A 56,386-nucleotide genomic window follows, 5' to 3' on the forward strand; every position below is an offset into this window, starting at 1 on the left:
CCCAGCCACAGCTCCTTGCCACCGTCGGGCAGCGACGCGGCGGGCACCGTCATGGCGACACCGTGCACGTCGAGCGACGCGACCCCCTGCGAGACGCCGCTGACCGTCGCGCGCAGCAGGTTGGACTGCCCCAGGAAGTTGGCCGCGAAGGTCGACTCCGGCTTCTCGTAGAGCGTGCCCGGGTCACCGACCTGCTGGAGGCGACCACCGTTCATGACGGCGATGGTGTCGGCCATGGTCATGGCCTCCTCCTGGTCGTGGGTGACGTGCACGAACGTCAGGCCGACCTCCGACTGGATGCGCTTGAGCTCGATCTGCATCTGGCGACGCAGCTTGAGGTCGAGCGCGCCGAGCGGCTCGTCGAGCAGGAGGACGTCCGGCCTATTGACGACGGCGCGGGCCAGCGCCACCCGCTGCTGCATGCCGCCCGAGAGCTGGGTCGGCTTCTTCTTGGCCACGTGCGCGAGCTCGACGAGCTCGAGGGCCTCCATCGCCTGGACCCGCCAGTTCGAGACGCCGCGGCGCTTCAGGCCGAATGCGACGTTCTCGAGGATGTCGAGGTGCGGGAAGAGAGCGTAGTTCTGGAACACCGTGTTGACGTTGCGCTGGTAGGGCTTCGTCGCCGTGATGTCCTGGCCGCCGATGGAGATGGTGCCCGCTGTCGGCTGCTCGAGGCCGGCGACCATGCGAAGCGTGGTCGTCTTCCCGCAGCCGGACGGACCGAGGAGGGCGAAGAACGACCCTTGCGGGATCGTCAGGTCGATGTTGTCGACCGCCGTGAACGTCTCGTAGGTCCGGGTGACACCGGTCAGCACCAGGTCACCACTCGCGCGCTCAGCCATCAGCCGGTCACCAGCGCCTGGAACTTCTTGTTGTACTTCGTCTCCTCGGCGGCAGTGAGGCCACGGAACACGTGGGCCCGCGACAGCGTGTCGGCCGAGGGGAAGATGAGCTGGTTCTTGGCCACCTCGGAGTCCTGCTTGGTCAAGATCTCCTGCGCCCCCTTGACCACCGAGATGTAGTTGACGTAGTCGACGACCTGGGCCATGACCTTGGGGTCGTAGTAGTAGTTGATGAGCCGCTCGGCGTTCTTCTTGTGCTTGGCGAGGGCCGGGATGACGAAGTTGTCGGACCACAGCGTGCAGCCGGTCTGGGGCAGGACGTAGCCGAGGTCGGGGTTGTCCGCGCGCAGCTGGACGACGTCCCCGGTCCAGGCGAAGCACGCGGCCGTGTCTCCGGAGGCGAGCGGCTTGGTGTAGTCGTTGCCGGTGAAGCCCTTGATCTGGCCGGCGTCCTTGGCCTTCTGCAGCTCGGCGATGGCGGCGTCGAAGTCGGCGTCGGTGAAGCTCTCGATCTTCTTGCCCATCGCCATCAGCACGAGACCGACCGTGTCGCGCATCTCGGTGAGCAGCGTGACCTTGCCCTTGAGCGCGGGGTCGGTGAGGAGCTGGTCGACGGACTCGACCTTCTTGCCCCCGGTCGCCTTGGGGTTGTAGGCGATTCCGGCGAAGCCGCTCTGCCACGGGAGCGAGTGCACCCGGCCGGGGTCGAAGCTGACCTGGGTCAGCGAGTCCTGGAGGTTGACGTGGTTGGGGATGTTGGCCATGTCGAGCTTCTGCACGTAGCCGAGGCGGATGAGGCGTGCCACCATCCAGTCGGTGCTGACCCAAACGTCGCGGCCCGTGTCGCTGCCCGCCTCGAGCAGCGGGCGCACCTTCGCGTAGAACTCGTCGTTGTCGTTGTAGTCCTCGGTGTAGTTGACCTTGATGCCGGTCTGCTTGGTGAACTCGTCGAGGCTCGGGCGCGCCTTCGTCTTGTCGTCGACGTCGATGTAGGCCGGCCAGTTGGACCAGTTGACGACCTTCTCGGTGTCGGACATGTCCTGGGCGGCCGCCGCCGTCTTGGCAGGTGCCGTTCCGGACCCCCCGGGGCCGGTCGTGGGGTTCTTGCCCGCGGACCCGCAGGCCGCGAGGAACGCGGCCGCGCTGACGCCGGCGGCGCCCATCATCGCGGACCGACGTGACACGAGACCACGCATCAGCGCTGCGCGCAGGTACGGGTTGTCGGTGTCGAAGCTCTTGTCGTTCATCTCATTGACTCCAGGGGGTTTTGAGTGGGTCGTTGGGCGGAGGGATCGACGGTGACCCGGTGGTGCGGGTGGGCTGCGCCCGACGTCACGACTCGATGTTGGCCATGACGTGCTTGATGCGGGTGTAGTCCTCGAGGCCGTACATCGACAGGTCCTTGCCGTAGCCGCTGTGCTTGAAACCCCCGTGCGGCATCTCGGCGACGATCGGGATGTGGGTGTTGATCCAGACGCAGCCGAAGTCGAGCCTCTTGCTCATGCGCATGGCCTTGCCGAAGTCGCGGGTCCACACGCTCGAGGCGAGGCCGTACTGCACACCGTTGGCCCAGGCGAGCGCCTCGGCCTCGTCGCTGAACTGCTGCACGGTGATGACCGGGCCGAAGATCTCGCTCTGGATGTGCTCGTCGTCCTGGCGCAGGCCGGCCAGCACCGTGGGCTCGAAGAAGAAGCCGTCGCCCAGGGTGTTGACCCGGGACCCGCCGGCGGCGACGCGGGCGTGGTCGGGCAGCCGGTCCATGAAGCCCGAGACGTGCGCCATCTGGTTGGCGTTGTTGACCGGGCCGAGGGCGGCGTCCTCGTCGTGCGGCATACCGACCTTGACCGAGCTCTTGGCGTACTCGGCGAGCGCGGCGACGAAGTCGTCGTGCACCCGGGGACCGGCGAGCACGCGCGTCGCGGCGGTGCAGTCCTGGCCGGCGTTGAAGTAGCCGGCTCCGGCGATGCCCTCGACCGCGGCCTCGATGTCGGCGTCGTCGAAGACGATGACCGGCGCCTTGCCACCGAGCTCGAGGTGGACCCGCTTGAGGTCGCGCGAGGCGCTCTCGGCGACCTGGATGCCGGCGCGCACCGAGCCGGTGATCGCGACGAGCGACGGCGTCGGGTGCTCGACGAGCATGCGGCCCGTCTCGCGGTCGCCGGTGATGACGTTGAAGGTGCCCTCGGGCAGGAACTCCGACGCGAGCTCGGCCATGAGCAGGGTGGTCTCGGGCGTGGTGTCCGACGGCTTGAGGACGATGGTGTTGCCCGCGGCGAGCGCCGGGGCGATCTTCCACATCGCCATCATCATCGGGTAGTTCCACGGCGTCACCTGCCCGACGACGCCGATGGGCTCTCGGCGCACGAAGGAGGTGTGGCCCTTCATGTACTCGCCCGCGGACTTGCCCTCGAGCACCCGCGCCGCGCCGGCGAAGAAACGCAGCTGGTCGACCATCGGCGGGATCTCCTCGCTCCGCGTCAGGGCGTGCGGCTTGCCGGTGTTCTCGCCCTCGAGGCGGATGAGGTCCTCGGCCCGCGCCTCGATGGCGTCGGCGAACTTCAGCAGCGCCGCCTGGCGCTCGCTCGGGGTCGTGTCTCCCCACGTCTCGAACGCGGTCGACGCCGCGGCATACGCCCGGTCGACGTCGGACTGGCTGCTGACGGGGGCCTTGGCCACGACCTGGGCGGTCGACGGGTCGACGATGTCGGTCGTCGCATCGCCCTCGGGGTCGACGTACTGGCCACCGATGAAGTTGCGGAGCTGGCGCGGCTGGGAAGTCATGCGGGAATGCTAAACGCAGACCTTCGCAATCAGGAAGACTTGTCGAGAAGAAACTTCGGAATCAGTTGCGGCGGGACTTGCCAACAGCGTGTTCCACAGGTCAAGATCGGCGCATGACGACCATCCGTGGCGTGGCCAACGCGGCCGGCTCCGGGGGCAACGGTGCCAAGAAACCCTCGGTCAACCTCGACGACGTGAGCAAGACGATCATCGAGCTGCTCCAGCACGACGGGCGCAAGTCCTACGCGTCCATCGCCCAGGAGGTCGGCCTCTCCGAGGCGGCGGTGCGCCAGCGCGTGCAGCGCCTCCTCGACGCCGACGTCATGCAGATCGTCGCGGTGACGGACCCGCTGCAGGTCGGGTTCCAGCGCCAGGCGATGGTGGGCCTGCGGGTCTCAGGGGACATGACCTCGGTCGCCGACGCGCTGACCGAGATGGAGGAGGTCTCCTACGTCGTCACGACCGCCGGGAGCTTCGACGTGCTCGCCGAGGTCGTCTGCGAGAACGACGCCCACCTGCTCGAGCTGCTCACGAGCCGCATCCGCCCCCTCCCGGGCGTCACGGCGACCGAGACGTTCGTCTACCTGAAACTCAACAAACAGCTCTACAACTGGGGTACACGATGAGCATCAACCCGAACGAGGTCTGGGAACCCACCTCGGACCACCGCACGCCAGCCGGCACCCTCCACTCGGAGGCGGCCCGCGACCACCTGTGGATGCACTTCACCCGACACTCGGTCTTCGAGGACCGCAGCGAGGGCGGCCTCGGCCACACGGTCCCGATCATCACCAAGGGCCAGGGCTGGAAGATCTGGGACGACCGCGGCAACGAGTACATCGACGGTCTCGCCGGGCTCTTCGTCGTCCAGGCCGGCCACGGCCGTGAGGAGCTCGCCGAAGCGGCCGCCAAGCAGGCCAAGGAGCTCGCGTTCTTCCCGCTGTGGAGCTACGCGCACCCCAAGGCCATCGAGCTGGCCGAGCGGCTCGCGAGCCACGCTCCCGGCGACCTCAACCGGGTCTTCTTCACCACCGGGGGCGGCGAGGCGGTCGAGACCGCCTGGAAGCTGGCCAAGCAGTACTTCAAGCTGACCGGCAAGCCGACCAAGCACAAGGTCATCTCGCGCGCCGTCGCCTACCACGGCACCCCGCAGGGCGCCCTGTCGATCACCGGCATCCCGGCGGCCAAGGAGATGTTCGAGCCGCTCGTGCCCGGCGCGCACAAGGTCCCCAACACCAACATGTACCGCGCCCCCGAGCACCTGCGCGACGACGAGAAGGCGTTCGGCCGCTGGGCCGCCGACCGCATCGCCGAGGCCATCGAGTTCGAGGGCCCCGACACCGTCGCCGCCGTCTTCCTCGAGCCGGTGCAGAACTCCGGTGGCTGCTTCCCGCCGCCAGCGGGCTACTTCGAGCGGGTCCGCGAGATCTGCGACGAGTACGACGTGCTGCTCGTGTCCGACGAGGTCATCTGCTCCTTCGGCCGTATCGGCTCGATGTTCGCGTGCGACGACTTCGGCTACGTGCCCGACATCATCACGTGCGCCAAGGGCATGACGAGCGGGTACTCCCCCATCGGCGCGATGATCGCGAGCGACCGGCTGTTCGAGCCGTTCAAGTCCGGCACGACCTACTTCCCGCACGGCTACACCTTCGGCGGTCACCCGGTGTCGGCCGCGGTCGCGATGGCCAACCTCGACATCTTCGAGCGCGAGGGCCTCAACGACCGCGTGAAGACCAACGCCCCGATCTTCAAGGCGACGCTCGACAAGCTGCTCGACCTGCCGCTCGTCGGCGACGTCCGCGGCGCCGGCTACTTCTACGGCATCGAGCTCGTCAAGGACAAGGCCACCCGCGAGACGTTCAACGACGCCGAGTCCGAGCGCCTCCTGCGCGGCTTCCTGTCCAAGGCGCTCTTCGACGCCGGTCTCTACTGCCGTGCCGACGACCGGGGCGACCCCGTCATCCAGCTCGCGCCGCCGCTCATCATGGGCCCGGAGCAGTTCGACGACATCGAGTCGCGGCTGCGCTCGGTGCTGACGGAGGCCGAGAACCACCTCTGACCCGCTCTTCCCGACTCCGTGCGTATGCCGTGGGGGTGTCGCCGGCCACGAAGCCACCCATTCGCGGGTGGCTTCGTGCGTTCCCCGGTGGGGACGGCTGCGCGTCGGAGGAACGCTGGCACGGGCCGTTCGTTGGGGTAGGTACCCGACGAGTGCGACGCCGACGCACCGCCGACACCAGGAGAAGACATGGGATTCCTCGACAAGCTGCTCGGACGCGAACCGCTCCAGCAGCAGCGCCCCCAGCCCGTACAGCCCTCACAGCAGCAGCTCCCACAGCCCCCGAGCGGGCAGCCGTATGCCGTCCCGGCGCCCCACGGGGGCGCCTCCAGCGAGGACGAGCGGGCCATCGCCCGCTACAAGTACCTCCTGCGCACCGCGCCGCCCGAGGACATCGAGCGGGTGCACACCGAGGCCTTCGCCAAGCTCTCGCCCGAGCAGCGCCAGATGGTGCTCCAGCGCCTCAACGAGGACCTGCCCGAGGGTGAGCGTCCGCGCAGCGACCAGCCCGCCGACCTCGCGCGCAGCGCGACCCGCGCCGAGATGGGCCGCCCCGGCTACCTGCAGGGCGCCTTCGGTGGCGGGCGACCCGGTGGGATGGGCGGTGGGATGGGCATGGGCGGCATGATCGCCGGGTCGATGCTCGGCACCATCGCGGGTGTCGTCGTCGGCTCCGCCCTCGCCGACATGATGCTCGGCGGCTACGACTCCTCCCCCGAGGCCCAGGAGGCCGGCGACGCGACGACCGACGCCGGTGACGGGGGCGACGCCGGTGGAGATGCCGGCGGAGACGCCGGCGGAGATGCCGGCGGGTCCGACTTCGGGGACTTCGGTGGTGGAGGCGACTTCGCCGGCGGCGGCGACTTCGGCGGCGGGGACTTCGGCTTCTGACCGATCCGCAGCCCGACGTCCGCAGCGGCGTTCGTTTCCGGTGGTGCCCGACCCGCTCGGGCCTGCGGAATCGGACGCCGCTCCTGCGTCCGGTCCCTGCGTGTCAGGCGCGCGCCGGGACGGTGCTGGGGAAACCCCAGACGTAGGGCTGGTCGAAGGTCCGGACGCGGTACTCGCGCACGGCGGAGACGGTGTAGCGGTAGGAGTAGCGCCCGAGGTTGTCGGCGTAGACGTTCTTCAGTCCGTGCCAAGTGGTCGTCCCGGGCGTCCGCCACTCGATGACGCCGGTGGCACGGCCCCACGTGCCGAAGGCGTGCGTCGAGGTCCAGTAGCGGTACGAGCGGGTGCTGACGGTGACCGTCGCGCCCGAGCGCCTGGCGGAGACGTAGCTGGCGGAGCCGACCCGCACGTCCATCCGGACCGTGTTGAGGTCGTCCAGCGTCAGGGGCGGCAGCGTGCGCTCCGGGGTCCAGGTCCAGACCCCCAGACGCGACGTGTCGAAGATCTGGGGAAGCGCATCGATGCCTCGCGCGGTGGTGGTGTGATCCGTCAGGAAGATGACGGTGCCCTGGACGGTGCCTCCGGCCATCCCGGACCACGAGTCCCACGTGTTGGTGAAGTACTCGAAGTCCTGGCAGTCGGTCGTCACGGTCGCGTTCGCCGTTCGGTCCGGGACGGAGAGCACCACCTTCGGCTGCACCCACAGGTGCGCGTAGGTGCACGGCCCTGCAGTGGTCGCCGTCCGCTCGGCGGCGCGGGCCGGGGCCCCGGTCGTCGCGACGAGGGCGACGAGGGTGACGAGCGCGACGGACATCGACCGGACCAAACCAGCGCGAATCCCCATGAGCCGGAGGCTACGCCGCCGTGGGCCGGCGCGGGTGGGATCGCGGTGACGAGGATCCTCAGACGCCCGCGAAGCCGTGGAAGAGCGCGGCGATCGCGAGGATCACCGGCACCGAGACGAACGTGCTGACGAAGATTACGTCGCGCGCGAGGTTGACCTCACGGCGGTAGCGGACGGCATACGTGAAGATGTTCTGCGCCGTCGGCAGGGCGGCCGTCACGACGACGGCGAAGAGCGCCTCCCCGCGCAGCCCGAGCGCGAGGCCCACCCCGAAGGCGATGGCCGGCATGAGCACGGCCTTGAGGACGACGATCGTCCAGACGTGCCCTGCGGACCGTCCGGTCGCAGGACGCGGGCCGCGGCGCAGCGAGATGCCGAACGCGACGAGCATCGAAGGCACGGCCATCGCCCCGAGCAGGTCGATCGGCGCGGCGACGACGCGCGGCAGGTGGATGTCGAAGACCGCGATGAGCAGGCCGGCCACCGCACCCAGGGTGATCGGGTTGCTGAAGACCCGGCGCAGGCTGCGCCCGAGCGTCGGTCGCTCCCCACGGGCGTCGCTGTCGAAGAGCGCCATGGCGACCGGCGTGATGATGAGAAGCTGCATGAGCAGGGTCGGCGCCACCCAGGCGACGTCGCCGAGGACGTAGAGCGCGATCGGGATGCCGAGGTTGCCCGCGTTGACGTAGGCCGCCGAGAGGCTTCCGATGAGCCGGGAGCCGAGCGTGCCTCCCTCCCAACGGATCCGGGCGATGAGCAGGTAGGTGCCGACGACGAGGGTGAAGCTGATCAGCGAGGTCACGAGGTTGGCCGAGAGCACCGCGTCGAGCGACGTGCGCTGCATGACGGTGAGCAGCAGGGCCGGGGACGCGACGTAGAAGGCCAGGCGCGAGAGGTTGACCTGTGCCGAGTCGTCGAGCACGCGACGGTCGGCCAGGAGCCAGCCGACCGCGACGATGACCGCGATCGTCGCGAAACCCTCGAGCACCCCGACCATGCCGATGATCCTTGCAGCGACGGCGCACGACGCGTCGCGCGGGTCCGACCCTCGGCCTCCGGCGCGCGGCAGGATGTGCCCCATGGAGATCGAGACGCTGGACGAGCTGGACGACCACCTCGACTCCGACGGTCCCCTGCGCGGCCTCCGCCTCCAGGACCTCGACCTGACCCACTACGGAGAGCGGCTCGCCGCCCGTGGGGACCTGACCGGACTCGTCGTGCTCGGCGGCACGGTCCCCGTCCCGGTGGCGGAGGTGCTGCTCACCCGGGGCGCGATCCTCTTCCCGGGCCTGGCCGACGCACCGGTGGACCCGTGGCGTGGCCTCTACTTCCCGTCCGACCTCTATGCGGGTCTCGAGCACGGCTACGCCGCGACGCCGGACGCCCTGGCCTACGCGTGGTTCGTCGACGCCCGTCTGCGCACCGACGCGTACTGCACCCTCGTCCGCGCGATCCACGACGACTCCGCGACCGACGAGCTCGACGAGTTCGTGCAGGGCCGGTCGGTCGTCGGGATCATGGGTGGCCATGCGCTGCAACGGGACTCGGCCTCCTACGCACGGGCTGCAGGGCTGGGACACGCCCTCGCCGAGGGGGGCCACCTCGTCGCGACAGGTGGAGGCCCGGGCGCGATGGAGGCGGCCAACCTCGGCGCGCTGTGCCGCAGCGCTGCTGCAGTCGAGGAGGCGCTGGGTCGCCTCGCCGGCGTGCCCGGCTTCCGCCCTGACGTCACGGCCTGGGCCACCACCGCGCTGGCGGCCCGCGACCTCGTCGTCGGCGACGAGCCCGCGGTGCCGTCCGAGAGCCTCGGTCCGTCGGCCCGCTCGCTCGGCATCCCGACGTGGTTCTACGGCCACGAGCCGCCCAACGTCTTCTGCGACGTCATCGCGAAGTACTTCTCCAACGCGATCCGCGAGGAGGGGCTGCTCGCGCGGTCGAACGGCGGGATCGTCGTGCTCGACGGGGCGGCCGGGACGGTGCAGGAGATCTTCCAGGCCGTGACCCCGCTCTACTACGCGCCGGACGACGCCCCGCTGCCGCCGCTCGTGCTCGTGGGTCGTGACCACTGGACCGAGCGCGTGCCGGTGTGGGCGCCCCTCCAGGCCATCGCCGCCGGTCGCCCGATGTCGGAGGCGATCCACCTCGTGGACTCGGTCGAGGAGGTGCTCCCCCTGCTGGCGCCGCACACGTGATTCGAGGTGATCGCGGAAGCCACGTCCGTGCCGGGATCACCTCGAACCAGCAGTCACCTCGAACGGGCGTCAGGCGGAGGGGCCGCGCAGGACCGGGGTCAGGGTCTCGAGCACCGAGGCGTCCTCGATCGTGGCCGGCACCGACGGGCTCTTGCCGTCGGCGAGCTCGCGCATCGTCTTGCGCAGGATCTTGCCCGAGCGCGTCTTGGGCAGCCCGGCCACGATGTCGACCTGGTGCAGCGCCGCGACCGCGCCGACCTCGGCCCGCACCCGGGCGACGAGCTCGCGCCTGATCCGATCGCCGTCGGCCTCCGCGTCGACCCCCGACTTGAGCACGACGAGGGCCCGTGGCACCTGGCCCTTGAGGTCGTCGTGGACACCGATGACCGCGCACTCCGCCACCGCCTCGTGCCCGGCCAGGGCGGCCTCGAGCGAGCCCGTGGACAGGCGGTGACCGGCGACGTTGAGCACGTCGTCGGTGCGGCCCATGACGTAGAGGTAGCCCTCCTCGTCGAGGTAGCCGCCGTCACCGGTCAGGTAGTAGCCCGGGTAGGCCGAGAGGTAGGAGCTGACGTAGCGGTCGTCGTCGCCCCACAACGTCGGCAACGTGCCCGGCGGCATCGGCAGCTTGATGCAGATCGCGCCCTCGACGCCGGGCTCGACCGGCTCACCCGTGCCGTCGAGCACCTGCACGTCGTAGCCCGGGACGGCCACCGTCGGCGAGCCAGCCTTGATCGGTAGCAGCCCGATTCCTTTGGGGTTGCAGGCGATCGGCCAGCCCGTCTCGGTCTGCCACCAGTTGTCGATCACCGGCCTGGCCAGCGCCGCCGAGGCCCACTCGTAGGTGTCGGGGTCGAGACGCTCGCCCGCGAGGAAGAGGGCCCGGAAACGGGAGAGGTCGTGCTCGGCGACCTTCGACGCCGTCGAGTCGTCCTTCTTGATCGCCCGGAACGCGGTCGGGGCGGTGAAGAGGCAGACCGCGCCGTACTCGGCGATGACCCGCCAGAAGGCGCCCGCGTCGGGGGTGCCGACGGGCTTGCCCTCGTAGAGCACCGTCGTGGCCCCGGTCAGCAGCGGGGCGTAGACGATGTAGGAGTGGCCGACGACCCACCCCACGTCGCTCGCGGTGAACATCGTCTCGCCCGGTGCGACGTCGTAGAGGTTGGCCATCGACCAGCGCAGCGCCACGGCATACCCACCGCTGTCGCGGTAGATCCCCTTGGGCTTTCCCGTCGTGCCGGAGGTGTAGAGGATGTAGAGCGGGTCGGTCGCCGCGACCGTCACGCACTCGCTGCCCTCGCGGGCGGCGTCGCCGGACTCGAAGTCGCCCCAGTCGATGTCGCGCTCGCCCAGCTCGGCGACCTGCTGCTCGCGCTGGAGGATGACGCAGTGCTCCGGCTGGTGCTCGGAGCGCCGGATGGCCTCGTCGAGGAAGGGCTTGTAGGGCACGACCCGGCTCGGCTCGACGCCGCACGAGGCTGACAGCACGACCTTGGGCGCGGCGTCGTCGATGCGCGCCGCGAGCTCCTGCGGGGCGAAGCCGCCGAAGACCACCGAGTGGATGGCGCCGATGCGGGCGCAGGCGAGCATGGCGACGACCGCCTCGGGGACCATCGGCATGTAGATGACGACCCGGTCGCCCTTGCCGACGCCGAGACCGCGCAGGCCACCGGCCACGGCGCGCACCCGCTCGAGCAGGACGGCATACGTCATCGTGCTCTTGGTGCCGGTGACCGGTGAGTCGTAGTGGATGGCGGCCTGCTCGCCCCGCCCGGCGGCGACGTGCCGGTCGACGGCGTTGAAGCACACGTTGAGCTCGCCGTCGGGGTACCACCGGTAGAACGGCGGCCTCGAGTCGTCGAGGATCCGCGTCGGCGGCGTCACCCAGTCGATGCCCTCGGCCGCCGTGCGCCAGAACCCTTCCGGGTCGCGCAGGCTGGCGTCGTAGATGCCTTGGTATGCCGTCCCAGCGCCGTCGCTCATGGGCTCACTGTGCCGCCGGTGAGGCCTCCGCGCCAGAGTCCGTGCGCCGAGGTGACGCATCTGACAGACGAGCGGTCGTGATCGCGACGCACATGCCGGCGGCGACCAGGCACAGGGCGCCTGCGACGTACCACGCGAGCGTGTAGGTGCCGAGGTGGTCGCGCACCAGGCCGGCGCCGAGGGCCGCTGCGGCGGCACCGAGCTGGTGCGAGGCGAAGACCCAGCCGAAGACGATCGGGGCGCGCTCGCCATAGGCGCTCCGGCATAGGGCGATCGTCGGGGGCACCGTCGCGACCCAGTCGAGGCCGTAGAAGAGCACGAAGGCGAGCATGTTGACGTGCATCGAGTCGCTGAAGAGCGACGGCAGCAGGAAGAGGGAGGCTCCGCGCAGCGTGTAGTACGCCGCGAGCAGGATCCTCGGGTCGACCCGGTCGGTCAGCCAGCCCGAGAAGATCGTACCGACGACGTCGAAGACGCCGACGAGCGCGAGCAGGCTCGCCGCGGTCGTCGTCGGCATGCCGTGGTCGTGGGCGGCCGGGATGAAGTGGGTGCCGACGAGGCCGTTGGTCGACGCGCCGCAGACGGCGAAGCTGCCGGCGAGCAGCCAGAACACCCGGGTGCGCGCCGCGTGGCGCAGGGTGTCGACGGCGAGGCGGAACGGGTGCCCCGTCGGTCGGGGCGGGCGCGTCGCCGAGGTGCCGGCGGGAGCGCCGTAGGCCGTCAGGCCGAGGACGCTCGGGTGGTCGTGCAGCTTCCACAGCACGAGGGGCACGACGGTGAGCGCGGCCGCCGAGGTGGCGATCGCCGCGCTGCGCCAGCCGTGGCTCCCCGCCAGCCAGGCGAGGAACGGCAGGAAGACGAGCTGGCCGGTGGCGCCCGCTGCCGTGAGGATGCCCGTCACGAGGCCCCGCCGCGCGACGAACCAGCGACCGGCGACGGTGGCCACGAGCCCCATCGACATGGCGCCGGTGCCCATCCCGACGACGATCCCCCAGCAGAGGACGAGCTGCCACGACTGCGTCATCCAGATGGGCAGGAGCGAGCCGACGCTGACGAGCACGAGCGCGACGGCGATGACCCGCTGGATGCCGAGGCGCTCCATGAGGGCGGCGGAGAAGGGCGCGGCGAGCCCGAAGAGCACGAGGTTGACCGAGACAGCACCCCCGATGACGCCTATCGGCCAGCCGAACTCGTCGTGCAGCGGCGTCATGAGCACGGCCGGGGTCGAGCGGAAGCCGGCCGCCCCGATGATCGTCAGGAACGTGACGACGGCGACCCACCAGGCGGGGTGGACCCGGTGCCCGGCAGGCGCGGGCACCGTGGTCGGCGGCAGGGTCTCGTCGGCGGAGGAGTGTCGGTCGGTGAGGCTCACGGGTCAAGACTGCGGCATACGTCGAGGGTCGAACGAGTGGCCAGAGAGACATCATGTGCAAGGATCTGGCCATGCGCCACGTTCCCGGACGCCCGCACCTCGTCGTCGTCCTCGCCCTCGACACCGCCATCGCGTTCGAGATCGGGCTCCCCCACCGGTTCCTCCGGGCGGGGGCCCTCGAACCCGACCGGCCCGGCCCGGGCACGGAGCCGGTCCCGCCCTACGACGTGCGACTCGTGACGCTCGACGACGGGCCGGTGACCACCTCCGCGGGGTATGCCGTCCTGCCGACCCACCCGAACACCGAGCTCGCGCGCGCGGACACCGTCGTCGTGCCCGGCATCAACAGCGACATCGTCGAGACCGGGGTCCTCCCCGACGAGCTGCGCCGCCTCGCCGCGACGGCCCGACCTGAGGCCCGCTGGCTCTCCATCTGCACCGGCGCCTTCGTGCTCGCGGCCCTCGGCAAGCTCGACGGGCGGGAGGCCACGACGCACTGGTGCCACGTCGACGCCTTCCGCCGTCACTTCCCCCAGGTGCGGCTCAACCCCGACGTGCTCTACGTCGACCACGGCGACGTGCTCACCTCCGCCGGCAACGCCGCCGGCATCGACCTGCTGCTGCACGTGCTGCGCTCGGACCTCGGCACCGAGGCCGCCAACCGCGTCGCCCGTGGCGCGGTGGTCGCACCCTGGCGGGCAGGAGGGCAGGCCCAGTTCATCGACCGGCCCGTGCCCGACGAGTCCGAGGCCGGCACCGGCGCCACCCGGGCGTGGGTGCTCGAGCACCTCGGCGAGCCGATCGGGCTGTCCGACATGGCCCGTCACGCCGGGACGAGCGTGCGCACCTTCACCCGCCGCTTCCGCGAGGAGACCGGCGAGACGGCAGGCACCTGGCTCGCCCGCGCACGGGTCGACCGGGCGCGGCACCTGCTCGAGACCACCGACCTCCCGGTCGACCGCGTGGCTGCCGCAGCCGGCTTCGGCACAGGCGCGTCGTTGCGCCAGCACCTCTCCGCGGCCGTCGGCGTGTCACCCTTGGCGTACCGGCGCACCTATCGCTCCGACTCCGCCTGAGGGCGAGCGTCCGACCGGTCAGGTGGCGAGCGGCAGGTGGGGGTGCAGCGGCGAGCGTCCTTGGAACGACAGGATGGCCGGGTTCTGGACCACGCCGTCGTGGATCTCGATCGCGCGACGGATCGTCGGGTTGGCGTCCCACGCCTCCGGACCGGCCATGACGGTGGGGAGGAAAGGCAGCAGGCCCTCGCTGATCTCCCACGTGGCCGCGTCCCAGAGGTAGGACGGGCTGTGGTCGACGGCGTAGTAGAGCACGTGGTCCCCGACGACGAAGGTCGGGTCGGAGAAGCTCGTCGGCCTCGCCCACGAGAACCCCATGCCCTCGTCGCACGACACGTCGATGACGAGGCTCCCCGGGCTCATCCGCTTGAGGTCGTCCTCGGTCATGAAGGTCAGCGGCGCATCGGTGTCCTGCAGCACGCAGTTGACGACGATGTCGTGCTCGGCGAGGAACTCCCCGAGGGCCACCGCACCGTGCTCCGTGACGGCGTGGCTCACCCGCGAGGTGGTCTCGTCGGTGTCGAAGTGCACGATCGTGGCGGAGTGGATCGGCGACGCGACGGCCGCCTTCTGCCGGTGGGTCAGCACATCGACCTCGCCGATGCCGAGCGCGTTGAGCGCCGTGACGGCCCCGCGCGCCGTGGCGCCGAACCCGATGACGACGGCGCGCCGGTGGGGACCGTAGTCGCCGGAGATGCCGGCGAGCGAGAAGGCGTGCAGCACCGAGCAGTAGCCCGCGAGCTCGTTGTTCTTGTGGAAGACGTGCAGGTTGAAGGAGCCGTCCTTGTTCCAGTGGTTCATCGCCTCGAAGGCGATGAGCGTCAGCTGCCGGTCGATGGCGACCTGGGTGAGCTCGGCGTCCTGCACGCAGTGGGGCCACCCCCAGAGCACCTGGCCGACCCGGAGGACGGAGATGTCGCTGAGGAGCGGCTTGGGCGCGAGGATGACGTCGCACTCGGCCACGAGCTCTTCCCGGCTGCGGAAGCCCCCGACGAACCGCTCGAGCTGGTCGTCGGCCACCCCGTGGCGCTCGCCGTAGCCGTGCTCCAGGAAGACGCCCGGCCTCAGTGCCTCGGGGATGCGGTGGAGGTGCTTGGGGTGCAGGGGCAGCCGGTGCTCGTTCTCCTTGGCCGACCGGGCCGTGACCCCGACGGTGAGCTGGACCATGCGCGAACCTCCTGGTGGACCGGGACGCACCCTGCCCCGCCGGCCTGCGGCGGGGACGCACGGACGCGGACGCCCCAGGTCGCGAGGGGCCCTGGGCAGGCCCGACCTGCCCAGCCTACGCGCGTCAGGCCGTCGAGGCGGCGAGCTGGCCGCACGCCCCGTCGATGTCCTGCCCACGAGTGTCGCGGATGGTCGTGGGGACGCCGTGGGCACGCAGCCGCTCGACGAAGTTCTGCTCGACGCCCGGGCGGGAGGCGGTCCACTTCGACCCCGGCGTCGGGTTGAGCGGGATCGGGTTGACGTGCACCCACCCGCGTCCGCGACGGTTGAGCTTCTCGCCCAGCAGGTCGGCGCGCCAGCCCTGGTCGTTGATGTCGCGGATCAGGGCGTACTCGATCGACACGCGCCGGCCGGTGGCCTCGAAGTAGCGGTAGGCGGCGTCGAGCGCCTCGTCGACGGACCAGCGGGTGTTGATCGGCACGAGCTCGTTGCGCAGCTCGTCGTCGGGGGCGTGCAGCGACAGCGCGAGCGTGACCGGGATGCCCTCGGCCGTGAGCTTGTCGATGCCGGGGACGAGCCCGACCGTCGACATGGTGATGCCGCGCGCCGACATGCCGAGGCCGTCGGGCGTCGGGTCGGTGAGGCGCCGGATCGCACCGATCGAGGCCTTGTAGTTGGCGAGGGCCTCACCCATGCCCATGAAGACGACGTTGCTGACGCGCAGCGGCTCCTCGCGGTCCTCGTCACCACCGCCGGCGAGCTCGCCGCGCCGCAGCGCACGGGCGGCCCAGACGACCTGCTCGACGATCTCGCCCGCCGACATGTTGCGCGTCAGGCCCGCCTGGCCGGTGGCGCAGAACGGGCAGTTCATGCCGCACCCGGCCTGGCTCGAGATGCAGATGGTGACGCGCTTCGGGTAGCGCATGAGCACCGACTCGACGATCGCGCCGTCGTGCAGGCGCCACGCGTACTTCATCGTCTGGCCGTCGTCGGCGACGCGCTGGACGATGGGCGTCAGGAGGGTGGGGAGCAGGTCGGCGACGAGCTCGGACCGCACGGCCTTGGGCAGGTCGGTCATCTGCTCCGGGTCGTCCTGCAGCCGCTCGAAGTAGTGGGTCGAGAGCTGCTTGGCCCGGAAGCCCTTGTGTCCCAGCGCTTCGACGGCCTCCTTGCGCTCGGCCGGGGAGAAGTCGGCCAGGTGCCTCGGCGGCTTGCCGCGGCGCGGCGCGCGGAAGGTCAGCTCACCGGGGGCGGGGCGGGAGGTCGTCGGCTCGGGCAGCGCGACGGGCGCGACCTCGGTGGCGGGGGCTGGGGTCTCGGTCATCTCCCCTCCAGTGTCTCAGGTGGAGTCAAAACGGGGGCCGACCCACCGGCCGCGGGCGTATGCCGCCCTCCCGCCGCGGGAGCGGCCGGCTCAGTCCCCCGGGTCGACCACGACCGCCCGCTGCTCGGAGATCCCGTTGCCGCCGTCGACGACGAGCACCTGGCCCGTGACGTAGGAGGACTCGCGCGCGGCGAGGAAGGCGACGGCCGCGGCGACCTCGTCGGCCGTGCCGGACCGCCCGAGCGGCGTGGCGCGCCCCTCGCTCGTCTCGTCGGCGGTCTGCGAGCCCGTGGCGACCCAGCCGGGTGCGACGGCGTTGACCGTGGTGCCGTGCGGCCCCTCGTCGACGGCCAGGGCCCGCGCGAGCCCCAGCAGTCCGGCCTTGGCGGTGGCGTAGGCGACCTCGCCGCGCATAGCCATGAGCCCCCCGGTCACGCTGCTGACGAGGACGAGCCGGCCCTCGCCCGACGTGCGCAGGTGCGGCAGCGCGGCCCTGCTGACGAGGTAGGCGGTGTCGAGGTTGCGGGCGAGCGAGCGGTGCCAGCGGTCGGGGTCGGTGTCCGCCGCGTCGCCCCCGAGGGTGTCGGGGTCGGCGGCACTGGTCATGCCGGCGTTGGCGACGACGACGTCGAGACGGCCGTGCTCGTCGAGGCAGGCCTCGACGAGGCACTGGGCCACGTCGGGGTCGGTGAGGTCGCCGACGTGGGCGCTCGCGACGATCCCCTCGCTCCGGAGCTCGGCGACGCGGGCGTGCACCCGGTCGGTCGTGGCGGCGATGACGACCCGGGCGCCCATCCGACCGAGCAGCCGCGCGGTGGCCAGACCGATCCCGCTGGGGCTGCCGGCTCCCGTCACCAGCGCGACACGTCCGTCCTGGCCGAAGGGGGTCATGCGACCCCGCCTGCGACCGCGGCCCTCCGGGCCCGACGCATCGTCAGGCCGGCTTGGCAGCGAGCAGGGTCAGCACGGCCCAGACGATCGGCGCGACGACGACGAGCGAGTCCAGGCGGTCCATGACGCCGCCGTGGCCGGGCAGCACGTTGGACATGTCCTTGATGCCGAGGTCGCGCTTGATGAGCGACTCCATGAGGTCACCCACGGTGGCGGCCACGGCCACGCCGACACCGAGGGCGATCCCGATCACCCACGAGTGGTCGAGCAGGAGGTGGACCGTCAGGGACCCACCGACGATGCAGAAGACCACCGAGCCCGCGAAGCCCTCCCACGACTTCTTGGGACTGATGGTCGGGGCCATGGGGTGCTTGCCGAAGAGGACGCCCGCGGCATACCCGCCCACGTCGCTGCACACGGTGGTGATGAGGAAGACGAAGACCCGGCCCACGCCGTCCTCGGGCGCGAGGAGCAGCACCGCGAAGCCGACGAGGAACGTCGGGTAGGTCGAGACGAAGATGCCGCCGAGCACGTCTCGGCCGGCGCCGTCGAGGCGACCCGTGCCCCGCCAGAGCACGACCGCCAGGCACGTCAGCGCCCACGCGACGACGAGTCCCGCGGGGCCGTGGACGTAGGCGGCCCACAGCATGCCGACCATGCCGACGACCGGCGGGGCCAGCGGGGCGTGGACACCGGCGTTGCGCAGGGCCGCCCGCAGCTCCCAGATGCCGACCGCGACGGCGATCGCGACGAGGACGACGAACGACTCCTTGCGGATGAGCAGGGTCGCCACGATGAGCACACCGAGGCCCACACCCACGCCGATCGCGGCGGGCAGGTTGCGCCCCGCCCGGCTCTGCTTCTTCTCGAGGACCTGCTCCGGAGGGAGGCCGGCGAGCTCGTCGAGCGTCGGGTCGTACGGGACGGGCTCGAGCGGACCGGGCCCGTCGTCGCCACCCTGCGCGGGAGGCGCAGGATCCACGGGGTCCGACGGGGAGTCAGTCGTCATCATCGGGTCGAGCATCGAGGTCACACCTCGAGCAGCTCGGCCTCCTTGGCCTTGACGAGCACGTCGACGAGGTCGGTGTGCTTCTTGGTGAGGCCGTCGAGCTCCTTCTCGGCGCGCGTGCCGTCGTCCTCGCCGACCTCGCCGTCCTTGACGAGCTTGTCGATGTCGGTCTTGGCCTTGCGGCGGATGTTGCGCACGGAGACGCGGGCGTCCTCGGCCTTGCCGTTGGCGAGCTTGATGTACTCGCGGCGGCGCTCCTCGGTCAGCTCGGGCATGACGCACCGGATCTGGTTGCCGTCGCTGCTCGGGTTGACGCCGAGGTCGGAGTCGCGGATGGCCCGCTCGATCTCGTGCATGGCGGACTTGTCGAACGGGATGACGAGGATGGTGCGCGGCTCGGGGTTCTGGAACGAGGCGAGCTGCTGCAGCGGCGTCGGCGCGCCGTAGTACTCGACCGTCAGCTTGTTGAACAGTCCGGGGTTGGCGCGGCCGGTGCGGATGCCCGCGAAGTCCTCCTTGAGGACCTCGACGGCCTTGTCCATCTTCTCCTCGGCCTCGAACATCGTCTCTTCGATCATGGGTCTTCGGTTCCTCGTCCCTCGTTCGTCGTCGTATGCGGTGCGGCGCTGCTCGCGTGGTCACGCGACCGGGCGCGGCGGCCGGGCTCAGGCGTTGGTGACCAGCGTGCCGATCTTCTCACCGAGCAGGGCGCGCGTGATGTTTCCCGCGCCCTCCATGCCGAAGACGACCATGGGCAGCTTGTTCTCCATGCAGAGGCTGAAGGCGGCGGCGTCGACGACCTTGAGGCCCTCGACGATGGCGTCCTGGAAGGTGACGGTCTCGAGCTTCTTGGCCTCGGGGTTGGTGCGCGGGTCGGAGTCGTAGACGCCGTCGACGCCGTTCTTGGCGATGAGCACGGCGTCGCACTTGATCTCGAGGGCGCGCTGGGCGCTCACGGTGTCGGTGGAGAAGAACGGCATGCCGGCGCCGGCGCCGAAGATGACGACGCGGTTCTTCTCGAGGTGCCGGATGGCGCGGCGCGGGATGTAGGGTTCGGCGACCTGCTGCATGGCGATCGCGGACTGGACCCGCGTCTCGACGCCCTCCTTCTCGAGGAAGTCCTGCAGCGCGAGGCAGTTCATGACGGTGCCGAGCATGCCCATGTAGTCGGCGCGGGTGCGGTCCATGCCGCGCTGCTGGAGCTCGGCCCCGCGGAAGAAGTTGCCACCGCCGATGACGACGGCCACCTCGACGCCACCGCGCACGGCGTCGGCGATCTGCTTGGCGATCCCGGCGACGACGGCCGGGTCGAGGCCGATGCGGCCACCCCCGAACACCTCGCCGGAGAGCTTGAGAAGGACCCGGTGGAACGGGGTCGTCGGGGCGGCGGTCATGGCGCAGGGCCTCCTCGTGGGCAGCGTTCCGGCGGTCGGTCGATCTTTCCACATCCGGGCTGCATCGACCGCATCGGGCTCAGGGGGTGCCGACGGTGGCCCTGACGGTGTCGAGGACGGCCGGAAGGGCCGCGGCGAGGCGCTCGTAGTCGCTCTCATCGTTGTAGGGCGCCGCCGCGAGACGGAGGTAGCAGCGGCCCTCGAAGGCGATGGGCGGCACCACGAACCCGGCGGCATAAAGGCGCTGCCACAGCTGCTCGGCGTCCTCCGACGTCGTGGCCAGGCCCTCCGGCAGGGCGACGAGCCGCAGGCACGGGGCCGACGGCGTGCCGCCCTGCAGGTGCTCGGTGCCGAGCGCAGAGCGCACGTGCTCGGCCCCGCGCAGGAGCAGGTCGGCGTTGCGCACGACCTGCTCCCAGCCGCCGAGCCCCCGCCACGCGGCCAGGCCGTCGGGGACGGCGACCCACGACGAGTGGTCGACCGTGCCCTGGAGGTCGAACCGCTCGGGATAGGGCAGCCCGTGGCTCCACGACGTCACGAGCGGACGCATCGACGCGCGGTGCTCCTGCGCCACCCACAGCGTCGCGGCCGCTCGCGGCGTGTAGGCCCACTTGTGCAGGTTGCCGGCCCAGAAGGCCACGCCCAGCGCCTCGATGTCGAGTTCGGGCAGGGCGCCCGGCACGTGCGCGGCGTCCACGAGGACCGGCACCGGGGCCACCGCGGCCGCCACCGCTGCGACCGGCAGCACGAGAGCCGTGGGCGAGGTGATCTGGTCGATGACGACGAGCCGGGTGCGCTCGGTCAGCGCGGCCACGAAGGCCGCGACGACCGCGTCGGGGTCGGCGTCGACGGGGAAGGCCGCCGTGCGCAGCGTCGCGCCACGTGCCTCGGCGGACCAGCCTGCGGTGAGGTAGCCGTGGTTGCTCACGACGACGTCGTCGCCCGGAACGATGTCGAGGCCCTGGAGCACCACACCGACCGCCTCGGTGACGTTGCGCACGAGGGCGGTCGACTCCGCCGGCAGCCCGAGGAAGCGGGTCGCCGACTCCCGCGCCGCGGCCAGGAGGTCGGGCAGCTCGTCGCGGAAGGCCCGCATCGGGGCCTGCTCGATGCGGGCCCGGGCGCGGTCCTGGGCCTGGCGGACCGCCCGGGGCACGGCGCCGAACGCACCGTGGTTGAGGTGGGTCAGGTCCGGGTCGAGCTCGAACTGCTCGGCGATGTCGCGACGCACCGGGCCATCCTGCCAGCGGGCGCCACGTCAGGGGACGGGGGTCGGCCGGTCCGCCTGCCAGAACGTCGAGCAGGACGCGTCGGCCGCGGGCCGGGCCTGGCCCGGGAGGGCCGCCGCTCGGCTGCGACCGAGGTTCCACGACAGGGCGTCGTCCGTGCCCGGGGCCCCCTGGGAGCTGATGATGCAGTCCGCCAGCGAGGCGGGCAGTCCACCACCGACGATCGTGGGCGCGGCGTCGGCGCCCAGTGTCGAGAGGTAGAAGCTGTCGATCTTGCCGGTCGCCTGGTAGCGGTCGATGTTGCGCTGGGCGACCCAGGCCTCGGGGTTGGCCAGCCCGCCCACGAGCACGAACGCGGCAGCCGAGACGAGCGCGGCCCGCGGCAGCCACCAGCCCGACAGCCGCACCCCCGCCACCAGGACGAGCACGACGAGCAGGCCGAGCCAGAGCTCGAAGGCGTCGACGAGCACGCGGAGCAGGGTGAAGCCGTAGGCCTGCTGGTAGAGGTCCATCCGGTGCAGGGCCGACGCGACGACGACCAGCGTCAGGGCGCACAGCGCGCCGAGTGCCATCCGCAGCACGAGCCGCTCGCGGGCCGTCGACCGCGGCGCCTTGCGCACGGCGAGCGCGACGGTGGCGAGGGTGAGGACCGTGGCGGCGGTGAGCTGGCCGAAGCCCTGGTGGACGTACTCGGCATACGTCAGGCCGGTCGTTCGCTGCACGTAGTCGTGACCGCCGAACAGGGCGGCGGCCTGCGCGACGACGAACGCGGCGAACAGTGCGACGACGAGGCCGACCGGGACGACCCACTCCCACAGCCGGGCGACGGGGCGTCCCTCCGGCAGGGCCACCCGCTCGACGCGCGGCGGGTTGAGGGCGACGTAGCCGGCTGCGAGCAGCGCACCGCCCATGACGAAGCCGACGAAGAAGCGGAAGGTCAGCCCGTCCCACGCGAGCTGCGGCACGAGCGCCTGGGCCCACGAGCCGAAGACCGCGTCGCCGGAGGCGAACAGGCCGCCGAAGACGACGAGCGCGACGAGCGAGATCGCCACCGTGCGCACGACGGGCCACAGGACGTGGATCCGGCTCGTGACCGCCACGGTGCGTCCCAGCAGGGGCAGACCGCGGACGGCTGCGAGCGGCCACGACGCGAGGCCGGCCCCGAGCGAGAGCAGGCCCTTGGCGTCGGTGAGCGCCGTCGTCAGCACGACGACACCGAGCATGACGGCGATGACGGTCAGCCACTCGGCGGCCCGCAGCACCGACAGCGACGCGAGGGCCACGCACAGCACGCTGCTGAGCACCGCCCACCGCTGCCTGCGACGCTCGGTGGTCCGCCACAGCACGACGCCACCGACGAGCAGCACGACGAAGAGCGCGACACCGATCCGCCGGTAGGGCAGGAGGACGGCCGATAGGACGCCGACGCCGAGACACGTGAGCAGGAGCCGCACCTGGGGAGCGAGTCCCGCCTCGGGCCAGAGGTCGCCGAAGATCGAGTCGATGACGGGCTTGGGTGCCCCGACCGGGACGGGGGCGTATGCCGTGTGGCCCGTCGACGGGCCGGCGCTCCCTGTCGACGGGGCGGGGCTGGGTGCTGCTGCGGCGGGGACGGGTGCGGGCACGGTGCTCTCCTCGGTCGGGACGTCGGCCCGGCGGTCGTCGGGTGGTGTGGTGTCGGAGGTGATGTTGGGGTTCGTGGCGGGGGTGGTGGCCGAGGTGGTGGGGGTGGCGCGGAGCGGGCCCTCGTCGATGGGCCGCTCGGCGGCGGCCGGGGGCACCGCGGCCGGGTGCACTGCGGCCGGGGACCGCGGCAGGACGGCGCGGATGCGCGCGCCGTGCTCCCCCGCCGGCGGCCTCACGGCGGCGATGGACCCGCCGTGCAGCTCGCAGACCCAGCTGGCGATGGCCAGCCCGATGCCGGTGCCGCCGCCGGCGTCGTCGCCCGAGCCGAAGCGGTCGAAGATGCGGTGGCTCTGCTCGGGCGGGATGCCGCTGCCCTCGTCGGCGACCATGAGCCACCAGCGGTGCGGGCCCTCGGGGCCGGCGCTCACGGTGACGCGACCACCGGGCGGGCTGTGCCGGTCGGCGTTGTCGAGGAGGTTGGCGAGCACCTGTTCGAGTCGCGCAGCATCGGCGGTGACGTGCAGGTCGACGGGGACGTCGACGACGTGGACGGTGCCGCGTCGGGAGACCCCGGCCTCGGCCACGGCGCGCTCGACGAGCTCTCGGACGTCGACGCCGGCGAGCGCGAGCGGCGTGCGGCCGCCGTCGACGCGGCTGAGGTCGAGCAGGTCCCCGACGAGGGTGCCGAGCCGCTCGGCCTGGGCCAGCGCGGTGCGCAGCACAGCGTCGTCGGGGTGCACGACGCCGTCGACGAGGTTCTCGAGCAGGGCCTGCTGGGCCGCGAGCGGGGTCCGCAGCTCGTGCGAGACCGTCGCCACGAGCTGCCGGCGCTGCTGGTCGGCGCCGGCGAGGTCGGCCGCCATGGTGTTGAAGGCGTGGGCGAGCACGCCCACCTCGTCGGCCGACGTCGCCGTGACACGACGGGAGTAGTCGCCCGTCGCCATGCGCGACGCCGCGGCCGTCATCTCGCGCAGCGGTGAGGTCATGCCGCGGGCCAGCCACTGGGTGACGCCGAGCGCCGCGGCGATCGTCACGGGCAGCGTGAACCAGCCGGGCACGCCGGCGCGGTCGCCGATGACGGAGACGAGCGAGGCGGCCATGATGCTGGCCGCGACGAGGAGGCCGAGCTTGGCCTTGATCGAGCGGATGCCGTCGAGCGGCCGGTCGGCGTTCACGGCGCGCCCGAGGAGCCTGCAGAGCCAGCCGGGGCGGTGGGGTCGATCAGGCCGGGCGTGCCTGCGGCGCCGGGGGTCTCGGGCACCGGGCCCGTCTCGAGGGCGTAGCCGACGCCGTGGACGGTGCGCACTCGGCCGGTACCGACCTTGGCGCGCAAGGACTTCACGTGGCTGTCGAGGGTGCGCGTGCCACCGGAGTCGGCCCAGCCCCAGACCTCGCGCATCAGCTCGTCCCGCTCGCGCACCGCGCCCGGGTCGGCGGCGAGCGCCAGGAGCAGGTCGAACTCGAGCGGCGTCAGGTGCACCTCGCTCCCCTGCGCCGTGACGCGGCGCGAGCCACGGTCGACGGTGAGGTCGCCGACGGCGAGCACCGGCGGCTGCTCCGCGGCGAGCTCACGCGCACGGTCGACCCGACGCAGCAGGGCCCGGACGCGCGCCACGACCTCCCGCATCCGGAAGGGCTTGGTCACGTAGTCGTCGGCCCCGACGCCGAGCCCGACGAGCAGGTCGGTCTCGTCGGCCCGTGCCGTCAGCATGAGGACGGGCACCGGCCGCTCCCCCTGGATGCGACGGCACACCTCGAGCCCGTCGAAGCCCGGCAGCATGAGGTCGAGGACGACGAGGTCGGGCGCGTGCTCAGCGTGGGCGGCGACGGCGGAAGGACCGTCGAACGCTTGGACCACCCGGAAGCCCTCTGCCACAAGCCGATCCGTCACCGCCTGGTTGATCGTCGGGTCGTCCTCGACGACGAGCAGCGTCGGCGCGGCGATGTCGGGCGACGGTGCGGCATACCCCTGGTTCATGTCCCCGAGCCTAGGAGCGGGCACGCGGGTGGTGAGGGTGCGACGTGTGGAGATCTCGTGAAGACGCGAAGCGGCCCGGGACGGCTGAGCCGCTCCGGGCCGTCCAGACCCCGGCTGCCTCAGATGAAGAGCAGCTGGGCGCCTGCGGTCATCTCGATGAAGTCAGACGCCGAGATGATGCCTTCGACATCGTCGCGCAGGTCCGCCTCCGTCAGATGGTTCATGTCCGCAGACAGTCGGCACGCCCACAGGTGACCACCTGACGCGACGATCTGGTCGAGGAAGTCGGGCACCTCGGGGATGTCGAGCTCGGCGATGGCCTTCTTGAGCTGCGAGGTGGCGAGGTGGGTCATTCCCGGGATGCCTCCGAGGCCCTGGGGCATGTGCATCGCGGTGTTGCCGAGCAGGGTGGCCTTGAGGCTGCTCTGGGTCTTCTTGTTGATCATGTCGAAGCCCCAGAAGGTGAAGAACAGGTGAGTCTCGATGCCCTCCCCGAGGGCGGCGTTGCCGAGGATGAGCCCCGGGTAGGCCATGTCGAGGGTGCCCTTGCTGCAGATGATGGCGAGCTTGCGGCCCTCCTCCGAGGGAGTGTCGAAGGACGGGACGAACGGCGCCTCGATCTGGACGTCGTTGTCGATGGTGGTCATGTCGTGCTCCTCAGGTCTGGTCGGTGTGGTGGGAGAGGCTGGTCGGCGAGCCGGGACGGCTCAGACGCAGCCCTTGGGCTTGGGCACACCGGCGACGTAGGCCATCTTCTTGGCCGGCTTGCCGGGGAAGAGGGTGAAGAGCTGCTTGACCGGCATCCCCGTCTGGGTGCTGACCCGACGCAGGGTCGGGGTCTCGCCCTGGGCCTTGTAGTCCTGGCGGAGGTAGTGGACGAGCTTCCAGTGGTCCTCGGTCATCTCGACGCCGATCAGGCGCGCGAACTCGGCGCCGAGGTCCTCGGTCCAGTCGTCGGGGTCGATGAGGAAGCCTTCGTCGTTGACGTTGATCTGGCGGCCGGCAATGGTCGTGCTGGGCATGGGGGTTCGGTCCTTTCAGGCTGTGGCGTCGGCCGGGATCTTGCCGGTCATGGACATCTGGGCGGGGAGGCCGATCGGTCGGCCGGGCAGGAGCACGTTCCAGTAGACGTGCCGGAAGGCGAGCTTGCCGACGTGGTTGGCCCGCGACTCCTTGAGCAGGGTCATGGGGCCGATCTTCGCGATCGGGAAGGTGCCGGTGAGCGGTTCGGTGTCGTAGTTGAAGTCGAGGAGCAGGGCCTTGCCCTGGCCCGACTCGACGAAACAGTTGGCGTGCCCGTCGAAGGAGTGCGTCATCGGCCTGCCGGCCACGAGCTCGAGGAAGTTCTCGACGAAGACCTCGACCGAGAAGTGCGCGACCGAGCCCGCCTTGGACGTCGGGATGTTGCTCGCGTCACCGAGGGCGAAGATCTCGGGGTACTGCGTGGACTGCGACGTGTGCTTGTCGACGGGCACGTAGTTGAGGTCGTCGCCGAGGCCCGATCGGGCGACGAAGTCGGCGCCCATGTTGAGCGGGATCGTCACGAGCTGGTCGTAGGGGACCTCGCGCTCGTCGTAGGAGATCAGGACCTTGCGCTCCTGGTCGATGCTCTCGACCATGAAGTCGGTCTCGACGGTGACGCCGCGCTCCTTGAGCAGGTGGCCGAGCTCCTTGCTCGCCACGGGCTTGGTGAAGGCGCCGTCGAGGGGCGTGACGAAGACGAGCTCGGTCCGGTCGCGCAGCCCGCGGCCCTTGAGGTAGTCGTCGGCGAGGAAGGTGAACTCGAGCGGGGCGACCGGGCACTTGAAGGGGAGCTCGGTGATGTGCACGACGAGGCGCCCGCCGGTGAAGGTGTCGAGGGCGTCGCGAAGCGCCACCGACCCGTCGTACGTGTAGAACTCGCCGACCGACCTGTGCCACTCGTCGCCGAGCATGCCGGGCGTCTGGTCCGGGCGCGGGGAGGTGCCGGAGGCGATGACTAGGTAGTCGTAGGTGAGCGTCCGACCGTCCGTCAGCGCGACGGACCTCGCTCCGGCGTCGACACGGTCGACGTCGGCGAGGACGAGCTCGATGCCGTCGTGGATGAAGGCATGCTTGCTCTTGCGGATCTGCTCAGGAGTGTTCATCCGGAAGGGGATGAACAGGTAGCCGGGCTGGTAGTCATGGATGTCGGTCTTGTCGACGACCGTGATCTTCCAGTCGCTCTTCGGGAGGCGGTGACGGAGCTTGTTCGCGACCATGGTTCCGGCCGTGCCCGCGCCCAGCACCACGAGGGACTTCTGTGTGGTGGTCATGTCTTCAACGGTACCCCCGTGGGTATAGGTCGGCTGTGACCCACGAGACAGATCAGGTGTGACGGTGCAGACACACCGGTGCACACCTCCGCAGCCTGCGCACGCGACGCCGAGCGGGTCAGCTGCATGGTGGAGCGAGCCCACATTGACTCTCTCGCAAGGGTGCTCGACTTCGGCTCACCGCTGACGGTGAAGAACAACATCGCGACGGCGGCGCCGATGCACACGACCGGTGCCGACGTGCGACGGCGGGAGAGCGCCCTCGAGGCGGCGACCGGCGCGCGGGGTCAGCCCGCGGCGCTGAGCCAGCGAGAGAAGAGCCGGGTGACGAAGGGCAGGAGGACGTACGTCATCCACGGCGTCGCGACGAGGGTCGTGACGAGGACGCGCACGGCGGCCGGCCAGTCCCCGCTGAAGGGCGAGAGCAGGTAGGTCCGCGTCAAGCTCGTCGGGAAGAAGGCGATCCAGATGACGCTCGCCTGCTTCCACCGCGGCGGTGCTGCGGGGGCGCCCGGGCCCGCCTCGTGCACCGACGACGTCGCCGGCTCGTCGAACCAGCCCTCGATGCCCGTGCGGTACTCCGTACGCCGGTGCTCGACGAGGTCGGCCGCGGAGCGCAGCCACCGCATGCGCTCGGGCGAGCGCTCCCACGCGTCGAGGTGCGCTCGCGAGTCGAACCGGTAGAGCATGTGCCAGTCCTCGGTGCCCGAGCGCACCCATCCCGCCCCGAGGAAGCCCTCGAACCGCTCGGCCATCGACGTGCCGGCGTGCACCCACGCCTGCATGAGCAGCTCGTCCTCGGGCGCGACCCGGCGGGTGATCGACACGGTCAGCGGACCGTCGACCGCGCTCGCCGGCGTGGGCCCGGTCGCGATGCTGGTGCTGGTGCTGGTGCTGGTGCTGGTGCTCATGCTCGAGGGGCTCCTCTGGGGATGGTCCGGCGGCAGGCGGGTCGGTCAACCCGGCCCCGGACGCGACGATGCCGGCCGCCCCGAGGGGGCGACCGGCATACGTCGTCGTGATGCGCGGGTTCTGCGCTACGCGTGGTGCGGTGGTGCGAGGGAGGTCAGGACCTCACTGGCCGACGCGGAAGCGCGCGAAGGACGTCGCCTGGGCGCCGCCCTCCTCGAGCACCTTGCCGACGGTCTTCTTGGCGTCCTTGGCGAACGCCTGCTCGAGCAGGACGTTCTCCTTGAAGAAGCCGTTGACGCGACCCTCGATGATGCGGGGAAGGGCGGCCTCCGGCTTGCCCTCCTCCTTGGCCGTGGCCTCGGCGACGCGACGCTCGTTCTCGACCGTCTCGGCCGGGACCTCGTCACGCGTCAGGACGGTCGGGCTGAACGCCGCGATGTGCATCGCGACGTCGCGGCCCACGGCCTCGTCGCCACCCTGCAGCGCGACGAGGACGCCGATCTGCGCAGGCAGGTCGGGGCTCGTCTTGTGCAGGTAGGACACGACCTTGTCGCCCTCGAGGCGCGCCACGCGGCGGACCTCGATCTTCTCGCCGATGGTGGCGTTGGCCTCGTCGAGCAGCTCCTTGACGGTCTTGCCGTCCTCGAGCGTGCTCGCGAGGAGCGAGTCGGCGTCGGTGGCGCCGGCGGCGACGGCCTGCGTGAGGACCTGGTCGGCAAGGGCGATGAACTTCTCGCCCTTCGCGACGAAGTCGGTCTCGCAGTTGACCTCGACGAGGGTGCCGACGCCGTCGGTGGCCGAGGCCGCCACGAGACCGTTGGAGGCCGAGCGGCCCTCACGCTTCGTGACGCCCTTGAGGCCCTTGACGCGAAGGATCTCGACGGCCTTGGTGCGGTCGCCGTCGGCCTCGTCGAGCGCCTTCTTGACGTCCATCATGCCGGCGCCGGTCTGCTCGCGCAGCGCCTTGATGTCAGCGGCGGTGTAGTTCGCCATGCTCTGTATCGCTCTTTTCGTCAGTGGAGATTGACTCGTGTGTCAGCTGGTCAGCTGGCCAAGGGGGTCGGGCTGGTGGAGAGGACCGTCAGGCCTTCTCGGCACCGGCCGTCGCCTCGGCGCCCTCGGCCGCGGGGGCCTCGGCGGCCGGAGCCTCAGCAGCGGGAGCCTCGGTGGCCTCGGCGGCCGGAGCCTCAGCAGCGGGAGCCTCGGTGGCCTCGACGGCCGGAGCCTCCGTGGCCTCGGCAGCGGGAGCCTCGGTCGCCTCGGCGGCCGGAGCCTCCGTCGCGGCAGCGGCGTCGGCGTAGAGCTCGCGCTCCCACTCGGCCAGCGGCTCCTCGGCCTGCGCGTCGCCACCGGACTTGCCGGAGGAGCGCTGCACGAGACCCTCGGCGACGGCGTCGGCGATGACCCGCGTCAGCAGCGTGACGGAGCGGATCGCGTCGTCGTTGCCGGGGATCTTGTAGTCGACCTCGTCGGGGTCGCAGTTCGTGTCGAGGATCGCGATGACCGGCAGGCCGAGCTTGCGCGCCTCGTCGACCGCGAGGTGCTCCTTCTTCGTATCGACGATCCACACGGCCGAGGGGACCTTGGACATCGTGCGGATGCCGCCGAGGGTCTTCTCGAGCTTGATCATCTCGCGCTTGAGGATGAGCAGCTCCTTCTTCGTGTAGCCCGAGCCGGCCACGTCGTCGAAGTTCAGCTCCTCGAGCTCCTTGAGGCGCGTGAGGCGCTTGGAGATCGTCTGGAAGTTGGTGAGCATGCCACCGAGCCAGCGGTGGTTGACGTACGGCATGCCGACGCGCGTCGCCTGCTCGGCGATGGGCTCCTGGGCCTGCTTCTTCGTGCCGACGAAGAGGATGCTGCCGCCGTGGGCGACGGTCTCCTTGACGAACTCGTACGCGTTGTTGATGTACGTCAGCGACTGCTGCAGGTCGATGATGTAGATGCCGTTGCGCTCGGTCATGATGAAGCGCTTCATCTTGGGGTTCCAGCGACGGGTCTGGTGCCCGAAGTGGACGCCGCTCTCGAGGAGCTGGCGCATGGTGACGACGGCCATGCCGTGTTCTCCCTTGTGTCGTGTTGTCAGTTGTGCGTGGGCGCTGACGTCGTCGGTCACGTGGAGACGTGGCCCGGCGGCCGGCATACGACCTCACTCCTGGCGCCTGACGCACCCCGCCCCTCCGCGAACGGTGGGGACTGCCGTGGTGCGACCCGGTCCGGCGGACCGGCAGAAGACGCGCGAATTTCGGTCCCGTGCGACGAGCACACGTGACCGTCGTCCATCGTACGTCCTGACCCGGGTTGTGGAGAAATCGCGGCGACCCGACAGAATGGCCCGCATGGCGCACTGGGTGGAGACGATCCCGGCCTTCGTCGTCCTCTCGGTGGTGCTCTTCCTCCCCGGCTGGCTCGTCGTGCGGGCGCTCGGCGCGCGGGGCCTCGAGGCGCTCGCCGTCTCCCCCGCCGTCTCCGCCGGGCTGATCGCCGTCTTCGCGACCGTCGCGCAGCGCGTCGGCGTGCACTGGGGGCTGCTGCCGCTCCTGGCAGTCACGCTGGTCGCGACGGCCCTCGCCTGGCTCGGCATGCGGCTCTTCGGCCGACACGACCCCGAGCTCGGTGCCACCCGTCGCCTGCTCGGCCGCCCGCGCCCCGACGTCGTCGTGGCGATCGCCGTCGGCGCCGTGCTCGCACTCGTGACGATCCTGCCGGCGATGGGGCGGCCCGACGAGCTCGTCGACTCGCCCGACGCCGTCTACCACCTCAGCCGCATCAAGACCTTCCTCGAGACCGGCAACTTCTCGATCGCCAACCCGACCTTCTACCCGAACGGCTTCCACTCCTGGGTCGCGACGGGTCTGCTCCCCGGTGTCGCCGACGTGCTCCCGGGGACCAACGTGGCCACCATCGTGCTCGCGGCCCTCGTGTGGCCCATCGGCTGCGTGGCCCTCGTGCGCCACGCTCTGGGGACCTCACGCCTAGTGACGTATGCCGCGGGGTTCGCCTCCGCCGCCTTCATCGCGTTCCCGACGATCCTGCTCGGCTGGGGCGTGCTGTGGCCCAACCTCATGGCAACGGCCCTGACCCCTGGCGCGCTCGCCCTGATGCTGCAGGCCGCGCGCTCGAAGAGGATCGGCCAGTGGCTCGGCTTCGTCGCCGCGATGCCCGGCCTAGCGCTGATCCAGCCCAACGCCCTCGTGGCCCTCGTGGTCTTCGCGCTCGTGTGGTTCGTGACGGCCCGCCTGCGGGCCGGCCTGCTGAAGCACCTGTCCTGGTGGGTCGTGGCGCGCGACCTCGCCGTGGTCGCTGTCGTCGGTGTCGCGGGGCTCGTCGCCGCCCCCGTCGTCTCGGCGCAGCTCGCCTCGACCCAGTCCTACGAGTGGAAGGACCGCGTGTCCGCCTGGACCGCGCTCGTCGAGGTCGTCGGTGGACGGCTGCAGGTGCCCGACGTGCTGTGGGGCCTCATGCTGCTCCTCGTCCTCGGCACCGGCTGGATCGTGCTGCGCGCCAGAGCGGCCCTGCCGGTGGTGGCGATGTGGGGCGCCTGCGTACTGCTCTACGTCATGGCGGCGTCGTCGACGTACTCGTGGACCTCGCTCATCACCGGCTACTGGTACAACGACAAGGTCCGGCTCGCCTCGCTCGCTGCGGTCCCCGGCGTCGTCCTCGTCGCCGCCGCGGCCCCGGCCCTGCGAGAGCTGCTGCGCAAGGTGCCGGGCCTCGGCTCGCGTCCCGTCGCCGTCGGCCTCGTCGCCGTGCTCCTGCTGCCGGTCCTCACGCTCGGACTCAACGGCGCCACCCGCTACCGCATGCTCAGCGGCTTCTTCCGGCCGAGCTCCCCCGAGCGGGTCATCCTCTCGTTCGAGGGCCAGGACTCGCTGCGCCGGCTCGCGGCTCTCGTCCCGGAGGGGCAGGGCGTCGTGGGCCGTCCCGAGAACGGCTCGCCGCTGATGTGGCCGCTCTTCGGCACCAACACCCTCTACCGGTCCATCCCCATCCCCACGACGGGCGACGAGATCGTCATCGGCACCGGGTTCAACGACATGGCCCACCGCCCCGACGTGTGCGAGGCCATGGCCCGTCACGACATCCGCTGGGCCATCGACTCCACGCACGTCTACTGGCTCGACCGGCCCGAGCGGTCCTCCGGCCTGGCCGACCTCGCGAAGGTCGACGGCGTCGAGCCCGTCCGCACGGACGGCGCCTACACCCTCTACCGCGTCACCGGCTGCGGGCTCGGCGCCACGACGTCCTCCTGAGGCCCTCGTGAGACGCCCGTGAGGCCACGGGACGGCATACGCCACCGGGTGTGCAGCGCTCACGAAAGGCATACGCCCCCGGGTTTGCGAGAGTTCTCGGACGATGCGTAACACTTTGCGCCCGTCAGCGATGGTGTGGGTGGAGATCCCACACGGACCCCCTGACCGGGTGGCATATCCACTCACGTCCCGCGACAACACCCCTCCACAGCCGTCGCGAGTCGTGGGAGCCCCCGCCGACGTGCCCCCGGCGGGGGCTCCCGTGCATCCGGCCCGCGACCGCTCCACGGCTACGCTCGGGCCATGAGCTCGCCGCTGATCTCGCGCATGCAGCCCTTCGGGACGACGATCTTCGCCGAGATGTCGGCCCTCGCCACGCGCACCGGCGCGATCAACCTCGGGCAGGGCTTCCCCGACACCGACGGGCCGCGCGAGATGCTCGACGCGGCGAAGGCCGCCATCGACGGCGGCCGCAACCAGTACCCGCCCGGCGCCGGCGTCCCCGAGCTGCTCGAGGCCGTGGCCGCGCACCAGCAGCGCTTCTACGGCGTGTCGCTCGACCCGACCACGCAGGTGCTCGTCACGGCCGGAGCCACCGAGGCGATCGCCTCGGTCGTGCTCGCCCTGTGCGAGCCGGGCGACGAGGTCGTCACCTTCGAGCCCTACTACGACTCGTATGCCGCCACGATCGCCCTCGCCGGCGCCAGCCGACGCACGTCGGTGCTGCGCTTCCCCGACTTCGCCGTGGACGAGGCGTCCCTGCGGGCGGCCTTCTCGTCGCGCACCCGGCTCGTGCTGCTCAACACGCCGCACAACCCGACGGGCAAGGTGTTCACGCGCGTTGAGCTCGAGCTCGTGGCGTCGCTGGCCCGCGAGCACGACGCGTGGGTCGTCACCGACGAGGTCTACGAGCACCTCGTCTTCGACGGCGCCGAGCACGTGCCGATGGCGACGCTGCCGGGAATGGCGGACCGCACGATCACGATCAGCTCGGGCGGCAAGACGTTCTCGGCGACGGGGTGGAAGGTCGGCTGGCTGTCCGGCCCGGCCGAGGCGGTCGCGGCGGCTCGCACCGTCAAGCAGTTCCTCACCTATGTCGCCTCCGGTCCGTTCCAGCCGGCCGTCGCGCACGCGCTCGGCCTGGGCGACGAGGTGTATGCCGGTCTGCGCGACTCGCTGCAGCGCAAGCGGGACCTGCTCTGCTCGGCCCTCGAGGCGTCCGGCCTGCAGCTCGCCCGGCCGTCGGGGACCTACTTCGTCATCGCCGACGCGGCGCCGCTCGGCGCGGTCGACGGGCTCGAGTTCGCGCGACGACTGCCCGAGGTCGCCGGGGTGGTCGGTGTGCCGGTGTCGGTCTTCCACGACGACCAGGACGCGGCGCGCACCCTGGTGCGCTTCGCCTTCTGCAAGAAGGACGAGGTCCTGCTCGAGGCCAGCCGCCGACTCGCCGCGGCCGGCTCCCGCCCAGTCGCCGAGTGAGCGCCTGACCCCGCACCCGGCACTCGAGTGGCCCCGGCGTCCCACGCCGAGTCAGCGACCCACCCCACCCCCAGCGCTCGAGTGGCTCCGCCGTCCCACGCCGACTTGGCGCCGAAATCCCACAACACCAAGCACTCGACTGGCCGCGCCGTCCCCACGCCGGCGGCAGACCACCGTCCACACCTCCCCCGGTGACCTGACCGCGGTCCACAGGTGGGTCGGCCCTGCTCCTACCGCGGTTCGACCCCGACCACCATGGTCACCATGTCCATCGGGTCAGCACTTCTCGTCGCCGTGCTCTCGATCGCGCCCGCTGCCGACCTGCCTCCTGCGGACTCCCCGGCGGGCGCCTCGACCGCTCTCACCGGACGCGGGGCCACCTCGCAGCAGTCCGGCCGGTGGGCCTGGCCGCTGCAGCCGCAGCCCGAGGTGGTGCGGCGTTTCGACGCCCCCGACCAGCCGTGGCTGCCGGGTCACCGCGGCGTCGATCTCGCGGCCGCGGTCGGACAGTCGGTCCTGGCTCCCACGGACGGACGCGTGTCCTGGTCCGGGGTGGTCGCGGGGCGCGCGGTCGTCGTCGTGACCCACGAGAACGGGCTGCGCAGCACCTTCGAACCCGTGGCGGGGTCCCCGGCGGTGGGCACCGCTGTGGCACGGGGTGACCGGGTCGGGCAGATCACCGCGACCGCGGGACACTGCGCCCCGAGGACCTGCCTCCACTGGGGCGTGCTCCGCGGCGATACCTACCTGGACCCGTTGTCGTTCGTCGGCCGGGCGAGCGTCATCCTGCTCCCCCTCTCCTGACGCAGGCGTCCGCGCGCGGCAACCTTGTCAGGCCCGAGGATGGGCCTGCTCGTAGCTGCGTCGCAGCCGGTCGACCGAGACGTGCGTGTAGATCTGCGTCGTGGCCAGGCTGGCGTGGCCGAGGATCTCCTGGACCATGCGCAGATCCGCGCCGCCTTCGAGCAGGTGCGTGGCCGCGCTGTGGCGCAGCCCGTGCGGGCCGAGGTCCGGGGCGTCAGGCAGGTGCGACAGCAGCTCGTGCACGACGGAGCGGACCTGCCGTGCATCGACGCGACGACCGCGGCGGCCGAGGAACAGCGCCGGGCCGGACTGGTCGCCGACGAGGCGCGGACGGACCGCGAGCCAGCCCTGGATGGCGCGCCCGGCCGGCGCGCCGAAGGGGACGATGCGCTCCTTGGCTCCCTTGCCCATGACGCGGACGACGCCCTGCGACAGGTCGACGTCGTCGATGTCCAGGGCGGCGAGCTCACCCACGCGGATCCCGCTGGCATAGAGCAGCTCGAGCACCGCGCGGTCGCGGACGTGGATCGGGTCCTCGTCGTCGGCACGGACAGCTGCCAGATCGAGCATCTCGCTCGCCTCTCCCTGGCGCAGCACACCGGGCAGGCTCGCGTGACGCTTCGGCGCGACCAGGCGCAACGACGGGTCCGACGAGATCCGGCCCGTGTGCTCGGCCCAGCGCAGGAAGGTCCGGGCCGACGCGGCCCGTCGCGCGATGGTCGCTCGAGCGGCGCCCGCGTCGGCCTGGCTGCCGAGCCACGCCCGGAGGTCACCGATGCGCAGGTCGCCGATCTCGTCGATGCCACGACGGGAGGCGAAGCCGAGCAGGTGGCGGACGTCTCCGAGGTAGGCGCGTCGGGTGTGCACGGAGCGTCCTCGCTCGGCGCCGAGGTGGCGCGCGTATGCGTGGAGCAGCTCGGCGTGCCGCTCCAGCGCGTCAGCCTCGGTGTCCACCACATCCGTCACTCCCGCACCATCGCAAACCCCATGGCACCTGGGCAAGCGCCGCGCCGCGGTGACCGCCTCGGTGAGGACGTCGCACGTCGCAGACGGGACTGAGCGCTCACCCGATCCGGGACGAGGCCCGAGCCGCCGGGAGCCCGAGGCCACTCGACTTGGACGGAGTGCTCACCCGCTCCGGGACGGGGCCTGAGCCGCCGGTAGCTCGCGGCCACTCGACTGGGACGTGGGCCGAGCCGGCGGTAGCCCTAGGCCACTCGACTGGGGCGGGGCGATCGCTCCGGTTCACTCGGGCGTCGGCTAGCGACGCCGTGTGTGGGCTCAGCCGAGGGGCAGCGTTCGACGCTGGGGCCGCTTGCGCCACGTGCCTGCGGACTCGCCGACGAGGCCGAGCCGCTCGAGGCGTCCGAGCGCCGCCCTGACCATGAGGGGCGACTGGGCGACCTGACGGACGACGGCGTCGAGGGTGAGGCCCGAACGGAACGGAACAGCCTCGAGGACGGACGCGTCGAGCGGCGGGAGGTCGTCGCCGGGCAGCACCGGACCTCGACCCGGCTCGTGGGCGTCGTCACCGAGGTCGCCCACGAGGTCGATGACCTCCTCGGCACTGGTGACGAGCACGGCCCGTAGGTCACGGATCTCCTGGTGGCAGCCGGAGGAGGTCATCGACGTGACCGGACCCGGCACCGCACCGACGTGGCGCCCCGCCTCGATGGCGTGCTTGACGGTGTTGCGGGACCCGGACCGGAGGTCTGCCTCGACGACGACGGTGCCTCGCGTCATCCCGGCGATGAGCCTGTTGCGGGCCAGGAACCGGGACTTCATCGGGGCCGACCCCGGAGCCACCTCCGAGACCACGAGCCCGTCCCGGGCGATCCGCGAAAGCAGGGCGGCGTGCCCCGACGGGTAGGGCCGCTCGACGCCGCCGGCCAGCACCGCGACCGTCGCGCCGTCGACCGCGAGCGCCCCACGGTGGGCGCTCCCGTCGATGCCGAAGGCGGCTCCGGACACCACCGCCCACCCGCGCTGGCACAGACCCGCTGCGATGTCGGCCGCCACCTGTTCGCCGTAGGCCGTGGCCGAGCGTGATCCGACGACGGCGACGGACCGCTCGACGGTCTCCGCCAGGTGGAGCGGACCCCGGACCCACAGGCAGTAGGGCGGGATCGGGACCTCGCCGAGACGCTCGGGCCACTCGTCGTCGCCGGGCACGACCACTCGGGCGCCGACCTTGGCCGCGATGTCGAGGTCGCGCTCGGTGTCGAGCACTGCGAGCCGAGCTGCGAAGCGAGCCAGCGTGCCGCGACCGGCGCGGATGCGCTCGAGCGTCTCGACGGCGCCGAGCTCGGCGATCAGGCCCGGGACGTCCTTGTCGCACGGTTCTGCGACGCGGGACAGCGCCGCCCGGGCGAAGCGCTCAGCATCCATGGTCGGTCTCCTGCCTGTCGTCCGTCGGGAGGTCGTCCGTCGGAGGGTGGTGCCCGCTGGGGTCGAGTGCAGTGGGGTCGGATGCGATCGGGTCGAGCGCAGTGAGGTCGAGTGCCGAGGGGGCGTGCGAAGGACCTCCGAGGCCCCGCGAGCGGCGACGGCCCGTGATGCTCATGCTGCGACCCCGGCCCGATGGCGCAGAGACAGCGCGAGGTCGACCTGCTCGAGACCAGGACGCTGGAGTCCCATGACGTCCGCGATCGTCCACGCGCACCTCAGGGTGCGGTCGTAGCCGCGCAGGCTCAGGGCAGCTCGCTCGAGTGCCCGGTCGAGGGTGGTCGTCGCCGACGTGGGCAGTCGCCACGGCCGACCCCGCAGCACCGAGCCGGGCACGTCGGCGTTGACCCCGCTGCGGCGCTCGAGCACCGCGTGCCAGCGCTCCCCCTGCGCGGCGCGCGCGGCGGAGACCCGTGCGGCCACGGACGCGGTGGACTCCCCCGCCGACGCCCCGGCCAGGGACAGTCCCGGTGGCTGCACGTGCACCTGAAGGTCGACGCGGTCGAGCAGCGGGCCGCTCAGCCTGCCGAAGTAGGAGCGACGCATGAGCGGCGTGCAGGTGCAGTCCAGGCCCTTCCCCCAGCCGTTGCCGCACGGGCACGGGTTGGCGGCCAGGACGAGCTGGAAGCGCGACGGGAAGGTGACGGTCTCGTGGGCCCTCGCGATGGAGACCGTCCCACGCTCGAGCGGTGTGCGCAGCGACTGGAGGACGCCCTTGTCGAACTCGGGCGTCTCGTCGAGAAACAGGACGCCGCGGTGGGCCTGGGTGATCGCGCCGGGGCGGATGTGTCCGCTGCCGCCCCCGATGACGGCGGCCTGCGACGCGCCGTGGTGCGGTGCGACGAAGGGAGGTCGGGAGATGAGCCGCGCCTCATGGCCGGAGCCGAGGGTCCCGAGGACCGAGTGGATCGCCGTGACCTCCATCGACTCGGCCTCGCCGAGCTCGGGCAGCAGGCCCGGCAGCCGCTCGGCCAGCATCGTCTTGCCGGCCCCCGGAGGCCCGGCGAACAGCAGGTGGTGGCCGCCCGCGGCAGCGATCTCGAGCGCGAGCTTGGCGTCGGCCTGGCCCACCACCTCGCTGAGGTCGCGCACCGGCTCCGGCGGCGGCGCGGCCACGAGGGGCACCGGCACCTCCTCGACCGCGCGTCCCTTGCCGAGGGCGCCGTAGCGGTGGACGAGCTCGACGACGTCGGCCACCGGATGCACGTGCACGCCCGACACGAGACGGGCCTCGGCGGCGTTGGCAACCGGGACGACGACGTGCCGCACGCCGGCCAGGGACGCTGCGCGCACGAGCGGGAGCACCCCGGGCACCGGCCGGACCGTGCCGTCGAGGCCGACCTCGCCGATGTGGACGACGTCACGCACGACACCGACGGTGACGAGGTCCATCGCCGCCGCGACGGCGACGAAGATGCCGAGGTCGAAGCCGGTGCCGACCTTGCGCTCGCCCGCCGGCGACAGGTTGACGGTGACCCGGCGCTGGCTCACCGGCAGCTTGTCGATGAGGGCGGCGGCGGCCTTGATCCGGTCGGAGGACTGCTTGACGGCGGAGTCACCGAGGCCGCTGATGGCGAAGCCGGGCAGGCCCTGGGTCACGTGCGCCTCGACGTCGACGACGAAGCCGTGCACGCCGCGCAGCCCGACGGAGCGGGTGCGTCCAAGCCCCATCAGCACACCGCCCTCAGGTGCTCGAGCCGCGCCCGACCGGTGGGCGGCCGCAGGATCGAGACGACGTCGATGCGCAGCGCGAGTCCGTGCGCCAGGTCGGCGTGGTCGTCGCGCCACAGGCCCGCAAGCTGTCGCAGGCGCCGCTGCTTGCGCCATGTCACCGCCTCGAACGGGGCGCCGTAGGCCTCGGTCGTGCGCGTCTTGACCTCGCACACCACGAGCTCCCGGCCGTCGCGGGCGACGACATCGAGCTCACCGCGCACGCACCGCCAGTTGCGGTCGAGGATGGTCAGTCCCTGCGCGAGCAGGTAGCGGCACGCGAGGTTTTCGCCGTAGTCGCCGAGGGCACGGGTGGAGAGGTCCATGACCGCCACTCTCGCGGCGCCCGGACGCCGAGGACAGCGGTCAGCGCGAGGCTGTGGACGGCATACGCCCCCCGACGAGGGGGTGTGGACGACGCGGGCGCGCCGTCCGGCGTCAGCTGAAGTCGCCGCTCTCGGGGAGCTTGATGTCGGGTTTGGGCAGCTCCTCGACGTTGACGTCCTTGAACGTCACGACGCGCACGTTCTTGACGAACCGCGCCGGGCGGTAGATGTCCCACACCCACGCGTCGGCCATGGTCACGTCGAAGAAGACCTCGCCGCCGTCGCTGCGCACCTTCACGTCGACGGAGTTGGCGAGGTAGAAGCGGCGCTCGGTCTCGACGACGTGCGTGAAGAGGCCGACGACGTCGCGGTACTCCTTGTAGAGCTGGAGCTCCATCTCGGTCTCGTACTTCTCGAGATCTTCCGAACTCACCTGATCGCCGTCCCTGTCTGCTCTGCCGTGGTGGGCACCGGAGCGAGGTTCTCCGTCCCCTCATTCAACACCTCGACCGGCCCGTCCACGTAGACGCCGGGCAGGCGCCACGAGCGGCGGTGCAGCTCGCACGGCCCGAGGCGCGCGAGCGCGTCCATGTGCTCGGGCGCGGAGTAGCCCTTGTTGAGCGACCAGGCGTATGCCGGGTGCTGTGCCGAGAGGGCCACCATCATCTCGTCGCGCTCCACCTTCGCGAGCACGCTCGCCGCGGCGACCGAGGAGCACTTCATGTCGGCCTTGACCATGGTCGTGACCGGTGGGGTGCTGGGGCCGCTCGCCGCGTCGTCGCCGGCGAACGCGAACAGGCCGACCTCGTCCGGGGACGTCAGCCAGTCGTGGTTGCCGTCGAGGATGACGAGGTCGGGCACGACGCCGAGAGCCCCGAGAGCCCGTGTCCCGGCCAGGCGCAGCGCCCGCATGATGCCGATCTCGTCGATCTCGTCGGCGCTGGCGTGGCCCACCGCGTAGGCGACGGCCCAGCGCTGGATCCGGGGCACGAGGACCGTGCGCGCCTTCTCGGTGAGCAGCTTGGAGTCCTTGACCCCGATCGGCGCCGACCGCACGGTCTCGTCGATGACGACGACCCCGACGCTGACCGGGCCCGCGAGGGCGCCCCGGCCGACCTCGTCCATGCCGGCGAGCAGCCGGTGCCCGGAGCGCTGCAGGGCGCGCTCGACCCGGAGCGACGGTTTCGTGGAGGGAGCTGGACGTGCCATGGTGCCAGGGCTGCCGATCAGCCGGCCTTCGTCGTGGTCGCGGCCGGCTTGCCTGTCGGGTTGACCGTGGCCTTCTTGGTGGGCGAGGTCGAGGGCGTCGTCGCCGTCGGCACCTGCGAGAAGGTGCGCTCCGGCACACCCAGCCAGGTCACGTGGTCGATCGGCCACACGACGAACAGGGCGCGGCCGACGATCTTGTCCATCGGAACCGAGCCGGTGGCGCCGGTGCCGTCGTCGTGCCAGCGGCTGTCGGAGGAGTCGCTGCGGTGGTCGCCCATGACCCAGATGCGTCCCGCCGGCACGGTGATGTCGAACTTCTTGCCCTCGCTGGGGTAGTCGCCCGTCTTGACGTAGGGCTCGGTGATCTCGACGCCGTTGACCTTGATCTTGCCGGTGTCGCCGTCGGCCTGGACGTGGTCGCCCGGCAGCCCGATGACGCGCTTGATGAGGTGGTTCTCGGAGTCCTCCGGCAGCAGCCCGACGAAGACGAGGGCGTCGTGGAAGGGTCCGCCGACGTTGCTGTGCTGGGCACCCAGGTCACCGAGCCACGGGCTGGGCACGCCCGGGTCCTCGAAGACGACGACGTCGCCGCGCTTGAGGTCGAAGGGCCCCGGGGTCAGCTTGCTGACGATGACGCGGTCGTCCTTGACGAGGGTGTTCTCCATCGAGCCGGACGGGATGTAGAAGGCCTGGAAGAGCCACGTCTTGACCACGAAGGACAGCGCCATCGCGAGCACGACGACGATGACGAGCTCCTTGATGCCGGCCAGGACCGTCGCGCCGAAGCTGCGGGGCTCGTCGTCGTAGTCGTCGTCGAGGTCGTCGTCCAGGTCGTCGGTGTCGTCAGCAGTGCGCCCGCGCGTCGGGTCTTCGGGGCGTCCGGTGTACTGCGACATCACTCACCATTTCGTGGGACGGAGGCAATTTGTCCTTGCTCGACCGGTCCGAGCCGATCGAGCGGCCAGTATCGCACCCAAACCTTGCCGATCATGTCGTCCCCCGGCACCATGCCGCCACCCGGGTCGCCGAGGTGCGCACGCGAGTCTGACGACGACCCGCGGTTGTCGCCCATGACCCAGAAGCGGTCCGGAGGGACCGTCACGTCGAAGGTCAGGTTGCTCGGCTTCTGCCCCGGCGCGATGTAGGGCTCGGTGACCGCGACCCCGTTGATCTCGAGCCTGCCGTCGGCCGAGCAGCACCTGACGTGGTCGCCCGGCAGGCCGATGACGCGCTTGACGTAGTCGGTCGGCTGGCCCTTGCCGGCCAGGCTCTCGACGGCCTCGACGAGCGTCTGCACGACGCCCCGTTCGGGCACGCGCAGGTTGAAGGCCTGCGACGCGTCGAAGACGACGATGTCGCCGCGCTGGAGGTCGGCCGGGGCGGTCGTGCGGCTGACGAGGATGCGGTCGCCGACGAGCAGGGTGTCCTGCATCGACTCGCTCGGGATGCCGAAGGGCGTCACGAGGAAGGCACGGAGCACGACGATGGCGAGCAGCAGCAGTGCGGGACCGAGCAGCCACCGGTGACGCCGGGCCGCGGCATACGCACCGCTCCGTCCGGAGCGCGCACGACCCTCAGCACCCTCAGCACCCTCACGACCCTCACCACCCGACCGGCCGTCGGGTGCGTCCGGCGACCCCTCCGGACGCGACGAAGGCGCGGCGGACCCCGATGCGTGGGGCGTCCCGGATGTCTCCGGGACGGCCCGTTCGGGGTCCACCGCGCCTCGCGTGACTAGACGGACGTCTGCGTCAGCAGGTCGTTCAGCTCTTGGCGCCGGCCTTGGCCGGGATGCTGTCGCGCTTCTCGCGGATCTTGGCGGCCTTGCCGCGCAGACCGCGCAGGTAGTAGAGCTTGGCGCGACGGACGTCACCGCGGGTCATGACCTCGATCTTGTCGATGACCGGGGTGTGGAGCGGGAAGGTGCGCTCGACGCCGACACCGAAGGAGATCTTGCGGACCGTGAAGGTCTCGCCGACGCCGCCGCCGTGGCGACGGATGACGATGCCCTGGAACACCTGGACACGCGAGCGCGTGCCCTCGATGACCTTGACGTGGACCTTGAGGGTGTCACCGGCGCGGAACTCGGGGATGTCCGAGCGCAGCGAGGCGGCGTTGATGTCGTCAAACGTGTGCATGATGCGTCGCTTTCCTGGGTGCCACAGGCCACCTCGTCACAAAGGTGTGGATGCGTCCGTCGGGCCGCGTCGGGTCTCCGGTGGTGCTGGTCGTGCGTGGTGGTGACCCGACTCCCCCTGTGGCAGGGGCCGTCGTGTGGCGGACGCAAGGAGCAAGTCTGCCAGAGCACGCGGCATACCTGAAATCGGTGGCGGGGGCCGAGGGCGGCCGTGCCCTAGCGTGGGCCCGTGAGCGTCTCCCCCGGCTGGCCCGTGTACGTCTGTCTCGCCGTCCTCCTGCTCGTGACCGTGGTCGCGAACCGGGTCAGCGGCATCGGTCTGGGCCGCCAGTCGGCGGTCGCCGGCGCCCGGGCCGTCGTGCAGCTCGGGCTCGTGGCTCTCGTCATCACCGCGGTGGTCGGCTCCCTCTGGTGGTCGTTCGTCGCCGTGGGCGCGATGTTCGCGACGGCCGTGGCCACCACGTCCAAGCGCGTCGGCGCCCCCGGCACGTGGCCCTGGGCGGCCGCCGCGATGGCGTGCGGCATCGTCCCGGTCGTCGGGATCGTGCTGGCCACCGGGTCGGTGCCACTGACCGGGATCGCCGTCATCCCCGTGGCCGGGATCGTCATCGGCAACACGATGACGGTGCACACGCTCGTCGGCCGGCGCACCTTCGCGGCGCTGCGCGAGGAGCACGGCCAGTACGAGGCGTCGCTGTCGCTCGGACTGACCTCGAGCCAGGCGATCGACGAGATCATCGCCCGGCGCGTACCCGAGGGGATCGTGCCGAGCCTGGACCAGGTTCGCACCTCGGGCATCGTCACCCTGCCGGGCGCCTTCATCGGCGTCATGCTCGGCGGCGGCAGTGCGGTCCAGGCCGCCACGGCCCAGGTGCTCGTGCTCTTCGCGATCATGGCGACCCAGTCGATCACCGCCGGGGTGCAGGCCGCGCTCATCCGTCGGCGTCTGCTGCTGCCGGACGACCTCGGCCTCGCGCTCGTGTCCTGACGAGCGCGTCGGTCAACGGCGGCGGCGCTTGACGAGGGTGACCGCGCCGGGGATCGGAGCGGCCGTCTCGGCCAGCCGGTAGCCCGCCTTCCTGTACATCCGCAGGTTGTCCGCGCTGCGGGCTCCCGTGTGGAGGGTGAACGTGCGTATGCCGTCCGGCGCGGTGGACTCGGCGTGCTCGAGCAGTCGTCGGCCGAGTCCACGACCCTGCAGGTCGGGCACGACGCAGAGGCGGCCGATGAACCAGTCGTCGTCGGTGGAGCCCGGGGAGGTGCGCACGGCGCCGACGAGGCGGCCGCCGCTGCGGGCGAGCCAGGTCCGGGTGTGCTCCAGGCCGGCGCTCACGTCCTCGAGGGTCTCGTGGAGGGCCGGGATGTCGAGGGTGTCGTTGGCGATGGCCTCCTGCACCCAGCAGGCCCGGGTCAGCACGAGCAGCTCCGGCACGTCGCCCGGGGTGGCCGCGCTGATGTCGACGTCGCGGCCGTCGGCGGCGTGCGAGGCGTGGAGCAGGTCGGGTCGGCGCGCCGCCGTGCGGGCGAGCCGCTGCTCGTGGCGCCAGCCGGCGATGGCGCCGTGGTTGCCCGAGAGCAGGACCGGGGGCACGTCGCGTCCGTTCCAGGAGCTGGGCTTGGTGTAGATGGGGTACTCGAGCAGCCCGTCCTCGTGGGACTCCTCGACGAGCGACTCGGCGTTGCCGATGACGCCGGGCACGAGGCGCCCGACGGCCTCGACCATCGCGAGCACGGCCACCTCGCCGCCGTTGAGGACGTAGTCGCCGAGGCTGACGACCGACACCTCGAGGCCGAGGTCCTCGCGGGCGTGGTCGTAGACGCGCTCGTCGATGCCCTCGTAGCGGCCGCACGCGAAGGCGAGCCACGGCTCCTGCGCGAGCTCGCGCGCAAGCGCCTGCGTGAACGGCTGCCCACCCGGCCCGGGGACGATGAGCCGCGGCTTGGCGCCGGTCGGGTTGTCTTGCGCGAGAACGTGCTCGAGAGCCTCGGACCAGGGCTGCGGCTTCATGACCATGCCGGCCCCGCCGCCGTAGGGCGTGTCGTCGACGGTGCGGTGGCGGTCGTGGGTGAAGTCGCGCAGGTCGTGCACCCGGACGTCGAGCAGCCCGTCCTCGCGCGCCTTGCCGATGAGCGACAGGTCGAGCGGGGCGAGGTAGTCGGGGAAGATCGTGACGACGTCGACGCGCATGGCCGGGGCCTGCTGCTCGGGCACCGTCACTCGGCGCCTTCGCGGTAGAGGTCGAACAGCCCGGGCGGCGGGTCGACGACGACGTGGTCGTCGGCGACGACGGGCACGATGCGCTTGACGAACGGGACATAGGCCGTGACCCCGTCGGTGAGCGTCACGACGAGGCGGTCCTGGGCGGGACCGATCTCGAGCCCGCTGACCGTGCCGACCGCCTCGCCGCTCGTGTCGCGCACCTCGAGACCGACGAGGTCCTCCTCGTAGTAGGCCTCGTCCTCGGCCTGGGGGTCGGACTCGGGCAGCACGAGCCGGGTGCCGCGCAGCCCCTCGGCGCCGGTGCGGTCGGGGATCTCCTCGAAGGTCAGCAGCCAGATGCCGCGGTGCACCCGCGTCGACGCGACCGTGAGCTCGTGCGGCACCCCGGAACCCGGCTCGGCCTCGGTCGCGATGACGGCGCCGACGGCGAACCGCGTCTCGGGGTCGTCGGTGTGCAGCTGGACGGTCACCTCTCCCTGCAGGCCGTGAGGTTTGCCGATGCGGGCCAGGACGACGTTCATGGGCCGAATCCTCTCAGTTCTGGGGGGCGCGGGAGACCAGCGGGCGCCAGGTGGGGGCAGGCACGACGAGAGGGGACGACGAGAGGGGCGCCCCGGATGATCCGGGACGCCCCTCTCGGTGACTCGCGTGGAGTCTCGACGCTCAGCGCGCGCGGTCGGTGTCGACGATGTCGACGCGCACGTTGTTGTTGCCTGCGAGGGCGCCGACGACGGTGCGCAGGGCGCTCGCCGTGCGGCCGGAGCGGCCGATGACGCGGCCGAGGTCGTCGGGGTGGACCCGGACCTCGAGCAGCTCACCGCGGCGCAGCTCCTTGCGACGCACGACGACGTCCTCGTCGTGGTCGACGATGCCCTTGACGAGGTGCTCGAGCGCCTCCTCGAGCATGCTCAGGCCTCGGCCTTCGCGGACTCGTCGGCCTTGTCGGCGGCAGGAGCCTCGGTCGTCTCGTCAGCCTTCTCGTCCGCCTTGGCCTCGGCCTTGGGCTCGGACTTCTTGGCGGCCTTCTTGCGGGGCGTCGTGCCCTCGGTGCCGGAGTCGTTCTTGCCACCGGCAGCGGCGACAGCAGCCTCGTAGAGGTCCTTCTTCGAGGTCTTCGGCTCCTTGGTCTGGAGCTTGCCCTCGTCGACGATCTTGATGAGCGCGGCGACGGCCTCGGTCGGCTGCGCGCCCTGGCCCAGCCAGTAGTGCGCGCGCTCGATGTCGATGTCGATGAGCGACGGCTGCTCGGTGGGGTGGTACTTGCCGATCTCCTCGATCGCACGGCCGTCGCGCTTGGTGCGCGAGTCCATGACGACGACGCGGTAGAACGGTGCACGGATCTTGCCCATGCGCTTCAGACGGATCTTGACTGCCATGGTGGCGGTCTCCTCAACCAGTAGTGAGCGCGGCGAGACCGACTGGGTTCAGCCGGGGTGCCGACGCTCGGTGTGTAGGCGTCCGGTCCAGCCGAGAGGGGGCCGGACGGGTACAGCCCTCCATTCTGCCAGACGTGAGGGGATGCTCCGGACACGGCCCCGGATCGCGCTCGCGGACGTATGCCGTGTCGCCGGTCAGGCGTAGGCCGCGCGGACCGCGAGCGCGTGCCTCACGACGTCCCGGCGGGGCACGTCGACGGCGTGGTCCAGGACGGGCACGCCGGAGGGCTCGTAGCCGGCCCGGGCGAGGCCCATGCGCAGCTCGGGGCCACTGAGCCTGCCCTCGACGACCCCGCCGACGGGCGAGCAGCGGAGCAGCTCGAAGAGGGCGGCCGGACTCTCGACGGCGGTCGAGGAGAAGAGCGGGACGCCGAGCTCGGCGGCTACGGCGGCGCCGAGGCTCGTGCCGCCGTAGCCGTAGCCGGCACCTCCGAGCCCGGTGACGACGCAGGCGATCCGCCGGTGGCCGTGCGGACGGTAGGGCACGGCCGGCCAGTCGCTCGAGAGCATGGCGAAGCGCTCGTGGTCGCGCCAGTCGCGGCGGCCGTCGAGGCCGGGCAGGTGCAGGAAGTCGCGGGAGAAGCCCTCCTGGACGAAGCCGAGCGAGCGCACGAGCCCGGCGGACCGGTGGTTGGCCGGCTGGATATTGGCCTCGACGCGGTGCAGGCCCATGCCCTGGGGCGGGTCGGCGAAGACGAGGTCGAGCGTCAGGCGCAGCCCTTCGACGAAGAGGCTGCGGCCGGCATACGGGTCGTAGGAGTCGTAGCCGACGCTCGCGCTGCGGAAGGAGCCGCCGACGACGTTGGCGACGTTGATCCGACCGACGAGCCCGTGCGAGCCCTCGGTTTCGAGCGCGTGCACCATGAAGGTCCGGTAGGTCGGCGACTGGTTGTCGATGACGACCGGCAGGTTGTGCGGGTCGGGCATCGCGAAGTCGGCGAGGCGCCGCTCCGAGAGGGTCACCGCGGCGGTGTAGGCCTCGATGTCGGCCGGGTTCGGCGGACGGACCGTGACCCGCTCCCCCGTGGCCGTGAAGGGCGGCTCGTCGGCAGCGGGCTCGGCGGGGTGCCGGACAGGGGGCTGGGCGGCGTGCTCGGCGGCGTGGTCAGGCGACAACGCGGCCTCGCAGGACCACGCCGAGCGGGTCGGCGACGACGGTGACGTCGGCGAGCGGGTCGGACGCGTAGACCACGAGGTCGGCGTCCTCGCCCTCGACGAGCCCGGGGCGTCCGAGCCACTCGCGGGCGGCCCACGTGGCGGCGGCGACGACCTCGCCGTTGGTGAGCCCGGCCTTGGTGAGCTCGACCATCTCCCGCGCGACCAGCCCGTGCGGCAGGCTCCCGCCGGCGTCGGTGCCGACGTAGATGGGCACCCCGGCCTCGTGCGCGGCCCCGACGGTGGCGTAGCGCCGCTCGTGGAGGTCGAGCATGTGGCGGTGGTAGCCGGGGAACTTCTCCTTGGCCGGCGCGGCCAGGTCGGGGAACTGGGCGATGTTGACGAGGGTCGGCACGATGGCGATGCCCTGGGCGGCGAACGTGTCGATGGAGTCCTCCTGCAGCCCCGTCGCGTGCTCGATGCAGTCGATGCCGGCAGCCGCGAGGTCGCGCAGGGACTCCTCGCCGAAGCAGTGGGCCGTGACGCGCACGCCCTCCTCGTGGGCCGCGGCGATCGCGTCGGCGACGGCCGCCCGCGACCAGCTCGGGGCCAGGTCGCCCACGTCGCGGTCGATCCAGTCCCCGACGAGCTTGACCCACCCGTCGCCGCGGTGCGCCTCGAGGCGGACGTGGCGGGCCAGCTCGTCCTCCTCGACCTCGTGGGCGAAGTTGCGGATGTAGCGCCGGGTGCGCGCGATGTGGCGGCCGGCGCGGATGATCTTCGGCAGGTCCTCGCGCTCGTCGACCCATCTCGTGTCTCCGGGCTGGCCGGCGTCGCGGATGAGGAGCGTCCCGTGGTCGCGGTCGGTGAGCGCCTGCTGCTCGGCCTCCTCGCGCGGCACCTCGCCGTGCGGGCCCAGGCCGACGTGGCAGTGGGCGTCGACGAGGCCGGGCAGCACCCAGCCCTCGAGCGTCTGCACGTCGCTGCGGTCGGCGGGTGGCGTGAACGAGATGCGCCCCCCGACCACCCACAGCTCGTCGACGACCTCGTCGGGACCGACGAGCACCCGACCGCGGACGTGGAGCACCGGTGCACTCGTTGCACTCATGGACCGACCCTAGCTGCAGGATCACCCGCGTCCCGGGAGGGCGTGCGGGGGTGCGCCGGAACGGCCGAGCCGGTCCCGTGTGCAGCTTTCGGGGTCAGGACTCCGGCCACTGCACACACGACGCTGCACGTCCACGAGGACGTATGCCGCCGCACCCGGTCGGGCACGGCGGCATACGTCCTCGGTGGGCTCGGGTCAGCGACCGCCGAGGAACTTCTCGAAGCCCTTGGGCAGGTTGGAGGCGTCGAAGCCGGCCAGTGGGTCGGCGTCTGCCGCGCCGTCGGCGTCGGCGCCGGGAGCCCCGAACGCGCTCGCAGCCGAGGCGGCCCGGCCCGAGGCCGCCTTCTCCGCCGCTGCCCGCTCCTCGGCGGCCCGCTTGGCGGGGTTGCCGCTCTTGCTCTTCTTGCGCTGCGGCTGCTGCTTGCCGCGCTTGCCGGCACCGGGGATGCCCGGCATGCCGGGAATGCCGCCACCACCGCCGCGCGCCATCGACTTCATCATCTTCTGGGCCTGGCCGAAGCGCTCGAGCAGCTGGTTGACCTCGGTCACCGTGACACCGGAGCCCTTGGCGATGCGGGCCCGGCGCGAGCCGTTGATCTGCTTCGGGTGGGTGCGCTCGAAGGGGGTCATCGAGCGGACCATCGCCTCGACGCGGTCGAACTCGCGGTCGTCGAAGGCGTCGAGCTGGTCACGCATCCCCTGCATGCCCGGCATCATCTTGAGCATCGACTTGAGCGAGCCCATCTTCTTGATGGCGTTCATCTGCTGGAGGAAGTCCTCGAAGGTGAAGTCCTCCTCCGCGAGGAACTTGCGCGCCATCTCGTCGGCCTGGCGCTTGTCGAACGCCTTCTCGGCCTGCTCGATCAGCGTCAGCACGTCACCCATGTCAAGGATGCGGCTGGCCATGCGGTCGGGGTGGAAGACCTCGAAGTCGGTGACCTTCTCACCGGTCGAGGCGAACATGATCGGCTCGCCGGTCAGCTCGGCGACCGACAGGGCGGCGCCGCCGCGCGCGTCGCCGTCGAGCTTGGACAGCACGACACCGGTGAACGCGACGCCCTCGTGGAAGGCCTGGGCCGTCTCGACAGCGGCCTGGCCGATCATCGCGTCGAGGACGAAGAGGACCTCGTCGGGCGCGATGGCCGCGCGGATGTCGCCCGCCTGCTGCATGAGGTTGGCGTCGACCGCCAGGCGACCGGCGGTGTCGACGATGACGACGTCGTACTGCTTGGCGCGGGCCTGCTCGATGCCCATCCGCGAGACGGACACCGGGTCACCGAAGGAGCGGGTGCCCTCGCCGGAGTCGAGGACGGCGTCGTGGCCGCCCATGTTGCCGCGCTCGGGCGCGAAGACCGGGATGCCCGCGCGCTCACCGACGACCTCGAGCTGGGTGACGGCGTTGGGGCGCTGCAGGTCGGCCGCGACGAGCAGGGGCGTGTGCCCCTGGTCCTTGAGCCACTTGCCGAGCTTGCCGGCGAAGGTCGTCTTGCCCGAGCCCTGCAGGCCCGCGAGCATGATGACCGTCGGCGGCTGCTTGGCGAAGCGGATGGTGCGCGTCTGCCCGCCGAGGATGCCGACGAGCTCCTCCTGCACGATCTTGACGACCTGCTGCGCCGGGTTGAGCGCCTGGCTGACCTCGGCACCGAGGGCCCGCTCGCGCACCGACCCCGTGAAGCGCTTGACGACGGGCAGCGCCACGTCGGCGTCGAGCAGGGCGAGGCGGATGTCGCGGATCGTCGCGTTGACGTCGGACTCCGTGAGCCGGCCCTTGCCGCGGAGGTTCTTGAACGTCGCGGTCAGGCGGTCAGACAGGGATGCAAACACCGGGCAAGGTTATCCGCTCCGGCGCGTGGGTCCGACCCGACGCCCGAGGACGTATGCCGTGAGCCTCCGTCACGCGTGGCGGTTACGTTGGTCCGATGGCTGACCTCATCGACAAGATCGCGTGGATCCACCTGGAGGAGCGCCGGCTGCTCGTGGCCCGCAACACCGGACGGGAGCGCTTCTACCTGCCCGGCGGCAAGCGGGAGCCCGGCGAGAGCGACGTGGACACGTTGGTCCGCGAGCTCGACGAGGAGCTGGCCGTGACGGTGGAGCCGTCGACAGCCCTGCACGTCGGCACGTTCGAGGCCCCGGCCGACGCCCGCGCGGACGGGCTGCTCGTCCGGCTCACCTGCTACACCGCCGTGCACACCGGCCGGCTCGTGCCGTCGCGCGAGATCGAGGAGATCGCGTGGGTCACGGCCGGCGACGGCGACCGGGTCTCCGCCGTCGACCGGCTCGTCCTGGCCCACCTGCACGAGGCCGACCTCCTCGACTGAGCCGAGCCGCTCCCCCCGGTTCGATGTATCTGCGCGGCCCAGGCGCCGCGCAGACACATCGAACCGCTGTCGGGTGCCGGTGGGATGAGGAGGCTGCTCAGTCGGCGTCGCAGGTGTCGATGATCATCGCCACCGCCTGGGCGGCCCTGGCCGGCGCGAGCTGGCCACCACCGAACTCGGTCACGTAGAACGTGTCGAGGGTCTGGCCGGCATACGTGGCGATGTGCGCGGAGCGCACCGACAGCGAGGCGCGGGCCAGGGTGATCCCGATGTCCTGGAGCAGCCCGGGCCGGTCGGTCGCGCGGACCTCGATGACCGTGGCGCTCTCGGACGCGCTGCTGATCACCATGGCCCGCGTCGAGTCGACCGAGCCCGAGCCGGGGCTGCGCACCCCGGTGGACTTGCGCCGCTGCAGCTTGCCCAGGGGCGAGCGGTCGCCCTTGCCCACCCGGACGAGGTCACGCGCGATGACCGGCGGCAGCGGTGTCTCCCCGCCCGGCGAGTCGACCCACCACTCGTTGACCGCCACGCCGTCGACGGTGCGCACGATCGCCGAGCGCACGACGAACCCGTGGGCCGCCAGCAGGCCCGCGGTGTCGGCGAACAGGCCTGCGCGGTCGCGGTCGATGATGTCGATGCGGTGCGCGCCGCCGAGCGACGACACGGTGACGTAGGGCTCTCCGGACGCGATCTGGTCGAGGGCGTCGTCGGAGAGCGACAGGGTCTCGATCGGTTCCACGACGAGCGCCCCCTCTCCTCGGTTCTGGTTGCTCTGGGTGGTCAGGGCCGTGCGACAGGCCTGGTAGAGGCGCTGGACGAGTCCGGCGCGCCAGTCGCTCCAGGCCTTGGGGCCGGCCGCCGACGCGTCCGCCTCGGTGAGGGCGCGCAGCAGGTCGAGGGTCGCGGCCGAGCCGTCGACGGCCTCGGACAGGGCGGCGATGGTCGCCGGGTCCTCGGGGTCGCGACGGGTCGCGAGCTCCACCAGGGTCAGGTGCTCACGCACGAGCCGCACCACGGTGCGGCGGTCGGCGTCGGTGACGCCCATCCGCTGGAGCACCGTGTCGGCCAGGTCGGCGCCGGTGACGCTGTGGTCCTGCGACCCCGGCACCTTGCCGATGTCGTGCAGCACCGCGGCGAGCATGAGCAGGTCGGGGCGGGCGACGTCGCGGACCATGCCACTCGCGGCCACGACCGTCTCGATGAGGTGCCGGTCGACGGTGTGCCGGTGGACGGCGTTGCGCTGCGGACGGCTGCGGACCGCCTGCCACTCCGGGATCCAGCGCTCGACGACGCCGGCCAGGTCGAGCCCCTCCCAGACGGTGACGAGCCCGGGGCCCGACGCCAGCAGGTCGGCGAAGAGGTTGCGGGCGACCTCGGGCCACGGCTCCGGCAGGGCCGGCGCGGTCGCAGCCAGGTTCTTCAGGGTCGTCGGCGAGAGCGGGATGCCGCCCCGTGCGGCCACGACGGCGGCGCGCAGCGGGATGATCGGGTCCGAGGACAGGTCGGCCGACGGCCCGAGGACCGCCTCGCCGTCGTGCCGGTAGAGCCCGTAGCCCAGCGGAGCGAGCTGCGGCCGGCGCGGACCGACGCGCAGGGTTCGGGCGCGCTGGGACTGCATGGCGCGGCGCAGGGTGCCGTCGACGGCATACGCGATCGTGCGGGCCGAGGTGGAGAGGTCGGTCAGCAGGTCGTCGGCGTCGGTGTAGCCGAGCAGGGCGGCGCACGCGTCCTGGTCGTCACGGGTCAGGCGGTCGCGGCCGCGCCCGGTGACGACGTGGATGGCGTCGCGCACGTCGAGGATGCGCTCGTAGGCCTCGTCCACCTCGCCGTGGGGGCGGTCGGTCAGCCAGGCGGCGGTGAGCGCCCTCAGCACCGACATGTCGCGCAGGCCGCCGTGGGCCTCCTTGAGGTCGGGCTCGATGAGGTGGGCGAGGTCGCCCTGCCGGGCGTGCCGCTGCACCACCGAGTCCTGCATCTCGCCGAGGCGCGTGCGGGCGTTGGCCCGCCAGTCGTGGGCCACGGTCGAGCGGGCGGCGTTGACGACGTCGGCGTCACCCGCGACGTGCGTCAGGTCGAGCAGGCCGACCGCGGCCGACAGGTCGTCGGACGCGACGGCCCGGCAGTCGGCCACGGTGCGCACGCTGTGGTCGAGCCGGACCCCGGCGTCCCAGATCGGGTACCAGAGCTTGTCGGCGAAGGCGCCGACCTCCTTGCCCGACAGCCCGCGCGGGTGGTGCACGAGCACCAGGTCGTAGTCGCTGAGCGGTCCGCCGTCGCCGCGGGCGAGGGAGCCGACGGCGGCGAGGGCCACGCCCTCGTGCCGGCGTCCGGCGCACGCCTCGCGCCAGAGCTCCTGGAGCCAGCCGAACCCGAACTCCGCGAGCGCCCGGCGCCGGGTCTGGCCGGCGCCGGGCGTCGCGAAGGTGCGGGTGCCGGCGAGGTCGAGACGTCGTGAGGTCACATCCGTCATGTCAGGTCTCGCCGTCCCCTTGTGGTGCGTGTGGTGGTCTTCGGTGCGGTCCCGAGTGGTGCGTCGACGCTCAGAGGGCGTCGACGCCCCGCTCGCCGGTGCGGACCCGCACCACGTCCTCGACCGGGACGGACCAGATCTTGCCGTCGCCGATGCGACCGGTCTGGGCGGCCTTGAGGATGACCTCGAGGACGTCCGTGGAGTCGACGTCGTCGACGAGGACCTCCAGGCGCACCTTCGGCACGAAGTCGACGGTGTACTCGGCGCCTCGGTAGACCTCGCTGTGGCCGCGCTGGCGGCCGTAGCCGCTGGCCTCGCTGATGGTCATGCCGGCCACCCCGAAGGCTTCCAGCGCCTCCTTCACCTCGTCGAGCTGGTGCGGCTTGATGATGGCGGTGATGAGCTTCACGCGGATGCCCCTTCCTTGGAGGACGGCTCGTCGGCGACGGGCTGTCGGGTTCGTTCGGCCACGACGCCCGAGGTGGGCAGGCTACGGCTGCCACCCGTGAACGAGCCGAGGTCGTACGCGGTCTCTGCGTGCTCCAGCAGGTCGATGCCGCTGACCTCCTCCTCCTCGGAGATGGTGAAGCCCATGGTCTTGTGCAGGACCCAGCCGATGGCGAAGGTCACCACGAAGGAGTAGACCAGCACCGCGACCGCCCCCAGGGTCTGGGCCCACAGCTGCCCGAAGCCTCCGCCGAAGAAGAGACCGTCGTTCATCTTCAGGCCCGCCGTGCCGGTCGGGCTGTTGGTCGCGTCGGCGAAGAAACCGATGAGCAGGGTGCCGATGAGGCCGCCGACGAGGTGCACGCCGACCACGTCGAGGCTGTCGTCGAAGCCGAAGCGGAACTTGAGGCCGACGGCGAGGGCACAGCCCACACCGGCCGCGAGACCGACGACGAGGGCGCCCCACGGGGAGACGGTGGCGCAGGCCGGGGTGATGGCGACGAGACCGGCGACGACACCGGAGGCCGCACCGAGGGAGGTGGCGTGGCCGTCGCGGATCTTCTCCGTGATGAGCCAGCCGAGCATGGCCGTGCAGGTGGCGCCGAGGGTGTTGACCCAGACGCCGGAGGCCAGGGTGCCTGCGCTGAGCGCCGAGCCGGCGTTGAAGCCGAACCAGCCGAACCACAGGATGCCGGCACCGATCATGACCAGCGTCAGGTTGTGCGGACGCATCGGCTCCTTGGGCCACCCGACCCGCTTGCGGAGCAGGATGGCCAGGGCCAGGCCCGCGACACCGGCGTTGATGTGGATGGCCGTGCCACCCGCGAAGTCGTAGGCGCCGGCGCCGCCGAGGAAGAGCCCCTCGGCCTTGTTGGCGATCCAGCCGCCCGTCTCGGCCGCGAAGCCGTTGAAGGCGAAGACCCAGTGGGCCGCCGGGAAGTAGACGAGCGTCGCCCAGATGACCGTGAAGACCGTCCACGTGACGAACTTGGCCCGGTCGGCGATGGCGCCGGAGACGAGAGCCACGGCGATGATCGCGAAGACGACCTGGAAGGCGACGAAGGCGCCGCCGGGGATGCCGCCCGCAGCCGGCGTCCCCCCGGATGCCGGGACGAAGCCGTAGATGGCATCGAGCACGCCCGTGAGCCCGAAGTGTTCGAAGGGATTGCCGAGGAGACCGCCGCCGACGTCGTTGCCGAACGTCTCGCTGTAGCCCCAGAGGATCCACACCGTGCCGACCGTCCCCATGGTGATGAACGACATCATCATCATGTTGAGGACGCTCTTGGTGCGGACCATGCCGCCGTAGAAGAGGGCGAGACCGGGCGTCATGAACAGGACCAGGGCGGCCGCTGCCAGGACCCACGCGGTGTTCCCGCTGTCGGTGAACGGCGCTTCTGCCGTCACGTAGGTAAGTGCGCTCATGGCGAGAACGATGGACGGGCCCAATTTCGGGCGACGGCGCCGTTTGTTACAGGCATGTCAACAACGGGTGGGCGGTGTTAGCGGATGGTTTCCCCCACCGTGGCCGTCCGGATCGTGGACTCCCCCGACCGACCGCTGGACGGCGTCGGCCACCGCGCCCCTCTCGGGAACGCACGTATGCCGCCCGGCTGGGCCGGACGGCATACGTGGAGTGGTCGGGGGTGGTCTGGTCGGGGTGGACCGCCGGCACGCCCTGGGTTGCGCCCTTCCCCGGCTCCAGCTCAGGGTGGGAGGGGACTACATGACGATGGCGTCGACGAAGGCCTCGGGGTCGAAGGGGGCGAGGTCGTCGGGTCCTTCACCGAGGCCGACGAGCTTGACCGGGACGCCGAGCTGGCGCTGGACCGCGACGACGATGCCGCCCTTGGCCGTGCCGTCGAGCTTGGTCAGCACGATGCCGGTGACGTCGACCGCCTCGGAGAAGACCTTGGTCTGCTGGAGGCCGTTCTGGCCGGTCGTCGCGTCGAGGACGAGCAGGACCTCGTCGATCTCGCTCTGCTTCTCGATGACGCGCTTGACCTTGCCGAGCTCGTCCATGAGGCCGACCTTGTTGTGGAGGCGGCCGGCGGTGTCGATGATGACGACGTCGACCTCCTCCTCGATGCCGGCCTTGACCGCGTCGAAGGCGACGGCCGCCGGGTCGGCGTTGTCCTTGTCGGACCGCACGGTGGCGACCCCGACGCGGGCGCCCCACGTCTCGAGCTGGTCGGCGGCAGCGGCGCGGAAGGTGTCGGCCGCGCCGAGCAGCACCTCGCGGTCCTCGGCGACGAGCACGCGGGCGAGCTTGCCGACCGTCGTCGTCTTGCCGGTGCCGTTGACGCCGACGACCAGGATGACGGCGGGACGGTCACCGACGCGGCTGCTCGCGATGCGGCGGTCCATGTCGGGCTGGACGAGCGCGAGGAGGTCCTCGCGGAGCCATCCACGGACGGTCGCCTCGTCGGTCGTGCCGTCGACCTTGACGCGCGTGCGCAGCGAGTCGACGAGCTCCATCGTCGCCTCGACCCCGAGGTCGGAGGAGATGAGGGTGTCCTCGACCTCCTCCCAGGCCTCCTCGTCGAGCTTGCCCCGCGACAGCAGGGCCAGCAGGCCCTGGCCGATGGAGGAGTTGGAGCGGGCCAGGCGCGCGCGAAGGCGCTGCAGCCGGCCACGGGCGGACTCCGGGCGCTCGAGGGTCGGCTCGGGCGCGGTGGGTGCGGTCGGTTCCTCGACCTGGACCTCGGCAGGCGCCCCCGGCGCCTCGGGCGCCTCGACCGTGTCGGTCGGGCCCGCGGGCGGGCGGCGGTCGAGGTCCTCGGCGGGCAGCCCCGGTCGTGCGGGAGGCGCCTGGCGCTCGAGGGTGCGGCCGCGGCCGCGCAGGAGGCTGACGCCGTAGCCGACGGCGCCGAGCACGATGGCGACGCCGATGATGACGTAGATCAAGACTGTGTCCACGTCAGCCATCCAACCACGGTCGCGGCGACGCCCCGTTCGCCCACGAGGCGGCCGGGAGCCCCATGAACCGGGGCGTCAGCCGGGTGTCCGGACGCGGCTCGACCACCGGTGTCCGCCGGTGGTCGAGGGATGGGCAGGT

The 56,386-nt window shown here is 71.6% G+C and carries 52 protein-coding genes (1 of these 52 cut by a window edge); 10 read left to right on the forward strand and 42 right to left on the reverse strand.

The annotated features are described in order from the left end of the window. The 3 genes from ABD297_RS05975 to ABD297_RS05985 all read right to left on the reverse strand — a co-directional run. Positions 1-842, reverse strand: the 5' portion of a protein-coding gene (locus ABD297_RS05975; RefSeq protein ID WP_344253907.1) for an ABC transporter ATP-binding protein. Its footprint begins 283 nt before the window's first position; 842 of the gene's 1,125 nt are visible here — the first part of the coding sequence; its start codon is at positions 840-842; the stop codon falls past the left edge of the window. After that, positions 842-2,089 (reverse strand): polyamine ABC transporter substrate-binding protein, encoded by a 1,248-nt coding sequence (locus ABD297_RS05980; protein WP_344253908.1) that lies wholly within the window; start codon positions 2,087-2,089, stop codon positions 842-844. The genes ABD297_RS05975 and ABD297_RS05980 overlap by 1 nt, the downstream gene beginning before the upstream one ends. An 85-nt stretch (positions 2,090-2,174) precedes the next feature. Beyond that, positions 2,175-3,623 carry a gamma-aminobutyraldehyde dehydrogenase gene (locus ABD297_RS05985; protein ID WP_344253909.1) on the reverse strand — a complete coding sequence of 483 codons (1,449 nt, stop codon included), beginning with the start codon at positions 3,621-3,623 and terminating at the stop codon, positions 2,175-2,177. A 113-nt stretch (positions 3,624-3,736) separates the two neighbouring features. Between ABD297_RS05985 and ABD297_RS05990 the strand changes: the two genes are divergently transcribed. The 3 genes from ABD297_RS05990 (at position 3,737) to ABD297_RS06000 (ending at position 6,576) form a co-directional block, all read left to right on the forward strand. After that, complete coding sequence (locus ABD297_RS05990) at positions 3,737-4,249, forward strand: Lrp/AsnC family transcriptional regulator (RefSeq protein WP_344253911.1); 513 nt, start codon at positions 3,737-3,739, stop codon at positions 4,247-4,249. Further along, on the forward strand, positions 4,246-5,685 hold the full coding sequence (locus ABD297_RS05995) for an aspartate aminotransferase family protein (RefSeq protein ID WP_344253912.1): 1,440 nt from the start codon (positions 4,246-4,248) through the stop codon (positions 5,683-5,685). The genes ABD297_RS05990 and ABD297_RS05995 overlap by 4 nt, the downstream gene beginning before the upstream one ends. 189 nt (positions 5,686-5,874) lie before the next feature. After that, entirely contained in the window at positions 5,875-6,576 is a 702-nt protein-coding gene (locus ABD297_RS06000; RefSeq protein WP_344253913.1) for a hypothetical protein, read from the forward strand. Between the two features lie 103 nt (positions 6,577-6,679). On the opposite strand, the gene ABD297_RS06005 is transcribed toward ABD297_RS06000, so the two are convergent. Beyond that, positions 6,680-7,420, reverse strand: coding sequence for a hypothetical protein (locus tag ABD297_RS06005; protein WP_344253914.1), 741 nt, complete (start codon positions 7,418-7,420; stop codon positions 6,680-6,682). Between the two features lie 58 nt (positions 7,421-7,478). Next, complete coding sequence (locus tag ABD297_RS06010; protein WP_344253915.1) at positions 7,479-8,501, reverse strand: AEC family transporter; 1,023 nt, start codon at positions 8,499-8,501, stop codon at positions 7,479-7,481. Here ABD297_RS06010 and ABD297_RS06015 point away from each other — a divergent pair. Further along, positions 8,500-9,612 carry an LOG family protein gene (locus ABD297_RS06015; RefSeq protein WP_344253916.1) on the forward strand — a complete coding sequence of 371 codons (1,113 nt, stop codon included), beginning with the start codon at positions 8,500-8,502 and terminating at the stop codon, positions 9,610-9,612. The two genes, ABD297_RS06010 and ABD297_RS06015, sit on opposite strands and share 2 nt — an antisense overlap. 69 nt (positions 9,613-9,681) lie before the next feature. On the opposite strand, the gene ABD297_RS06020 is transcribed toward ABD297_RS06015, so the two are convergent. Both ABD297_RS06020 and ABD297_RS06025 read right to left on the reverse strand, forming a co-directional pair. Further along, on the reverse strand, positions 9,682-11,595 hold the full coding sequence (locus ABD297_RS06020) for a propionyl-CoA synthetase (RefSeq protein ID WP_344253917.1): 1,914 nt from the start codon (positions 11,593-11,595) through the stop codon (positions 9,682-9,684). Between the two features lie 4 nt (positions 11,596-11,599). Next, a complete protein-coding gene (locus ABD297_RS06025; RefSeq protein ID WP_344253918.1) occupies positions 11,600-12,967 on the reverse strand; it encodes an MFS transporter in 1,368 nt (455 codons plus the stop codon). A gap of 71 nt (positions 12,968-13,038) precedes the next feature. Between ABD297_RS06025 and ABD297_RS06030 the strand changes: the two genes are divergently transcribed. Next, the gene (locus ABD297_RS06030; RefSeq protein WP_344253919.1) at positions 13,039-14,043 is read left to right on the forward strand and encodes a GlxA family transcriptional regulator; all 1,005 of its coding nucleotides are present in this window, start codon (positions 13,039-13,041) and stop codon (positions 14,041-14,043) included. A gap of 18 nt (positions 14,044-14,061) precedes the next feature. Here ABD297_RS06030 and ABD297_RS06035 read toward each other — a convergent pair whose 3' ends face one another. The 15 genes from ABD297_RS06035 to rpsB all read right to left on the reverse strand — a co-directional run bounded on the left by ABD297_RS06035 (position 14,062) and on the right by rpsB (position 29,920). After that, the gene (locus ABD297_RS06035) at positions 14,062-15,210 is read right to left on the reverse strand and encodes a N(5)-(carboxyethyl)ornithine synthase (protein WP_344253920.1); all 1,149 of its coding nucleotides are present in this window, start codon (positions 15,208-15,210) and stop codon (positions 14,062-14,064) included. Positions 15,211-15,334: 124 nt separating this feature from the next. Further along, the gene (gene rlmN / locus ABD297_RS06040) at positions 15,335-16,534 is read right to left on the reverse strand and encodes a dual-specificity RNA methyltransferase RlmN (protein WP_344253921.1); all 1,200 of its coding nucleotides are present in this window, start codon (positions 16,532-16,534) and stop codon (positions 15,335-15,337) included. Positions 16,535-16,624: 90 nt separating this feature from the next. Then, on the reverse strand, positions 16,625-17,425 hold the full coding sequence (locus tag ABD297_RS06045) for an SDR family NAD(P)-dependent oxidoreductase (RefSeq protein ID WP_344253922.1): 801 nt from the start codon (positions 17,423-17,425) through the stop codon (positions 16,625-16,627). Between the two features lie 43 nt (positions 17,426-17,468). After that, positions 17,469-18,437, reverse strand: coding sequence for a phosphatidate cytidylyltransferase (locus ABD297_RS06050; protein WP_344253924.1), 969 nt, complete (start codon positions 18,435-18,437; stop codon positions 17,469-17,471). Positions 18,438-18,454: 17 nt separating this feature from the next. Next, positions 18,455-19,012: a ribosome recycling factor gene (gene frr, locus ABD297_RS06055; protein ID WP_344253926.1), complete on the reverse strand. Its 558-nt coding sequence runs from the start codon at positions 19,010-19,012 to the stop codon at positions 18,455-18,457. An 87-nt stretch (positions 19,013-19,099) separates the two neighbouring features. Beyond that, entirely contained in the window at positions 19,100-19,828 is a 729-nt protein-coding gene (gene pyrH / locus ABD297_RS06060) for a UMP kinase (RefSeq protein ID WP_344253927.1), read from the reverse strand. A gap of 79 nt (positions 19,829-19,907) precedes the next feature. Next, a complete protein-coding gene (locus tag ABD297_RS06065; RefSeq protein WP_344253928.1) occupies positions 19,908-21,059 on the reverse strand; it encodes an aminotransferase class V-fold PLP-dependent enzyme in 1,152 nt (383 codons plus the stop codon). 27 nt (positions 21,060-21,086) lie between these two features. After that, positions 21,087-23,858: a DUF4153 domain-containing protein gene (locus ABD297_RS06070; RefSeq protein ID WP_344253930.1), complete on the reverse strand. Its 2,772-nt coding sequence runs from the start codon at positions 23,856-23,858 to the stop codon at positions 21,087-21,089. After that, positions 23,855-24,661, reverse strand: coding sequence for a response regulator (locus tag ABD297_RS06075; RefSeq protein WP_344253931.1), 807 nt, complete (start codon positions 24,659-24,661; stop codon positions 23,855-23,857). Before ABD297_RS06075 ends, ABD297_RS06070 begins: the two co-directional genes overlap by 4 nt. A gap of 119 nt (positions 24,662-24,780) precedes the next feature. Continuing rightward, complete coding sequence (locus ABD297_RS06080) at positions 24,781-25,308, reverse strand: DsrE/DsrF/DrsH-like family protein (protein WP_344253932.1); 528 nt, start codon at positions 25,306-25,308, stop codon at positions 24,781-24,783. Between the two features lie 60 nt (positions 25,309-25,368). Continuing rightward, complete coding sequence (locus tag ABD297_RS06085; RefSeq protein ID WP_344253933.1) at positions 25,369-25,683, reverse strand: TusE/DsrC/DsvC family sulfur relay protein; 315 nt, start codon at positions 25,681-25,683, stop codon at positions 25,369-25,371. A 15-nt stretch (positions 25,684-25,698) separates the two neighbouring features. Beyond that, positions 25,699-26,955: a type III sulfide quinone reductase, selenoprotein subtype gene (sqr, locus tag ABD297_RS06090; RefSeq protein WP_344253934.1), complete on the reverse strand. Its 1,257-nt coding sequence runs from the start codon at positions 26,953-26,955 to the stop codon at positions 25,699-25,701. Positions 26,956-27,242: 287 nt separating this feature from the next. Further along, positions 27,243-27,866: an antibiotic biosynthesis monooxygenase gene (locus tag ABD297_RS06095; RefSeq protein WP_344253935.1), complete on the reverse strand. Its 624-nt coding sequence runs from the start codon at positions 27,864-27,866 to the stop codon at positions 27,243-27,245. Between the two features lie 163 nt (positions 27,867-28,029). Next, the gene (tsf, locus tag ABD297_RS06100) at positions 28,030-28,860 is read right to left on the reverse strand and encodes a translation elongation factor Ts (protein ID WP_344253936.1); all 831 of its coding nucleotides are present in this window, start codon (positions 28,858-28,860) and stop codon (positions 28,030-28,032) included. 88 nt (positions 28,861-28,948) lie between these two features. Beyond that, positions 28,949-29,920: a 30S ribosomal protein S2 gene (gene rpsB, locus ABD297_RS06105; protein ID WP_344253937.1), complete on the reverse strand. Its 972-nt coding sequence runs from the start codon at positions 29,918-29,920 to the stop codon at positions 28,949-28,951. A 283-nt stretch (positions 29,921-30,203) separates the two neighbouring features. On the opposite strand from rpsB, the gene ABD297_RS06110 reads away from it, so the two are divergent. The 3 genes from ABD297_RS06110 (at position 30,204) to ABD297_RS06120 (ending at position 34,403) form a co-directional block, all read left to right on the forward strand. Continuing rightward, on the forward strand, positions 30,204-32,120 hold the full coding sequence (locus tag ABD297_RS06110; RefSeq protein ID WP_344253938.1) for a DUF6541 family protein: 1,917 nt from the start codon (positions 30,204-30,206) through the stop codon (positions 32,118-32,120). A gap of 303 nt (positions 32,121-32,423) precedes the next feature. Then, complete coding sequence (locus tag ABD297_RS06115; protein WP_344253939.1) at positions 32,424-33,599, forward strand: pyridoxal phosphate-dependent aminotransferase; 1,176 nt, start codon at positions 32,424-32,426, stop codon at positions 33,597-33,599. Positions 33,600-33,863: 264 nt separating this feature from the next. Then, entirely contained in the window at positions 33,864-34,403 is a 540-nt protein-coding gene (locus ABD297_RS06120; protein ID WP_344253940.1) for a M23 family metallopeptidase, read from the forward strand. 27 nt (positions 34,404-34,430) lie between these two features. On the opposite strand, the gene ABD297_RS06125 is transcribed toward ABD297_RS06120, so the two are convergent. The 9 genes from ABD297_RS06125 to rplS form a co-directional block, all read right to left on the reverse strand. Continuing rightward, positions 34,431-35,360: a tyrosine recombinase XerC gene (locus ABD297_RS06125; protein WP_344254017.1), complete on the reverse strand. Its 930-nt coding sequence runs from the start codon at positions 35,358-35,360 to the stop codon at positions 34,431-34,433. 324 nt (positions 35,361-35,684) lie between these two features. Then, positions 35,685-36,791: a DNA-processing protein DprA gene (dprA, locus tag ABD297_RS06130; protein ID WP_344253941.1), complete on the reverse strand. Its 1,107-nt coding sequence runs from the start codon at positions 36,789-36,791 to the stop codon at positions 35,685-35,687. 171 nt (positions 36,792-36,962) lie between these two features. Next, positions 36,963-38,519 (reverse strand): YifB family Mg chelatase-like AAA ATPase, encoded by a 1,557-nt coding sequence (locus ABD297_RS06135; RefSeq protein WP_344253942.1) that lies wholly within the window; start codon positions 38,517-38,519, stop codon positions 36,963-36,965. Beyond that, positions 38,519-38,884 (reverse strand): YraN family protein, encoded by a 366-nt coding sequence (locus tag ABD297_RS06140; RefSeq protein WP_344253943.1) that lies wholly within the window; start codon positions 38,882-38,884, stop codon positions 38,519-38,521. The genes ABD297_RS06135 and ABD297_RS06140 overlap by 1 nt, the downstream gene beginning before the upstream one ends. 112 nt (positions 38,885-38,996) lie before the next feature. Then, entirely contained in the window at positions 38,997-39,317 is a 321-nt protein-coding gene (locus ABD297_RS06145) for a DUF2469 domain-containing protein (protein WP_030146655.1), read from the reverse strand. Further along, positions 39,314-40,093 carry a ribonuclease HII gene (locus ABD297_RS06150; RefSeq protein WP_344253944.1) on the reverse strand — a complete coding sequence of 260 codons (780 nt, stop codon included), beginning with the start codon at positions 40,091-40,093 and terminating at the stop codon, positions 39,314-39,316. The genes ABD297_RS06145 and ABD297_RS06150 overlap by 4 nt, the downstream gene beginning before the upstream one ends. 17 nt (positions 40,094-40,110) lie before the next feature. Then, positions 40,111-40,989 carry a signal peptidase I gene (gene lepB / locus ABD297_RS06155; protein ID WP_344253945.1) on the reverse strand — a complete coding sequence of 293 codons (879 nt, stop codon included), beginning with the start codon at positions 40,987-40,989 and terminating at the stop codon, positions 40,111-40,113. Next, a complete protein-coding gene (lepB, locus tag ABD297_RS06160; RefSeq protein WP_344253946.1) occupies positions 40,989-41,813 on the reverse strand; it encodes a signal peptidase I in 825 nt (274 codons plus the stop codon). Before lepB (ABD297_RS06160) ends, lepB (ABD297_RS06155) begins: the two co-directional genes overlap by 1 nt. 43 nt (positions 41,814-41,856) lie before the next feature. Next, complete coding sequence (gene rplS / locus ABD297_RS06165) at positions 41,857-42,231, reverse strand: 50S ribosomal protein L19 (protein WP_344253947.1); 375 nt, start codon at positions 42,229-42,231, stop codon at positions 41,857-41,859. A 228-nt stretch (positions 42,232-42,459) separates the two neighbouring features. On the opposite strand from rplS, the gene ABD297_RS06170 reads away from it, so the two are divergent. Continuing rightward, positions 42,460-43,218 carry an ABC transporter permease gene (locus ABD297_RS06170; protein ID WP_344253948.1) on the forward strand — a complete coding sequence of 253 codons (759 nt, stop codon included), beginning with the start codon at positions 42,460-42,462 and terminating at the stop codon, positions 43,216-43,218. A 12-nt stretch (positions 43,219-43,230) separates the two neighbouring features. Here the strand turns inward: ABD297_RS06170 and trmD are convergent, their stop codons facing one another. The 7 genes from trmD to ffh form a co-directional block, all read right to left on the reverse strand. Further along, on the reverse strand, positions 43,231-44,418 hold the full coding sequence (gene trmD / locus ABD297_RS06175; protein ID WP_344254018.1) for a tRNA (guanosine(37)-N1)-methyltransferase TrmD: 1,188 nt from the start codon (positions 44,416-44,418) through the stop codon (positions 43,231-43,233). Positions 44,419-44,444: 26 nt separating this feature from the next. Then, positions 44,445-44,972: a ribosome maturation factor RimM gene (gene rimM / locus ABD297_RS06180; RefSeq protein WP_344253949.1), complete on the reverse strand. Its 528-nt coding sequence runs from the start codon at positions 44,970-44,972 to the stop codon at positions 44,445-44,447. A 142-nt stretch (positions 44,973-45,114) separates the two neighbouring features. Beyond that, positions 45,115-45,357, reverse strand: coding sequence for an RNA-binding protein (locus tag ABD297_RS06185; RefSeq protein WP_030146663.1), 243 nt, complete (start codon positions 45,355-45,357; stop codon positions 45,115-45,117). A gap of 2 nt (positions 45,358-45,359) precedes the next feature. After that, positions 45,360-45,827 carry a 30S ribosomal protein S16 gene (gene rpsP, locus ABD297_RS06190; RefSeq protein ID WP_344253950.1) on the reverse strand — a complete coding sequence of 156 codons (468 nt, stop codon included), beginning with the start codon at positions 45,825-45,827 and terminating at the stop codon, positions 45,360-45,362. Positions 45,828-46,022: 195 nt separating this feature from the next. Further along, entirely contained in the window at positions 46,023-47,003 is a 981-nt protein-coding gene (locus ABD297_RS06195) for a GNAT family N-acetyltransferase (RefSeq protein WP_344253951.1), read from the reverse strand. Then, positions 46,993-48,090, reverse strand: a complete 1,098-nt coding sequence (locus ABD297_RS06200; RefSeq protein WP_344253952.1) for an amidohydrolase family protein — start codon at positions 48,088-48,090, stop codon at positions 46,993-46,995. The genes ABD297_RS06195 and ABD297_RS06200 overlap by 11 nt, the downstream gene beginning before the upstream one ends. A 195-nt stretch (positions 48,091-48,285) precedes the next feature. Continuing rightward, positions 48,286-49,914, reverse strand: a complete 1,629-nt coding sequence (ffh, locus tag ABD297_RS06205) for a signal recognition particle protein (RefSeq protein ID WP_344253954.1) — start codon at positions 49,912-49,914, stop codon at positions 48,286-48,288. 95 nt (positions 49,915-50,009) lie between these two features. Here ffh and ABD297_RS06210 point away from each other — a divergent pair, with 95 nt between their 5' ends. Then, positions 50,010-50,411, forward strand: coding sequence for an NUDIX hydrolase (locus ABD297_RS06210; RefSeq protein WP_344253955.1), 402 nt, complete (start codon positions 50,010-50,012; stop codon positions 50,409-50,411). A gap of 97 nt (positions 50,412-50,508) precedes the next feature. On the opposite strand, the gene ABD297_RS06215 is transcribed toward ABD297_RS06210, so the two are convergent. The 4 genes from ABD297_RS06215 to ftsY form a co-directional block, all read right to left on the reverse strand. Further along, positions 50,509-52,881, reverse strand: coding sequence for a [protein-PII] uridylyltransferase (locus ABD297_RS06215; protein ID WP_344253956.1), 2,373 nt, complete (start codon positions 52,879-52,881; stop codon positions 50,509-50,511). A gap of 70 nt (positions 52,882-52,951) precedes the next feature. Continuing rightward, positions 52,952-53,290, reverse strand: a complete 339-nt coding sequence (locus ABD297_RS06220; protein ID WP_344253958.1) for a P-II family nitrogen regulator — start codon at positions 53,288-53,290, stop codon at positions 52,952-52,954. Further along, positions 53,287-54,753: an ammonium transporter gene (locus tag ABD297_RS06225; protein WP_344253959.1), complete on the reverse strand. Its 1,467-nt coding sequence runs from the start codon at positions 54,751-54,753 to the stop codon at positions 53,287-53,289. Before ABD297_RS06225 ends, ABD297_RS06220 begins: the two co-directional genes overlap by 4 nt. A gap of 297 nt (positions 54,754-55,050) precedes the next feature. Then, the gene (ftsY, locus tag ABD297_RS06230; protein WP_344253961.1) at positions 55,051-56,256 is read right to left on the reverse strand and encodes a signal recognition particle-docking protein FtsY; all 1,206 of its coding nucleotides are present in this window, start codon (positions 56,254-56,256) and stop codon (positions 55,051-55,053) included. Positions 56,257-56,386 lie beyond the last annotated feature (130 nt).

This window comes from Terrabacter carboxydivorans, from assembly GCF_039532035.1.
GTDB lineage: Bacteria > Actinomycetota > Actinomycetes > Actinomycetales > Dermatophilaceae > Terrabacter > Terrabacter carboxydivorans.

Coding starts and splice junctions, on each gene's coding strand:
- sqr (WP_344253934.1), bottom strand. CDS start 26,955: ATGACCACCACACAGAAGTCCCTCGTGGTGCTGGGCGCGGGCACGGCC.
- ABD297_RS06035 (WP_344253920.1), bottom strand. CDS start 15,210: ATGGTCCAGCTCACCGTCGGGGTCACGGCCCGGTCGGCCAAGGAGAAC.
- ABD297_RS06050 (WP_344253924.1), bottom strand. CDS start 18,437: ATGATGACGACTGACTCCCCGTCGGACCCCGTGGATCCTGCGCCTCCC.
- dprA (WP_344253941.1), bottom strand. CDS start 36,791: ATGGATGCTGAGCGCTTCGCCCGGGCGGCGCTGTCCCGCGTCGCAGAA.
- ftsY (WP_344253961.1), bottom strand. CDS start 56,256: ATGGCTGACGTGGACACAGTCTTGATCTACGTCATCATCGGCGTCGCC.
- rplS (WP_344253947.1), bottom strand. CDS start 42,231: ATGCACACGTTTGACGACATCAACGCCGCCTCGCTGCGCTCGGACATC.
- ABD297_RS06120 (WP_344253940.1), top strand. CDS start 33,864: ATGTCCATCGGGTCAGCACTTCTCGTCGCCGTGCTCTCGATCGCGCCC.
- ABD297_RS06185 (WP_030146663.1), bottom strand. CDS start 45,357: ATGCTCGAGGAGGCGCTCGAGCACCTCGTCAAGGGCATCGTCGACCAC.
- ABD297_RS06210 (WP_344253955.1), top strand. CDS start 50,010: ATGGCTGACCTCATCGACAAGATCGCGTGGATCCACCTGGAGGAGCGC.
- ABD297_RS06200 (WP_344253952.1), bottom strand. CDS start 48,090: ATGAGTGCAACGAGTGCACCGGTGCTCCACGTCCGCGGTCGGGTGCTC.
- ABD297_RS06135 (WP_344253942.1), bottom strand. CDS start 38,519: ATGGGGCTTGGACGCACCCGCTCCGTCGGGCTGCGCGGCGTGCACGGC.
- rpsB (WP_344253937.1), bottom strand. CDS start 29,920: ATGGCCGTCGTCACCATGCGCCAGCTCCTCGAGAGCGGCGTCCACTTC.
- rimM (WP_344253949.1), bottom strand. CDS start 44,972: ATGAACGTCGTCCTGGCCCGCATCGGCAAACCTCACGGCCTGCAGGGA.
- ABD297_RS06010 (WP_344253915.1), bottom strand. CDS start 8,501: ATGGGGCACATCCTGCCGCGCGCCGGAGGCCGAGGGTCGGACCCGCGC.
- ABD297_RS05980 (WP_344253908.1), bottom strand. CDS start 2,089: ATGAACGACAAGAGCTTCGACACCGACAACCCGTACCTGCGCGCAGCG.
- ABD297_RS06020 (WP_344253917.1), bottom strand. CDS start 11,595: ATGAGCGACGGCGCTGGGACGGCATACCAAGGCATCTACGACGCCAGC.
- frr (WP_344253926.1), bottom strand. CDS start 19,012: ATGATCGAAGAGACGATGTTCGAGGCCGAGGAGAAGATGGACAAGGCC.
- rlmN (WP_344253921.1), bottom strand. CDS start 16,534: ATGACCGAGACCCCAGCCCCCGCCACCGAGGTCGCGCCCGTCGCGCTG.
- pyrH (WP_344253927.1), bottom strand. CDS start 19,828: ATGACCGCCGCCCCGACGACCCCGTTCCACCGGGTCCTTCTCAAGCTC.
- ABD297_RS05995 (WP_344253912.1), top strand. CDS start 4,246: ATGAGCATCAACCCGAACGAGGTCTGGGAACCCACCTCGGACCACCGC.
- ABD297_RS06110 (WP_344253938.1), top strand. CDS start 30,204: ATGGCGCACTGGGTGGAGACGATCCCGGCCTTCGTCGTCCTCTCGGTG.
- lepB (WP_344253945.1), bottom strand. CDS start 40,989: ATGTCGCAGTACACCGGACGCCCCGAAGACCCGACGCGCGGGCGCACT.
- ABD297_RS06080 (WP_344253932.1), bottom strand. CDS start 25,308: ATGACCACCATCGACAACGACGTCCAGATCGAGGCGCCGTTCGTCCCG.
- ABD297_RS06215 (WP_344253956.1), bottom strand. CDS start 52,881: ATGACGGATGTGACCTCACGACGTCTCGACCTCGCCGGCACCCGCACC.
- ABD297_RS06075 (WP_344253931.1), bottom strand. CDS start 24,661: ATGAACCAGGGGTATGCCGCACCGTCGCCCGACATCGCCGCGCCGACG.
- ABD297_RS06030 (WP_344253919.1), top strand. CDS start 13,039: ATGCGCCACGTTCCCGGACGCCCGCACCTCGTCGTCGTCCTCGCCCTC.
- trmD (WP_344254018.1), bottom strand. CDS start 44,418: ATGCGCGTCGACGTCGTCACGATCTTCCCCGACTACCTCGCCCCGCTC.
- ABD297_RS05985 (WP_344253909.1), bottom strand. CDS start 3,623: ATGACTTCCCAGCCGCGCCAGCTCCGCAACTTCATCGGTGGCCAGTAC.
- ABD297_RS06000 (WP_344253913.1), top strand. CDS start 5,875: ATGGGATTCCTCGACAAGCTGCTCGGACGCGAACCGCTCCAGCAGCAG.
- ABD297_RS06150 (WP_344253944.1), bottom strand. CDS start 40,093: ATGGCACGTCCAGCTCCCTCCACGAAACCGTCGCTCCGGGTCGAGCGC.
- ABD297_RS06225 (WP_344253959.1), bottom strand. CDS start 54,753: ATGAGCGCACTTACCTACGTGACGGCAGAAGCGCCGTTCACCGACAGC.
- ABD297_RS06140 (WP_344253943.1), bottom strand. CDS start 38,884: ATGGACCTCTCCACCCGTGCCCTCGGCGACTACGGCGAAAACCTCGCG.
- ABD297_RS06085 (WP_344253933.1), bottom strand. CDS start 25,683: ATGCCCAGCACGACCATTGCCGGCCGCCAGATCAACGTCAACGACGAA.
- ABD297_RS06115 (WP_344253939.1), top strand. CDS start 32,424: ATGAGCTCGCCGCTGATCTCGCGCATGCAGCCCTTCGGGACGACGATC.
- tsf (WP_344253936.1), bottom strand. CDS start 28,860: ATGGCGAACTACACCGCCGCTGACATCAAGGCGCTGCGCGAGCAGACC.
- rpsP (WP_344253950.1), bottom strand. CDS start 45,827: ATGGCAGTCAAGATCCGTCTGAAGCGCATGGGCAAGATCCGTGCACCG.
- ABD297_RS05990 (WP_344253911.1), top strand. CDS start 3,737: ATGACGACCATCCGTGGCGTGGCCAACGCGGCCGGCTCCGGGGGCAAC.
- ABD297_RS06095 (WP_344253935.1), bottom strand. CDS start 27,866: ATGAGCACCAGCACCAGCACCAGCACCAGCACCAGCATCGCGACCGGG.
- ABD297_RS06045 (WP_344253922.1), bottom strand. CDS start 17,425: ATGACCCCCTTCGGCCAGGACGGACGTGTCGCGCTGGTGACGGGAGCC.
- ABD297_RS06015 (WP_344253916.1), top strand. CDS start 8,500: ATGGAGATCGAGACGCTGGACGAGCTGGACGACCACCTCGACTCCGAC.
- ABD297_RS06005 (WP_344253914.1), bottom strand. CDS start 7,420: ATGGGGATTCGCGCTGGTTTGGTCCGGTCGATGTCCGTCGCGCTCGTC.